Annotated in this window: 50 protein-coding genes and 1 pseudogene (1 of these 51 running past the window's edge); 15 read left to right on the top strand and 36 right to left on the bottom strand. The window is 62.4% G+C overall.

What is annotated here, in order from left to right:
• The 8 genes from NKF26_RS17100 to proC form a co-directional block, all read right to left on the bottom strand.
• Positions 1-4 carry the start of an ABC transporter permease gene (locus tag NKF26_RS17100; RefSeq protein WP_253234649.1) on the bottom strand. It extends 998 nt beyond the left edge of the window, so the window shows 4 of its 1,002 coding nt (coding positions 1-4); the start codon lies at positions 2-4; the stop codon falls past the left edge of the window.
• A gap of 38 nt (positions 5-42) precedes the next feature.
• Positions 43-1,704 (bottom strand): ABC transporter substrate-binding protein, encoded by a 1,662-nt coding sequence (locus tag NKF26_RS17095; protein WP_253227786.1) that lies wholly within the window; start codon positions 1,702-1,704, stop codon positions 43-45.
• A gap of 241 nt (positions 1,705-1,945) precedes the next feature.
• Entirely contained in the window at positions 1,946-2,383 is a 438-nt protein-coding gene (locus NKF26_RS17090) for a TRAM domain-containing protein (protein ID WP_253227785.1), read from the bottom strand.
• A 224-nt stretch (positions 2,384-2,607) separates the two neighbouring features.
• The gene (locus NKF26_RS17085; RefSeq protein WP_253227784.1) at positions 2,608-3,369 is read right to left on the bottom strand and encodes an SDR family NAD(P)-dependent oxidoreductase; all 762 of its coding nucleotides are present in this window, start codon (positions 3,367-3,369) and stop codon (positions 2,608-2,610) included.
• A 90-nt stretch (positions 3,370-3,459) separates the two neighbouring features.
• The gene (locus NKF26_RS17080) at positions 3,460-4,845 is read right to left on the bottom strand and encodes a glucoamylase family protein (protein WP_253234648.1); all 1,386 of its coding nucleotides are present in this window, start codon (positions 4,843-4,845) and stop codon (positions 3,460-3,462) included.
• Positions 4,846-5,041: 196 nt separating this feature from the next.
• Positions 5,042-6,373, bottom strand: coding sequence for a glutamate-5-semialdehyde dehydrogenase (locus NKF26_RS17075; protein WP_253234647.1), 1,332 nt, complete (start codon positions 6,371-6,373; stop codon positions 5,042-5,044).
• 14 nt (positions 6,374-6,387) lie between these two features.
• Positions 6,388-7,221 carry a glutamate 5-kinase gene (gene proB, locus NKF26_RS17070; protein WP_253227781.1) on the bottom strand — a complete coding sequence of 278 codons (834 nt, stop codon included), beginning with the start codon at positions 7,219-7,221 and terminating at the stop codon, positions 6,388-6,390.
• Complete coding sequence (gene proC, locus NKF26_RS17065) at positions 7,214-7,990, bottom strand: pyrroline-5-carboxylate reductase (RefSeq protein ID WP_253234646.1); 777 nt, start codon at positions 7,988-7,990, stop codon at positions 7,214-7,216. The genes proB and proC overlap by 8 nt, the downstream gene beginning before the upstream one ends.
• Before the next feature lie 177 nt (positions 7,991-8,167).
• Here proC and NKF26_RS24175 point away from each other — a divergent pair, with 177 nt between their 5' ends.
• From NKF26_RS24175 to NKF26_RS17055, 3 genes are all read left to right on the top strand, one after another.
• Complete coding sequence (locus tag NKF26_RS24175; protein WP_256487635.1) at positions 8,168-8,293, top strand: hypothetical protein; 126 nt, start codon at positions 8,168-8,170, stop codon at positions 8,291-8,293.
• The gene (locus tag NKF26_RS17060; RefSeq protein WP_253227779.1) at positions 8,290-9,180 is read left to right on the top strand and encodes an FAD-dependent oxidoreductase; all 891 of its coding nucleotides are present in this window, start codon (positions 8,290-8,292) and stop codon (positions 9,178-9,180) included. Before NKF26_RS24175 ends, NKF26_RS17060 begins: the two co-directional genes overlap by 4 nt.
• Before the next feature lie 164 nt (positions 9,181-9,344).
• Positions 9,345-10,523 carry a M24 family metallopeptidase gene (locus NKF26_RS17055; RefSeq protein ID WP_253227778.1) on the top strand — a complete coding sequence of 393 codons (1,179 nt, stop codon included), beginning with the start codon at positions 9,345-9,347 and terminating at the stop codon, positions 10,521-10,523.
• A 39-nt stretch (positions 10,524-10,562) separates the two neighbouring features.
• On the opposite strand, the gene NKF26_RS17050 is transcribed toward NKF26_RS17055, so the two are convergent.
• The gene (locus NKF26_RS17050; RefSeq protein ID WP_253227777.1) at positions 10,563-11,534 is read right to left on the bottom strand and encodes a D-isomer specific 2-hydroxyacid dehydrogenase family protein; all 972 of its coding nucleotides are present in this window, start codon (positions 11,532-11,534) and stop codon (positions 10,563-10,565) included.
• Positions 11,535-11,665: 131 nt separating this feature from the next.
• Between NKF26_RS17050 and NKF26_RS17045 the strand changes: the two genes are divergently transcribed.
• Positions 11,666-12,946, top strand: coding sequence for an amidohydrolase (locus NKF26_RS17045; protein ID WP_253234645.1), 1,281 nt, complete (start codon positions 11,666-11,668; stop codon positions 12,944-12,946).
• Positions 12,943-14,212 (top strand): annotated as a pseudogene (gene ilvA / locus NKF26_RS17040) (threonine ammonia-lyase). Before NKF26_RS17045 ends, ilvA (NKF26_RS17040) begins: the two are co-directional and overlap by 4 nt.
• Positions 14,213-14,227: 15 nt before the next feature.
• Here the strand turns inward: ilvA (NKF26_RS17040) and NKF26_RS17030 are convergent.
• Positions 14,228-15,565, bottom strand: a complete 1,338-nt coding sequence (locus NKF26_RS17030) for an aminotransferase class III-fold pyridoxal phosphate-dependent enzyme (protein WP_253234642.1) — start codon at positions 15,563-15,565, stop codon at positions 14,228-14,230.
• Between the two features lie 64 nt (positions 15,566-15,629).
• The gene (locus tag NKF26_RS17025) at positions 15,630-17,264 is read right to left on the bottom strand and encodes a BCCT family transporter (protein WP_253227773.1); all 1,635 of its coding nucleotides are present in this window, start codon (positions 17,262-17,264) and stop codon (positions 15,630-15,632) included.
• Between the two features lie 448 nt (positions 17,265-17,712).
• Here NKF26_RS17025 and NKF26_RS17020 point away from each other — a divergent pair, with 448 nt between their 5' ends.
• Positions 17,713-18,366, top strand: a complete 654-nt coding sequence (locus tag NKF26_RS17020) for a hypothetical protein (RefSeq protein ID WP_253227772.1) — start codon at positions 17,713-17,715, stop codon at positions 18,364-18,366.
• Positions 18,367-18,409: 43 nt separating this feature from the next.
• Here the strand turns inward: NKF26_RS17020 and NKF26_RS17015 are convergent, their stop codons facing one another.
• From NKF26_RS17015 to NKF26_RS16995, 5 genes are all read right to left on the bottom strand, one after another.
• Positions 18,410-18,799 carry a Rid family detoxifying hydrolase gene (locus NKF26_RS17015; protein WP_253234641.1) on the bottom strand — a complete coding sequence of 130 codons (390 nt, stop codon included), beginning with the start codon at positions 18,797-18,799 and terminating at the stop codon, positions 18,410-18,412.
• A 52-nt stretch (positions 18,800-18,851) separates the two neighbouring features.
• The gene (locus NKF26_RS17010) at positions 18,852-20,234 is read right to left on the bottom strand and encodes an aspartate aminotransferase family protein (protein ID WP_253234640.1); all 1,383 of its coding nucleotides are present in this window, start codon (positions 20,232-20,234) and stop codon (positions 18,852-18,854) included.
• 115 nt (positions 20,235-20,349) lie between these two features.
• A complete protein-coding gene (locus tag NKF26_RS17005) occupies positions 20,350-21,711 on the bottom strand; it encodes an NAD-dependent succinate-semialdehyde dehydrogenase (RefSeq protein WP_253234639.1) in 1,362 nt (453 codons plus the stop codon).
• 124 nt (positions 21,712-21,835) lie between these two features.
• Complete coding sequence (locus tag NKF26_RS17000) at positions 21,836-23,455, bottom strand: long-chain fatty acid--CoA ligase (protein WP_253227768.1); 1,620 nt, start codon at positions 23,453-23,455, stop codon at positions 21,836-21,838.
• A gap of 169 nt (positions 23,456-23,624) precedes the next feature.
• The gene (locus tag NKF26_RS16995) at positions 23,625-25,184 is read right to left on the bottom strand and encodes a long-chain fatty acid--CoA ligase (RefSeq protein ID WP_253234638.1); all 1,560 of its coding nucleotides are present in this window, start codon (positions 25,182-25,184) and stop codon (positions 23,625-23,627) included.
• 210 nt (positions 25,185-25,394) lie between these two features.
• On the opposite strand from NKF26_RS16995, the gene NKF26_RS16990 reads away from it, so the two are divergent.
• Positions 25,395-27,071 carry an acyl-CoA synthetase gene (locus tag NKF26_RS16990; protein WP_253227766.1) on the top strand — a complete coding sequence of 559 codons (1,677 nt, stop codon included), beginning with the start codon at positions 25,395-25,397 and terminating at the stop codon, positions 27,069-27,071.
• Here the strand turns inward: NKF26_RS16990 and NKF26_RS16985 are convergent.
• The 7 genes from NKF26_RS16985 to NKF26_RS16955 form a co-directional block, all read right to left on the bottom strand.
• Positions 27,068-28,381 (bottom strand): hydroxyacid-oxoacid transhydrogenase, encoded by a 1,314-nt coding sequence (locus NKF26_RS16985; protein ID WP_253227765.1) that lies wholly within the window; start codon positions 28,379-28,381, stop codon positions 27,068-27,070. The two genes, NKF26_RS16990 and NKF26_RS16985, sit on opposite strands and share 4 nt — an antisense overlap.
• 1 nt (position 28,382) lies before the next feature.
• Positions 28,383-29,186 carry an N-acyl homoserine lactonase family protein gene (locus NKF26_RS16980; protein ID WP_253234637.1) on the bottom strand — a complete coding sequence of 268 codons (804 nt, stop codon included), beginning with the start codon at positions 29,184-29,186 and terminating at the stop codon, positions 28,383-28,385.
• A 268-nt stretch (positions 29,187-29,454) separates the two neighbouring features.
• Positions 29,455-30,159, bottom strand: a complete 705-nt coding sequence (locus NKF26_RS16975) for an ABC transporter ATP-binding protein (RefSeq protein WP_253234636.1) — start codon at positions 30,157-30,159, stop codon at positions 29,455-29,457.
• On the bottom strand, positions 30,156-30,842 hold the full coding sequence (locus tag NKF26_RS16970; RefSeq protein WP_256487698.1) for an ABC transporter ATP-binding protein: 687 nt from the start codon (positions 30,840-30,842) through the stop codon (positions 30,156-30,158). Before NKF26_RS16970 ends, NKF26_RS16975 begins: the two co-directional genes overlap by 4 nt.
• Before the next feature lie 61 nt (positions 30,843-30,903).
• Positions 30,904-32,055, bottom strand: coding sequence for a branched-chain amino acid ABC transporter permease (locus NKF26_RS16965; RefSeq protein ID WP_253227761.1), 1,152 nt, complete (start codon positions 32,053-32,055; stop codon positions 30,904-30,906).
• A 4-nt stretch (positions 32,056-32,059) separates the two neighbouring features.
• Positions 32,060-32,920 (bottom strand): branched-chain amino acid ABC transporter permease, encoded by an 861-nt coding sequence (locus NKF26_RS16960; protein WP_253234635.1) that lies wholly within the window; start codon positions 32,918-32,920, stop codon positions 32,060-32,062.
• Positions 32,921-32,929: 9 nt separating this feature from the next.
• Positions 32,930-34,267, bottom strand: coding sequence for an ABC transporter substrate-binding protein (locus NKF26_RS16955; RefSeq protein ID WP_256487616.1), 1,338 nt, complete (start codon positions 34,265-34,267; stop codon positions 32,930-32,932).
• Positions 34,268-34,475: 208 nt separating this feature from the next.
• Between NKF26_RS16955 and NKF26_RS16950 the strand changes: the two genes are divergently transcribed.
• Positions 34,476-36,065 (top strand): class I adenylate-forming enzyme family protein, encoded by a 1,590-nt coding sequence (locus NKF26_RS16950; RefSeq protein WP_253234634.1) that lies wholly within the window; start codon positions 34,476-34,478, stop codon positions 36,063-36,065.
• A gap of 9 nt (positions 36,066-36,074) precedes the next feature.
• On the opposite strand, the gene NKF26_RS16945 is transcribed toward NKF26_RS16950, so the two are convergent.
• On the bottom strand, positions 36,075-36,869 hold the full coding sequence (locus tag NKF26_RS16945) for an enoyl-CoA hydratase/isomerase family protein (RefSeq protein ID WP_253227757.1): 795 nt from the start codon (positions 36,867-36,869) through the stop codon (positions 36,075-36,077).
• 235 nt (positions 36,870-37,104) lie between these two features.
• On the opposite strand from NKF26_RS16945, the gene NKF26_RS16940 reads away from it, so the two are divergent.
• Positions 37,105-37,530: a PaaI family thioesterase gene (locus NKF26_RS16940; RefSeq protein ID WP_253227793.1), complete on the top strand. Its 426-nt coding sequence runs from the start codon at positions 37,105-37,107 to the stop codon at positions 37,528-37,530.
• Positions 37,531-37,533: 3 nt separating this feature from the next.
• Here the strand turns inward: NKF26_RS16940 and NKF26_RS16935 are convergent, their stop codons facing one another.
• From NKF26_RS16935 to solA, 7 genes are all read right to left on the bottom strand, one after another.
• Complete coding sequence (locus tag NKF26_RS16935) at positions 37,534-38,046, bottom strand: MOSC domain-containing protein (protein WP_253227756.1); 513 nt, start codon at positions 38,044-38,046, stop codon at positions 37,534-37,536.
• Between the two features lie 441 nt (positions 38,047-38,487).
• Complete coding sequence (locus tag NKF26_RS16930; RefSeq protein WP_253234633.1) at positions 38,488-39,636, bottom strand: acyl-CoA dehydrogenase family protein; 1,149 nt, start codon at positions 39,634-39,636, stop codon at positions 38,488-38,490.
• Between the two features lie 226 nt (positions 39,637-39,862).
• Positions 39,863-39,988 carry a hypothetical protein gene (locus tag NKF26_RS24170; protein WP_256487613.1) on the bottom strand — a complete coding sequence of 42 codons (126 nt, stop codon included), beginning with the start codon at positions 39,986-39,988 and terminating at the stop codon, positions 39,863-39,865.
• Between the two features lie 179 nt (positions 39,989-40,167).
• Positions 40,168-41,709, bottom strand: a complete 1,542-nt coding sequence (locus NKF26_RS16925; protein WP_342766337.1) for a BCCT family transporter — start codon at positions 41,707-41,709, stop codon at positions 40,168-40,170.
• 597 nt (positions 41,710-42,306) lie between these two features.
• The gene (gene ilvA, locus NKF26_RS16920; protein ID WP_253227754.1) at positions 42,307-43,545 is read right to left on the bottom strand and encodes a threonine ammonia-lyase; all 1,239 of its coding nucleotides are present in this window, start codon (positions 43,543-43,545) and stop codon (positions 42,307-42,309) included.
• 20 nt (positions 43,546-43,565) lie between these two features.
• Entirely contained in the window at positions 43,566-46,076 is a 2,511-nt protein-coding gene (locus NKF26_RS16915; RefSeq protein ID WP_253227753.1) for an FAD-dependent oxidoreductase, read from the bottom strand.
• 153 nt (positions 46,077-46,229) lie between these two features.
• Positions 46,230-47,372 (bottom strand): N-methyl-L-tryptophan oxidase, encoded by a 1,143-nt coding sequence (gene solA / locus NKF26_RS16910; RefSeq protein ID WP_253227752.1) that lies wholly within the window; start codon positions 47,370-47,372, stop codon positions 46,230-46,232.
• Between the two features lie 167 nt (positions 47,373-47,539).
• Here solA and NKF26_RS16905 point away from each other — a divergent pair, with 167 nt between their 5' ends.
• The 3 genes from NKF26_RS16905 (at position 47,540) to NKF26_RS16895 (ending at position 49,922) form a co-directional block, all read left to right on the top strand.
• Positions 47,540-48,679 (top strand): aromatic ring-hydroxylating dioxygenase subunit alpha, encoded by a 1,140-nt coding sequence (locus tag NKF26_RS16905; protein WP_253227751.1) that lies wholly within the window; start codon positions 47,540-47,542, stop codon positions 48,677-48,679.
• 7 nt (positions 48,680-48,686) lie between these two features.
• Complete coding sequence (locus NKF26_RS16900) at positions 48,687-49,049, top strand: hypothetical protein (protein ID WP_253227750.1); 363 nt, start codon at positions 48,687-48,689, stop codon at positions 49,047-49,049.
• 219 nt (positions 49,050-49,268) lie between these two features.
• Complete coding sequence (locus NKF26_RS16895) at positions 49,269-49,922, top strand: helix-turn-helix domain-containing protein (protein WP_253227749.1); 654 nt, start codon at positions 49,269-49,271, stop codon at positions 49,920-49,922.
• 74 nt (positions 49,923-49,996) lie between these two features.
• On the opposite strand, the gene NKF26_RS16890 is transcribed toward NKF26_RS16895, so the two are convergent.
• Positions 49,997-50,806 carry an alpha/beta hydrolase gene (locus NKF26_RS16890; RefSeq protein WP_253234632.1) on the bottom strand — a complete coding sequence of 270 codons (810 nt, stop codon included), beginning with the start codon at positions 50,804-50,806 and terminating at the stop codon, positions 49,997-49,999.
• Positions 50,807-51,134: 328 nt separating this feature from the next.
• On the opposite strand from NKF26_RS16890, the gene NKF26_RS16885 reads away from it, so the two are divergent.
• The gene (locus tag NKF26_RS16885; protein WP_253227747.1) at positions 51,135-51,935 is read left to right on the top strand and encodes an aldo/keto reductase; all 801 of its coding nucleotides are present in this window, start codon (positions 51,135-51,137) and stop codon (positions 51,933-51,935) included.
• A gap of 88 nt (positions 51,936-52,023) precedes the next feature.
• On the opposite strand, the gene NKF26_RS16880 is transcribed toward NKF26_RS16885, so the two are convergent.
• Positions 52,024-52,179: a hypothetical protein gene (locus tag NKF26_RS16880; RefSeq protein WP_253227746.1), complete on the bottom strand. Its 156-nt coding sequence runs from the start codon at positions 52,177-52,179 to the stop codon at positions 52,024-52,026.
• Positions 52,180-52,389: 210 nt separating this feature from the next.
• Here NKF26_RS16880 and NKF26_RS16875 point away from each other — a divergent pair, with 210 nt between their 5' ends.
• On the top strand, positions 52,390-52,809 hold the full coding sequence (locus NKF26_RS16875) for a nuclear transport factor 2 family protein (RefSeq protein WP_253234631.1): 420 nt from the start codon (positions 52,390-52,392) through the stop codon (positions 52,807-52,809).
• 27 nt (positions 52,810-52,836) lie between these two features.
• On the opposite strand, the gene NKF26_RS16870 is transcribed toward NKF26_RS16875, so the two are convergent.
• Together NKF26_RS16870 and NKF26_RS16865 are read right to left on the bottom strand one after the other, a co-directional pair.
• Positions 52,837-53,853, bottom strand: a complete 1,017-nt coding sequence (locus NKF26_RS16870; RefSeq protein ID WP_253227744.1) for an NAD(P)-dependent alcohol dehydrogenase — start codon at positions 53,851-53,853, stop codon at positions 52,837-52,839.
• Between the two features lie 110 nt (positions 53,854-53,963).
• Positions 53,964-54,395 carry a VOC family protein gene (locus tag NKF26_RS16865; protein ID WP_253227743.1) on the bottom strand — a complete coding sequence of 144 codons (432 nt, stop codon included), beginning with the start codon at positions 54,393-54,395 and terminating at the stop codon, positions 53,964-53,966.
• Between the two features lie 570 nt (positions 54,396-54,965).
• On the opposite strand from NKF26_RS16865, the gene NKF26_RS16860 reads away from it, so the two are divergent.
• Complete coding sequence (locus NKF26_RS16860; RefSeq protein WP_253227742.1) at positions 54,966-55,838, top strand: CehA/McbA family metallohydrolase; 873 nt, start codon at positions 54,966-54,968, stop codon at positions 55,836-55,838.
• A gap of 59 nt (positions 55,839-55,897) precedes the next feature.
• On the opposite strand, the gene NKF26_RS16855 is transcribed toward NKF26_RS16860, so the two are convergent.
• Entirely contained in the window at positions 55,898-57,667 is a 1,770-nt protein-coding gene (locus NKF26_RS16855; RefSeq protein ID WP_253234630.1) for a choice-of-anchor I family protein, read from the bottom strand.
• Positions 57,668-57,671 lie beyond the last annotated feature (4 nt).

Genomic DNA, 57,671 nt, shown 5'->3' with positions numbered 1-57,671 from the left:
CCATGTATATTGTCGTTGAATCGTATCGAAAGGGATGTCGCGTTATTGCGACCCGACGGACACGTTGGTGTACTGCGTCGCGAGGACGAAGCTCAACACCGGGTGTGCTTTGAATCCGTGCACGTCGTTTTTCATCCCGAAGCTGTTCTTCAGGTTGTACGCCGGAATGTGTGCTCGGTCCTCCAGCAGCGTGGTGATGGCCTCGGAGTAGAGTTTCTTCCGTTCGGCGTGGTCCGCGGACTTTCGCGCGTTGACGATTTTGTCGCTGACCTTGTTGTAGTAGGTCCCGTCGGTCGATCCGTGGGCGTCCTCCGTGAAGAAGTAGTAGAGGAAGTCGTCCGGGTCAGGTCCGCCGGACCATCCCAGCGTGTACATGTTGCAGTCGTTCGGGTCGCCCGAGACGTACTTGTCGAGGAACGCACCCCAATCGAGACGCTGGACTTTGGCGTTGTACCCGGCCTGTTTCATCCCGTTCGCGACCGTGATACCGAGCTGTTCGCGCTTGTCGTCCGGGGGAACGATGATCTTGGCGGTCCAATTGTTCGGAACTTCGTCCGCGTCGTCGAACAGCTGTTTCGCCTTGTCGATGTCCTTGCCGTGGGAGATCTTCTTCCACTTGTCGAGCGGGAAGTCCCACTTCTTCGTGATCTGTTCCGGCAGCGGACTGTACTGGCGCACGCCGGTCGGCTCGACGAAGTTCGAGATGGCCTGATCCATGTCGAAACAGTAGTCGATGGCTTCCCGAACTTTGGGGTTGGTCGTCGGCCCCTTCTTACAGTTGAAGGCGAGGTAGTAGTATCCCAACGCCTTGGTCGCCACGATGGACGAATCGCCCATGCTCTTGACCTGCTGCCAGAGCTTCGGCGGGATTTCCTCGATGACGTCGCTCTCGCCCGTTTGAAGGCTCGTCAAGCGCGTCGTCGGCTCCTCGATCGGTGTGTAGTGAACCTTTGCGAGGTTCGGGGTGAGATCGCCCCAGTAGTCGTCCCACCGGGAGATCTTGACGGATTTCCCTTCCTGCCAGCTATCGAACTTGAACGGTCCGGAGCCGACGGGCATCTTCTTGTTGAAATCTTTTTTGCTCTTCTCCCTGACCTTCTTGGGGACGATGGACCACGTCAGGGTGTTCATGAACGGACCGTACGGATACTTCAGATCGAACTGAACCGTGTGGTCGTCGACAGCCTTCACGGAATCGATCATGTTGAGTTCCGCCGCGTTCTCCGTCTCCTCCTTGACGGGTGCCTCGAAGGAGTACTTCACGTCCTCGGCCGTGACGGGGTCGCCGTTCTGGAATTTGGCGTCCGTATTGAGCTTCACGACGTACGTCTTCCCGTCGTTCTTGACCTCCGGCTTGTCGGTCGCCAACTGTGGAACCTGGTTGATTCCGGCGTCGTACGTGTACAATCCCTCGAAGATGCGGTCCGACACCTCCGCCGAGGGAACGTCGTTGAGAACGATGGGGTCGAATTCCAGCGGGCTTTTCACTAATGAGAGAGTCAGCTTGCTGTTTTTGTTCCCCGACTGAGATCCGCTTCCGCCATCGCTGGTGTTGTCACCGCCACCACCATCACCATCACCGCCAGACGAGTCGTCGTTCGAGCCACCGGTACAACCGGCAAGCGAGGCGATACCGACTGCTCCGACTCCCTGTAGGAGACGCCGCCGCTTTATTTTGTCCGGAATCGATCGAGAATCCGTCATGCTATCTTTTTCCATGATTATGGGTAGCATCCCCATAGGAGTAGACAGGGGATATAAAGGTTTACAAAATGAATGGTTATGCCGATATTTCTGTGGGGACGTTTTCGTTTTCACGTCAGATAGGCAGTTGCTCATGGAATGTCCAGAATATTTTTACCCAATAAACGATGGTGTACAATACATACCTATAAAAAAGATCATTGAAGCAGAACTTTCGGCATCCGAAAGCGAGTCGAAGAAGCTACTCGTAGTACTGCTTCCGCTCGACGACTTCGCTGAATGCGACGTTCTCGCTCACTTTGGTGATCTCGATCGTCACCCGGTCACGTTTCTCCGTGTCGGGAACGATGATGACGTAGCCGCGTTCGACCCGAGCGATGCCATCGCCCTTCTCACCGATGCCTTCGATTTCGACGGTTCGACGGTCCCCGACTTCGACCGGCGGCGAGGTGTGTTGGTGGTTCTCGGTTGGTTCGGGGGTCGACTCCTGCGGGTTCGTCGTCGCTGTGGCCGTTTTCGTGCGCTCCGAATCGGACCCGAGCAATGCGACACGATACGTTTCGTCATCGTCCAAGACGCCGTTATCCAGTTCCCGCTCTGGAAGCGTGAGATGATACGCGCCGTTTCGTTCTTCGATTTGTGCACTGAAAACGCAGAGCAACTCGTCAGGTATCTCCATTTGTTCGTTTCGAGACGGCGGGAACATAAGAACGTATGTGTATGTCGCCGGTTTCTCACGTCGGAAATCGGACACGGGATCGGGGACTGAAGGGGTGAGCGATGTTCAAAGTCGGGAGTCGGAGAAAACGCTGATACGGGAAAGTCGTGTTCCGATACGTCCGTGATCCCGTCGTAGACGGAGATAGTTCCGAGCGAAACGAACCTATTTCACCGGATCCCCGTTCACTGCACCGAGAACCCGCCGTCCACGACGAGTCCGTGACCGGTCACGAACGACGCTTCGTCGCTGGCGAGGAACAGGATCGCATCGGCGACCTCTTCGGGTTCCGCCAATCGGCCGAGCGGGTAGCGTTTCAGCATGAGTTCCTTCGCCTTCTCGGGGTCCGAGCGCGTCTCGAAGAACTGGTTTCCGAGTTCGGTGTTCGTGAACGCCGGGAGGACGGCGTTCGCGCGAACGCCGTCGCGGCCCGCTTCGGCGGCGACCGCACGGGTGAAGTTGAGGACGGCACCCTTCGTCAACGAGTACACCGACTGCATCGGCAGGCCGTAGAACGACGCCAACGACCCGACGTTGACGACGTTGCCCGACCCCTGTTCTTTGAGGTGCGGAAGCGCGGCCTGACAACCGTTCCAGACGCCGCGGACGTTGACGTCGAAGACGCCCTCGAAAACGGAATCGTCCACGTCCTCCGCGTACGCGGGGGGATGGCCGACACCGGCGTTGTTGACCAGAACGTCCAGTCCCCGTTCCGAGACGACTGCATCGACGGTGTTCGTGAACGCGTCGGCGTCCGTCACGTCGAGTTCGAGGAACTCCGCTTCGCCACCGGCGTCCTCGATGTCCGCGACGGTTTCCGACCCCGTCTCCTCGTTCACGTCGGTACAGACCACGAACGCACCTTCCTCGGCACACCGCTTGGCAGTCGCCTCGCCGATGCCCTGACCCGCACCGGTAATGAACACTGTTTCGTTTTGTAGCCGCATACAGAACGATTGTCAGGAGATAACTTGTTTCTTTTTATTAATGGAAGGTAAGTCGGCGGGCGAACCGGGAGACGCCCGTCGTAGACGTGCTCAGATGGAGAACTCCTCTCGTTCGAGGAGGTCCTCCGGACGTCGTCCGACGTCGCTCTCGTGGAAGTACTCCCTGAGGACGCCGTCGGTGAGGTGGTTGGCGATCGAGGCGATCGACATGCCCTGATCGAGCGCGTAGTACTTCTTCGTCAGTTCGCCGGTTTCGACGTTGACCGAGTCGTAGAACCCGTACGTTCCGTCGATTCCCATCCGTCGAAGACGGCGGACGTTCTCGTGGGCGGCGTGGGGCGCGTAGTCGAGGGCGAGGAACGTCGCGTGGGGCGTCACGATGGGACCGGGCGCGTAGTGATCCTTCCACGCTCCCTGTTGGGGGACGCCGAACGACCCGTAGCCGTCGGGCGTTCCGCACGGGGAGAGACCCCAGACGGGCCAATTCTGTGCATCCGCGAAGTCTCTCTGGACCTGCACCCAGCGTTCGTTGTTCAGTCCGAACCCGCGGGGGCCGAGTTCCCGCTCTTTGATGAACAGGGAGGGCATCAGCGCCTCGAACTGCGCGCCGCCCCAACTGGGGACGAACTTCGTTCCGTCGTACTCGTAGTGCCCTTCGAAAACGTCGACGCTGTCGTACGTGCTCCACTCGCCGCTCGAACGCTGTTGTGTCCAGTCGGCGTCCGGCGTGTACGTCCGGCGGGGTCGCCACCAGTGCGTCTTCGGGATGTCGCCCATCCCGATGGCGCAGTAACTCGCGACTCGGGGTTCGCTGTTTATCATCCCGTACGTCCAGTCGTCGAGTCCGTTCTCGTAATCGTATCCGCCGATCAGTCGTCCGTTGTCCGGGTGATGAAACGGAGAGTAGTCCTGCGCCCGGACGAGGCGTCGCGCTCGCCGCCCGAGTTCGCCTCCGTACGCTTGGCCGACGATGGTCAGTGCGGCGGTCAGGTGGCCGTTATCCACCGTCGAGACGTACTTCGTCCCGTCGTGGGTCTCCATCCACGGCCGCCCGGTCCGGATGTCGTACCACCGGAGGAAGAGGCCGTTCCACGTCTCCACTGATTCCAACGTGGAGACGACGGCGTCCACGCGCCCCCTCGCTTCCCGTTCCGAGAGCACCCCGAGTTCGGCGGCACCGACCGTGCTGACGACGTACATCGCGATGTTCGACGGGGACGTTCGGTTCGACCGCCGAATTCCCTCGCCCGTCTCCTCCACGGTGTCGTCGGGAAGTCCGAGGTCCGAAGTGAACGCCTCGAAGAATCGATAGTGGTGACGAGCGATAGCGCGGAGTCCGTTTCCACATCGACCGTCATCATGCTTTCCTGCCCCTTCGTTCGCTGACGCCGTCCCTCCGACGGCGGCGATACCGAGCGCACCGACCGCTCGGAGGAAGTTCCGTCGCTTGCCGTCCGATGTGTCATTATCAGTCATGAATTTCCCAACCTCGAATTGCGACCGCTACAAGAAATACGTTATTAGATCGAAAATATAATACCAGAAAAATTGAATTAAACTTCGGGTAGTAAAATGTCGCTCATGGGGTGAGTATCGTTCATCGGTCAAGTATCGTTAGTTACCGAACGTCGGAGAAAGTAGTGAAGACAGCGGCACGATACGTTTTCGAATCCTATCGGTCGGATAGCGAACCGGGGGTCCACTCTCCGTCGAACTCCTCGTGGACGAACGGTTTGGCGTCCTCCCCGGCGTAGGTCCCCACGACCTGTCCGTCGCCTTCGAGGAAGTACTGATAGGTCGTCAGGCCTTCGAGGCCGACGGGTCCGCGTGCGTGAATCTTCCCTGTGCTGATGCCGACTTCCGCGCCGAGTCCGTAACGGAACCCGTCGGCGAACCGGGTTGAAGCGTTGTGGAACACGCTCGCCGAGTCGAGGCTCCGCATGAACGTGCTCGCGCGGTCCCCGTTCTCGGTGACGATGGATTCCGTGTGTTTCGAACTGTACGCGTTGATGTGGTCGATGGCGGCATCGAGCGACTCGACGACCTTCACCGAGAGGATCAGATCACCGTACTCGGTGGCCCAGTCGTCCTCGCTCGCCGCCTCCATGGCGACGATGTCGCGTGACGCTTCGTCGCCGCGCAACTCGACACCCGCTTCCTCGTATCGCTCGGCTATTTTCGGCAGGAACTCGGCGGCCACGTCCTCGTGGACCAGCAGGGTCTCCACGGCGTTGCACACCGCCGGATACTGCACTTTCGCGTCGTAGGCGACTTCCGTCGCCATCCCGAGGTCGGCCTCGTCGTCCACGTAGACGTGGCAGATTCCCTCCGTATGTCCCAAAACGGCGATGCTCGTGTTGTCCTGAATGTACTCCACGAACGCCGAACTGCCCCGTGGCATGAGGAGGTCGATGGAATCGTCCATGCCGAGCAACGTATCGACGTCCGCCCGTGCCTCGATGAGTTGTGCCCAGCCGTCGGGCATCTCGTCGGTAGCCTCCCGAATGATTTCGAAGAGGACCCTGTTCGAGTGACTCGCCTCGCTGCCGCCCTTCAGTATCACCGCGTTCCCGGACTTGAGGCTGAGCGCGGCGATTTGGACGAGGGCGTCGGGCCGCGATTCGAAGATGGTCCCGACGACACCGATGGGAACGGTGCGCTTGTACAGTTCGAGTCCTTCGTCGAGTTCTCGCGCCGTGAGCGTCTTCCCGAGCGGGTCGTCCTGCGTCGCGACGCTCCGAACCATCTCCGCGATGCTTTCGAGTTTCGACGGCGAGAGTTCGAGTCTGTCGACGAGGGCTCGGCTGTACTCCCCCGCGGCGAGACGCTCCTCCGCCTCGCGGACGTCCCGCTCGTTGGCGTCGAGGATTTCGTCCTCCCTCGCCAGGATGGCGTCGGCGATAGCGTTCAACGCCGTCGAGCGGTCGTCGTCGGTTCGCTGCGCGAGCGCGAGCGCGGCGGTCTGTGCTTCTTCGACTTTGGATTCGGTGGATTTCTCGGCCATCGTTTGTAGAGTGGTCAGTCGTCGAGCGCGTCGTCCGTCGGGACGAAAATCGTCCCGACCGGTTTTCCGTCGATGATTCTGTCTACGACGTCTTCCTTCGTGGATTTTGCGATGATCGCCGGGATTCCGTGTTCGCTCGCCGACCGTGCGCCGGACACCTTCGTCTGGATGCCGCCGAACTTGGCGGTCGAACTCCGGTCCACCAGTTCCTGGATTTCCGCGTAGTTGCGACCGACCGCTTCGATGCGTTCGGCCGTGGGGTCCTCCTTCGGATTGTTCGTGTACACGCCGCCGACGTCCGTGAGCGTCACCAGCAGGTCCGCATCCACGCCGATGGCGATGGACGACGACAGCATGTCGTTGTCGCCGATTCGTATCTCCTCGGTCGCGACGGCGTCGTTTTCGTTGATGATGGGCACGATACCCCAGTCCAACAGCGTTTCGACCGTGTTCTGGAAGTTGGTGAACCGTTCCGAATTGTCGAGGTCGTGTTGGGTCACCAGTATCTGGGCGACCTTTCGATCGTAGCGTTCGAAACTCTCCGTGTAGCGTCGCATGAGGTGGGACTGGCCCACGGTCGAGAGCGCCTGTGACTCCTCGACGGTGTCGTCCGGGTAGCCGACCCGGCCCTTCCCCGCGCCGACGGCACCGGAGGAGACGAACAGCACCTCGCTCCCGTTTTCGAGCAGGGCGACGGCGTCGTCGACGAGTTTGTCGAGTTTGTCGTCGTCGAGGTTCGACGTGTCGTCCGTCAACGAGTTCGTCCCGGCTTTGACGACGACGCGGTCGGCCGTCGCCGCCCGTTGCCGTGCCCGTTCGAGCGAATTTCGTTCGACGGTATCACTCATCGTCATAATCGACCATCAGCTCCTTGGATCGGTTTTCGGCGGCGGCGACCGACTCGGTGACGGTTCCCTCGACCGAACTGTCGCGGAGTACTTCCATCCCCTCTATCGTCGTTCCCTTCGGTGAGCAGACGGCGTCTATCAGGTCGGGAACGCTCTCGTCGGACTGGAGCACCGTCTCCGCCGCTCCTTTGAACGTCTGTGCGGCGAGCGTTCTCGCGTCCTGCCGACTGAGGCCGCCGTTCACTCCCGCCCGTGCCATGGCGTCGATGAAGTAAAAGACGAACGCCGGGCCGCTGCCGTTGACCGCGGTTGCGACGTCCATCGCCGATTCGTCGATTTCGACGACCACGCCGACGTCGTCGAGGAGTTCGTGGACGGTTTCGGGGATTTCGTCCCCGGCGATGGCCGCCGCCATGGTGCCCGACTCCGCCGCGAGGTTCGGCATGAGTCGGACCACCGTCGCGTCGGTCAACGGTTCGAGCGCGGTCGTCGGGACGCCCGCCGCGATGGAGACCAGTGTCTGTTCGGACGAGAGGTCGAGTTCGGCGACGATGTCGCCCACGAGATCCGGTTTCAGGGCGACGAACACGACGTTCGATTCGGTCGCCTCCGCGAGGTCCGTCGTCGTTTTCTCACAGTACTCCGACACCGCTTCCAGTGCATCCGGGTCCACGTCACAGGCAGTGACGGCGTGATTTCCGCTTCTCGACAAGCCTCTCACGAGCGCACCGCCCATGTTCCCGCAGCCGACGACGCTGGCATGTACCATCGTATGTTGTCCCGTCGTCGTGACGATGACAAAACGGCGTTGGTTACGGCAGAGACTGCCGTTCGAGCGGAAGGTGTCGGAAGACAACGATAGCCGACCGATCGGGGCACCGATATCGGATCGATCGACCGACGGTCCGACCGAAACCTCTATAAAATTTTAGGCGAGCCTAAAAACATGGTAGGACATCCGACGGAACTCGGAGATCGCTCGGCCACGACGAAGCAATCGCCGCACCAGGATACGCGTGAAGTCCCGCGGTCGGACGACGGGACGGACAGCACCGCGGGGCGAGTTCGATGACCGACTACGACGTGGTCACCGTCGGCGGCGGTCCCGGCGGCAGTTCGGCGGGCGTGTTCGCCGCACGGTACGGCCTCGACACCGTCGTCTTCGACCGGGGGAACGCGGCACTTCGACGATGCGCGTACTTGGAGAACTACCTCGGGTTCCCCGCCGGTGTCGATATCGACACGTTCTACGAGTTGATGCACGCCCACGTCGAGGAGGCGGGGTGTGAACTGGTTCCGGACATGGTCGAATCCATCACCCAAGGAGAAGACGATTCGGCGTTCGTCGTGGAAACGCAAGAGGGCCGTAGCGTCACGGCGGACCGCGTCATCGCGGCCGCGTGGTACGACGGCGAGTACCTCCGACCGCTCGGCGGCGACGAGATGTTCGAACGCCACGAACACGACGGCGAGGAGCACGAACACTTCGATCCGGAATACGCCGATGCCGACGGCCGGACGCCCATCGACGGCCTCTACGTCGCCGCACCCGCCGGACAACGGAGCGTTCAAACCATCATCGCCGCCGGTCACGGCGCACACGTCGCGCGATGTCTGCTGGAGGACCTCCGAAACGAGGAAGGGTTCTCCGGCGGCGTCGCACCGCACTACGACTGGCTCCGCCGGAATTCGGAGTTCTCGGGCGACTGGGGCGACCGCGACCGCTGGCGCGAATGGTACGAGGACGAAGTCGAGGACGACCCGGATATCGACGAGGAGCGGTTCGAGGAACTGCGCGAGCGGTACATCGACAGCGCGTTCGAGACGCGCGTCCCCGACGACGCCGTCGAGGAACGCTCCCGACGCGGGGTGAGCCGCCTCGTCGAGACGTACGGGGCCGAACGCGTGCTGGACGCGTTGGACGACGAGGAGATACGGGAGTATCTGGAAGCGGAGTAGAAAGAATCGTCCCTTATCAGCGGTCGTGATCGTTGACGATGACGTCACCGGACGCGGCGCTCGCAGTCGTCGACGACGTGCACGGTTGTACACAACATTCGTTTTCTGCGTACACAAAAAAGTTAAACAGCTATTCCACGAACGTTCTGGTGAGTGCCGCTAGCATGCCACGAACAATCTTCGACGATACCGAGTACGAAACGCGTTTGGAACGAACGAAAGAGCGGATGCGCGAGGAGGAACTCGACGCGCTCGTCGTAGCCGACCCCGCGAACATGAACTATCTGTCGGGATACGACGGTTGGTCGTTCTACGTCCATCAGGCCGTCGTGGTCACGCTGGAACGCGACGAACCCGTATGGGTGGGCCGCGGTATGGACGCCAACGGCGCGCGTGCGACCACCTGGCTCGACGAGGAGAGCATTCTCCCGTACAGCGACGACTACGTTCACTCCCCGTACGACCTTCATCCGATGGATCACTTGGGGGAGGTCATCGAGGACCTCGACGCCGAGGACGGCCGCATCGGGTTGGAGATGGACGCCTACTACTTCACCGCGAAATCCTACACCCGCCTTCAGAAGAACCTCCCCGACGCCACCTTCGAGGACGCAACCCTGCTCGTCAACTGGATTCGAATCAAAAAGAGCGAGCAGGAACTCGACTACATGCGGGAGGCGGCGCGCATCTCCGAGGAGGCGATGCTCGCCGGACTCGACGCAATCGAGGAAGGGGTTCCCGAGTACGAGGCCGCGGCAGAAATCTACGACGGCCTCATCCGCGGTACCGAGGAGTTCGGCGGCGACTACCCGTCCATCGTCCCTCTGATGCCTTCGGGCGACCACACCGGAACGCCCCATCTCACGTGGACCGACCGCGAATTCGAGGACGGCGACCCCGTCATCATCGAACTCTCGGGCTGTCGGCACCGCTATCACTCGCCGCTGGCCCGGACGACGTTCGTCGGCGACCCGCCGGACGAGATGCAACGGCGGGCGGACGTGGTCGTGGAGGGACTGGAAGCCGCAATCGACGCCGTCGAACCCGGCGTCACCTGCGAATCTGTCGAGAAGGTCTGGCGGGACACCATCGCGCAGTACGGCCTCGAAAAGGAGGACCGCATCGCCTACGCGATGGGCCTCGGCTACCCGCCGGACTGGGGCGAACACACCGCCAGCATGCGGCCGGGCGACGAGACGATATTGGAAAAAGACATGACCTTCCACATGATCCCCGGCCTCTGGTTCGACGACTTCGGCGTCGAGTTGAGCGAGACGTTCCGCGTCACGTCGAACGGTGCGGAAGTGCTCGCGGACTTCCCGCGTCGGCTCTTCACGACGTGATCGGAAATATCAGCGAAGAATAAATCAGCGAAAAGTAACTCAGTTCGGTTCCGGGGCGAGAACCCCGTTTTCGAGCGCTTCGCCGGTTTCGAGGCGGTCCACGTTCCCCGCGACGATGTCCGCGAGACGGTCCCAATGGAGCGGCGTGTGTCCGCCCGTGTGCGGCGTGATGAGACAGTTTTCGAGGGACCACAGCGGGTGGTCCTCGGGGAGCGGTTCCGGATCGGTCACGTCGAGAGCCGCCCCGCGGATCTTTTCGGAGCGGAGTGCCGAAACGAGCGCGTCGGTATCGACGATTGGGCCGCGGGCGGTGTTGATGAGAACGGTGTCCGGCGACATCGTCGCGAACTCGGATTTTCCGATGAGTCCGCGCGTCGTCTCGGTGAGCGGGCACGCGACCACGACGTACTCGCTTCGGGAGAGGGCGTCGTGGATGGCGTCCTCGTCGAAGCCGACCACTTCGTCCGTCGGGCCGCCCTTCTCAGGCGTGTACCGAACGCCGATGGTTTCGACGTCGAACCCCTGAAGCCGTTGGACGATTTCCCCTCCGATGGAACCCAACCCGATGACGGTGACGGTGCTGCCGGTGAGTTCGCCGGACTGGAAGTGCCGCCATTCGCCGCGCTCCTTTCGTCGCCACCCCTCGTGGAGTCGACGGGCGAAGACGAGCATGTTGCCGATGGCCTGCTCGGCGATGCCGGGTGCGTGAATTCCACCGGCGTTCGTCACCGCGACGCCGCGGTCCGCGAGCGCGTCCATGGGAACGTGATCGGTTCCCGCGAAGGTACAGGCGAACAGTTCGAGTCGGTCGGCGCGGGCGAGCAGGTCCCGCTCGATAGTGATGCCGGTGACGACCCGCGCGTCCGCGACGAGTTCGCGTTCCTGCTTCGGCGTCGTGGCGTGCGCGACCGTTCGGTCCGGGAGGCGTTCACGCAACGCTTCGGCGTACGATTCCATCGAGAGTCCTTCCGTCCCCTCGCGGAGGACGACGATATCCGGGTTTTCGCTCATGGTAAACCACCGCGTCGAGTGACGCGAATCGATAATCGTACGATTGTTGGGACCCCATATTAGTCCTTTTGTGTAGTCGCTGTCAACGGAATGCGTTTACAATTAAGTGGGTGGGCGTGCCAGTACCACGCATGGCAGAGTCAATCCGTGATCGACTTTCGGACGTCCGACGGTCATTCCACCGGTACCCGGAACCCGCGTGGCGGGAGTTCTACACGACGCATCGTCTCGTCGAGGAGATTCGGGGCATCGGCGTCGACGAACTCGCCGTCGGCACCGACGTGTACGACAGCGACGAGCGAATGGCCGTTCCGGACGCCGACGAGGTCGAGGAATGGCAGGGACGGGCGCTCGAACGCGGTGCCGACCCCGACCTCCTCGAAAAAATCGACGGGGGAAACACGGGCGTCGTCGCCGTTCTCGACCGAGGTTCCGGACCCGTCGTCGGCCTCCGCGTCGACATCGACGGCCTGTTCATCGAGGAATCGTCGGCGGACGACCACGCGCCCGCCGACGCCGGATTCAGGTCCGAAAGGGAGGGGACGATGCACGCCTGCGGTCACGACGCACACATGACGTGGGGGCTCGCCACCCTCGAAGCCATCGCGGAGAGCGACTTCGACGGGAAGTTCGTCGCCTTCTTCCAACCCGCCGAGGAGGTGTCCGGCGGCGGTCACCCGATGGCCGAAAGCCGATTCGCCGACGACCTGGACTACCTGTTCGCCGTCCATGTCGGTCTCGACCACCCAACGGGAGAGGTCGTCGCCGGAATCGAACGGCCGCTGGCAATGTCTCACGTCGACGTGACGTTCGAGGGAACGACCGCTCACGCCGGGAAAGCGCCCCAAGACGGCGACAACGCGATGCAGGCGCTCGGGACGGCGATCCAAAACGCCTACGCGATTCCGCGCCACGAGGACGGGATGACGCGCGTGAACCTCGGATGGGCGGAGGCCGGAACGTCGAGCAACGTCATCGCCGATTTCGCCCACGTGGAGGCGGAAGTGCGCGGCGAGACGACCGAACTCATGGAGTACATGCAGTCCCGGTTGGACAGGACGCTCGAAACCGCCGCCGAGATGCACGGCTGTGACGTGGACATCGACGTCCGGAGCAAATCCCCCCGAGCGGATAGCGACCCGGAACTCGCCGAGGTGGTGGCGGACGTTGCACGGGACGTCGAGGGCGTCGAGACCGTGCTCCCGTCCGCGGACTTCGGCGCGAGCGAGGACGCCACGTTCCTGATGGAGCGCGTGCAGGAGGACGGCGGCCTCGCCACGTACCTCATCGTCGGGACGGACCATCCGACGAGCCATCACACGCCGACGTTCGACGTGGACGAGCGAAGCCTCCCCATCGGCGTGGACGTGTTGGTCGAATCGATACTCGCCGTCGCGGACGACGGGCCATGAACTCGGAGCGGACGGACGACCGGCCACCGGCGGCCGACGACATCGTCACCGTCGCCGACGTGCGGGAGGCCGACGAACGACTCGATGAGGTGGTCCATCGGACGCCGCTCGACCGTTCGACGACGTTCGCCGAGCGCAGCGGGGCGGCGTCGGTCGGACTCAAACTGGAGAACATGCAACGGACGGGGTCGTTCAAGAGTCGCGGCGCGTACAACACGATGGCGCAACTCCCCCCGGCCGAGCGCGAGCGCGGCGTCATCGCGTCGAGCGCGGGCAACCACGCACAGGGCGTCGCCTTCGCGGGCGGATTGCTTGACATCGACACGACCATCGTCGTCCCCGAGGTGACGCCGTCCTCGAAGATAGAAGCGACGCGGGGGTACGGTGCCGACGTCGTGGTGGAGGGTGACATCTACGAGCGGTCCTACGAGCATGCGCTCTCGCTCGCCGACGAGAAGGACCTGACCTTCGTCCACCCGTTCGACGACGAGGCGATAATCGCGGGACAGGGAACCGTCGGACTCGAACTGCTGGAAGAGTACCCGGAACTGGACACCGTCCTCGTCTCCATCGGCGGCGGCGGACTTATCTCGGGAATCGCGACGGTTCTCAAGGCACACGACCCGGACATCCGCGTCGTCGGCGTCCAACCCGAGGGGGCGTTCCACGCCAAGCCGTCGCTCGAACGCGACGAGATTCACGAACTGCCGGACGTGGACACCGTCGCGGAGGGAATCGCCGACACGCGCTTGCTCGAAAAGACGTTCGCCGTCGTCCGCGAGCGCGTGGACGACGTGGTGAGCGTCACCGACCGCGAGATGAGCGTCGCCGTGACCCTGCTCGCCGAGCGGGCGAAAACCGTGGCCGAAACCGCGGGCGCAGCGCCGCTCGCGGCGCTGTGCTCCGGCGCGGTGGACGTGGCGGACGAACACGTCGCCGGTCGTCGTCTCCGGCGGTAACGTGAACCTCGCCGAGCACGCCGAACTCACGCGTACCGGCCGAATGGAACTCGGCCGGTACGCGGAAGCGAACCTCTCGGTCGCCGACTGGCCGAGCGGTCTGGAGACGCTTACGGACACCGTCGATAGCCACGGTGCGGAACTGGAGGAACTGGAGCGAACGCGTCGAACGAACGCGGACGAACCGAACCGGACGCCGGTGAAAATCGGCGTGGCGGGGAGCGGTCCGGAACAGCTTTCGTCAGTGTTGATGGCGCTGGATCACCGGAACGGAATCGCGGTCGTCAGCGATAGCCTCGACGGATAAAAATTGGACGTTCGTTCAGACCGCCGCGATGGCCTCGTTCAAAATCCCGATGCCGAGTTCGATTTCGCGCTCGGTCGAATCCAGCGGCGGAAGCAGGCGGATGGTTTTCTTCCCGCAACCGAGCGTGAGGAGTCCCCGTTCCAGCGCCGCCTGGACGACGGCGTCGCGTCGCTCCGCCGTGTCGAACTCGACGGCGAGCATCAGGCCTTTGCCCCGCACGTCCTCGACGTGTGTCGGTGCGGCGTCGCGGAGCAACTCCTTGGCCTGCCGCCCGCGTTCGGTCGCGTTGCGGAGCAGGTCGTACTCCTCGATGGCCTCCAGCGTGAAGGTGCCCTGCATCGACGCGAGCAGGTCGCCGCCGCCGAACGTCGAACCCAGACGGTTCTTCTCGGCCGGGAAGAGGTCCGACCGAGAGATGGTCGCACCGGTTCGAAGCGCCTTCGCGCTGGCGATGACGTCCGGTTCGATGGGGTAGTGGTCCGAGGCCCACATCTTCCCCGTGCGACCGACGCCGGACTGAATCTCGTCGGCGATCAGCGGAATGTCGTACGTCGAACAGACGTCGCCCACTTCCTCCATGAACTCGACGCTCGGGAACCGATACCCACCGACGCCCTGAACCGGTTCGATGACCATGAACGCGACCTCGTCGGGGTTGACGTGGCCGCCTTCGGGTTGGAGGGAATTTCGTAGCTGTGAGCCGTTGCCGGTGAAGAAGCCACAGTCACAGGAATCGTTACCGTCGTGTGCATCACAGAACGGGACGGTTCGAACCCCGGCGATTTCGGGGTAGTGTCTCGTGTACACCTCGTTCGAGCGGGTGATGGAGAGGGTGCCGAGCGTTCGCCCGTGGAAACTCCCGTCGAACGTGTAGGCGTACTTCGCGGCCGGGTTGTGGTCGTGGGTGATCTTCATCGCGTTCTCCATGGCCTCGGCCCCGGAGTTCGAGAGGAAGACGGTGTCCATTCCGTATTGGCTGGAAACGTCCACGAGTTTCTCGATGAGGTGACTGGACGCGGGGAACTCCGCCGTTTTCGGGTCCGGGCCATCGCCGAAGTAGATGTCCTGCCCGGCGATTTTCATCGGTTCGACCAGTGAGAACTCGCGCAGTTTGCCGAGAATCTTCTCGTTGTTGTAGCCAAGCGGTGCCGCGCCGATGTGGCAGGTAAAATCGAGCAACACGTTGCCGTCCACGTCGGAGACGAACGGGCCGTGCGACTCGCCCGTGATGTCCCAGACGAACTCGTGTGAGAACTCGCTCGGTGCCGCGTGTTCGGTATGAAAATCGATCCACCGCTCCGCGTTCGGACCGGGAAGTGTGGCCGCGTCGGGATATGCCGTGTCCCTATCCATACACAATGTTCGTATATTCCGTTATTAAAACTTGTTATCGTCAAGCGGTGACGGCCGTCACCGATCAGTCGTCGTCCTGACCGGCCACCCCCGGTGTGTCCGTCGTCTCCTCCCTCGTCGTCGGCGCGCCGATGAGCTTCGTGCGGTCCTGTAGGAGCACGCCGCCGGACTCCTTCTGGAACGTTTTGATGAGCCCGAGCATGGCGAGGAGACAGACGATTGCGAACGGTGCGCCGGTGATGATGGCGGCGGATTGCAGCGCTTCGACGCCACCGACGACCATGAGGATGGAGGCGACCGCACCCTGCGCCACAGCCCAGAAGATACGGTTGATGGACGAGGGGTGTTCCTTCCCGCCGGTCGTTATCATCGACACTGCCAGCGTCGAGGAGTCAGCGGAGGTGACGAAGAACGTCGTCACCAAAATCAGGAAGGCGACGAGCAAGAGCGGGCCGATGGTCGGTATCGCGTTGAACAGGACGAATCCCGAGACGGACGGGCCGAACTTGTCGACGGGGCCGAGCATGTGTGCGACACCGGAATTCTGGAAGATGACCGCGGACCCGCCAACGATGATGAACCACGGAACGGTGGCCATCGACGTGGCTCCGATTCCGGCGAACGCGACCTCACGGACGCTCCGGCCGCGTGAGATGCGGGCAATGAACAGCCCCGCGAACGGCGACCACGCGAGTGGCCACAACCAGTAGAAAACGGTCCACTGGTTGACCCATCTATCCCAGCTTGGTGGCTGAGACGCCTGCGTGTAGAGACTCATCCTAAAGAAGTCGGTGACGAACCGACCGAACGCTTGCGTTCCGAGGTCGAGGATGCGCAACGTCGGGCCGAAGATGAGGGTGGCGACCATCACCAGGAAGAACAGCACCATGTTGAAGTTCGAGAGCCACCTGATACCCTTGTTGACCCCGAGAATGAGTGAGGCGGTGAAAATCACGGTCATCCCGGTGATGATGAGGATGGTTCCGACGTCACCGAGTGCGATACCCCACCGGAAGTCGAGGCCCGTGATGAACTGGCTTCCGACGAATCCCAACGACGTGGCGACGCCGCCGAGCGTCGCGAACACCGCGAGGATGTCGACGGTCTTCCCGATGTACCCATCGACGTTGTCGGCACCGAGTATCGGCGTCAGTACGGCGGACACTCGGAGCGGGGCGTCGTAATTGTACACGAAGTAACCGATGGCGAGGCCCATCACCGTGAAACAGGACCACTGGGTGAGACTCCAGTGGAAGATAGCGTACTCCACCGCGATGGGCATCGCCGCCGCGGATTTCGGTGGCGCGTCGTACAACGGTGGAACTTCCGCGAAGTGGCTCAGGGATTCGGCCGGACCCCAGAAGACGATTCCCGCCGCGAGTCCGGCAGAGTACATCATGGCGAAGTACGAGAGGTAGCTGTACTCCGGTTCTTCGTCACCCAACCTGAGTTTCCCCCACGGGCCGAAGATGAGGAACGCGAGGAAGAGCACGAAGGCCAACATCACCAAGAGGAAGAACCAGTTGAAGTACTGCTGAATCCAGTTCTTTATACCTAGGACGTAATCGTATGAGCCGGACGGATTCAGCACGAACGCGACGACGAAAATCAGCGTGAGAACGGCACCGAACACGAAAATCGTCGGTTCGATTTCGTCGAGGAACTCCGAGACGGCCCCCTGCTCGTCGGATTGGCTCATATCATCCCACCTCCGTTTCGTACGGACGGCGACGGCAGTTCAGGTCGCTCAACCCGTGTCTTCAGCGGCCGATTCATCGGTCTGCACACGTTCCGGTTGCACGATTTGTATCTCATGAGTAGTGTATGGTGGCATTGGCCGTGGTGCGCTATGACACACTTTTTAGCCATCGTGGATGACACCCATAAATATTACGGATATCGCTACTAGCGGTTACAAAATACGTTTACAAAATTGCACGGAGAACGTTAACTGTGTACGACAGTAACAGAACATATCATTGGTATGGTGTAACACGGTCGGGTGAAAAATAAATGATGAAAAAGCTTACTGATGAGTAATCATTTCGACCCGAATCGCCCCATAGTCCGGTTCGAGTCGCGTGATTCGATCGAACGTCGGGGCGTGGTCCGTAACCCTTAATCATGGTCGTACACAAAATCCGTTTATGACCGATGGTTCGGACGAGCAGGAGTCACGGGATAAACTCGCGTACTCCGCGGACCGGGACCGTGGCATCCTCACGCCGAGCGACAGGGAGTTCCTGATCGGACGGAAGTCCGACTACACGGAACACTCGAAGAAGCAGAAGCGGAACCGGATCCGCCGCCGCCTTCGCAACGCGATCCTCGATTTCACCATCCTCTTCGAACATCTCGAAGAACGGGACCGCGAAACGGTGTTCAACCCCGACGACGACGCGCGGGACGCCTACACGCAGGGCATCACCGACATGCTCGCGTTCCTCCATCTCGGGACGATGGGCTACTACACGCCGTTCAAGGACATGCTCGCACAGGGTGTCAACGAGGCCGAGCAGGAACTGGCCGGGTCGGACTATCGCATGGTTACGGTAGACTTCAACGTCGAACCGGTGGGGCAAATCGACGTGGACGAAGTGATCGACAAACTCGAATTCGGCGACTTCGAGGAGATAACCGACGAGGAACTCCGGGCGTTCATCCGCCTCCTCACCGAATCCGAGGAGTTCTCTGCCACGTCCATGCGCTCGGAGATGAAAGAACAGATGAGCGCGTTCATCGAGAAGGTCAACGCCGCGACGGAACAGCGCGACCAGCGCGTCGAAGAACTGAACGACTGATTTTTTCTCGGTTATTCGAGATACCGGTTATCTGAGCTACCGGCTATCCGAGATACGCGACGGCGTCCATCTCCACCTCGACATCGCCCGGAAGCCGTGCGACTTCGACGCAGACCCGCGCGGGTGGCGTGTCGGCGAACCGTGCGCCGTACGCCTCGTTGACCGCGTCGTAGTCGTCGAGGTTCGTCAGGTAGACGGTCACCTTGACCAAGTCGGAGAGGCCGTCGCCGCCCGCTTCCTCGACGACAGCGGCGATGTTGTCCAGCACTCGGTCCGTCTGGGTTCCCACGTCGCCCTCGACGTCGTCACCGGTTTCCGGGTCCACGGGGCCGTAGCCGGAGACGTACAGAGTCTCTCCGGCGCGAACGCCCTGCGAGTACGGGTTGTCGTTGCGCGGTGCATCCTCCGTTACGATTCGGTCGGTGTGGCTCATTGGTAGGGTTCGAAAACGTGTGTATTTGGGTCCGAAAACGTGTCCAGGCGATTCAGGCGACCTGTTGTTGTTCCTCGCTCGCGTGCTGGACCGCTTGGACGATGACGTCCATCGCGGTTTCGGCCAGTTCTTCGGTGAGGACGAGCGGCGGAAGGAGGCGGAGCACGTTTCCGTGTCGTCCGGCCTTCCAGACGAGAACGCCGTGTTCGTAGCAGTAGTCCTGAATCGCGTCCACGATGTCGCTGTCCGGGTCGCCGTTCGCATCCACGAACTCGGTACCGACGAACAGCCCTTTGCCACGGACCTCGCCGATGACGTCGGTCTCCGTCGCCGCGTCCTGCAGTCGGCCGCGGATGTACTCGCCGAGGTCGCGTCCGTGCGCCAGCAGGTCGTGGTCCTGGATATATTCGATGGCACGCGTCCCGGCGCGCATGGCCACGACGTGCCCGCGGTACGTGCCCGCGTGGTCGCCCGGCCCCCACGTGTCGAGGTCTTCGTGATAGATGGTCGCCGAGAGCGGGAAGCCGACGCCGCCGAGGGCTTTGGCCGTCGTCATCGCGTCCGGCGTGACGTCGTACCACTCGTTGGCCCACCACTGGCCGGTGCGGCCGAGACCGCACTGAATCTCGTCGAAGACGAGCACGACGTCGTTGTCGTCCGCGATCTCGCGCAGGCCGCGGAGGAATCCCTCGGGTGGCGTGATGACGCCGCCCTCGCCTTGGATCGGTTCCACGAAGATTCCCGCCGGGTTCGCCAACCCGCCGTACGGGTCTTCGAGGATCGCTCGGACCTCTTCGAGCGCGTGGTCCACAGCTTCCTGCGGCGTCTTGTCCTGTCCGAACGGGTGGGGATACGGCGCGTGGACGACGTCCGAGAGGAGCGGCGTGTAATCGCCTTTGAATCCCTTGTTCCCGGTGAGGCTCATCGCGCCGCTGGTCGCGCCGTGGTACGCCCCGCGGAAGGCGATGAGGCCGTCGCCGCCCGTGTTGTGCTTGGCGAGTTTTATCGCCGCCTCGATGGCGTCGCTGCCGGTCGGTCCGCCGAAGACCACCTTGCTGTTACCCTGAAGTCCCGCCGGAGCGATTTCGTCGAGTTTCTCGATGAGTTCGAGACGGGCCTCGCTCGGGAAATCGACGGTGTGAACGAGTTTGTCCGTCTGTTCGTGGACCGCTTCGAGCACGTACGGGTTCGAATGCCCGACGTTCAGCACGCCGATACCGGCGAACATGTCGATGAACGTGTTGCCGTCCGCGTCCCGAACCGTCGCGCCCTTGCCCGATTCGAACGCGATGGGGATGTCGTTCGGATACGAAACCGCGCTGCTGTCGATCTCGCGCTGTTTGTCCAACAGTTCCCGGGTGTTCGGACCGGGAACGGTTCCGACGTCCGGTGCGTCTTCGAAATGAAGTTCGTCTATCGGTGGACTCGACGTCATACGCGATACCATGCGAAACAGTTATAAATAATTTGTCCACGATTATCATAGAAGCCATAAACAGAAATTGAAATTTTTGCCGGGATGCCTCGACCGAAACGGACCGTCCGCGCGATTATTCGACCCAGATCGTCTTCCGGTTGACGAACTCCTGAATGCCGATTTCGGAGAGCTCACGACCGTATCCGGACTCCTTCACGCCGCCGAACGGGACGCGAGGGTCGGACTTCACGAGTTGGTTGACGTACACACAACCGGCATTGATTCGACCGGCGAGGCGGTCGCCGCGGTCCCGGTCCTGCGTCCAGATGCTCGCGCCGAGTCCGAACTCGGTGTCGTTCGCCGTTTCGATGGCGTCCTCCTCGTCGGTCGCGCGATACACCGAGGCGACGGGGCCGAACAGTTCCTCGGTGTCGGCGGGAGAGCCTTCGGGGATGTCGGTGAGAATGGTGGGCGGATAGAACGGGCCTTCCCTGTCGAGCGGTTCGCCGCCGATTTCCACCGTCGCACCGGCGTCCACGCTCTCCTCGACCTGCTCGTGAAGTTCCTCCATCAGGTCCACGCGCGCCTGCGGGCCGATGTCGGTGTCGTCGTCCATCGGGTCTCCGACGGTCAGCGCGTCGAACTCGTCCACGAGTCGGTCCACGAACTCGTCGTAGACGTCGTCGTGAACGATGAACCGCTTGGCCGCGATGCAGGACTGGCCGCTGTTCTGGTTACGCGCCCACGCCCCGGTCTCCGCGGCGTCGTCCAAATCCGCGTCGTCGAGCACGACGAACGGGTCGCTCCCGCCGAGTTCGAGGACGGTCTTTTTCAGGTGTTCACCGGCCGTCGAGGCGATGGCCCGACCCGCGGGGCCGCTTCCGGTGAGGGTCGCGGCTTTCACCCTGTCGTCGGCCAGCAGGTCCTCGACGGACGAGGAGGGGAGGAGCAGGGATTGGAACACGCCCTCGGGGTAGCCCGCGTCGCGGAAAATCTCCTCGATTGCCTTCGCACACCCCGGCACGTTGGAGGCGTGCTTCAGGATACCGACGTTCCCCGCCGTGAGGTACGGGGCCGCGAACCGGAACACCTGCCAGAACGGGAAGTTCCACGGCATGACCGCCAGCACGACGCCCAGCGGTTCGTAGGACGTTTTGGCCGCGGAACCGGCGGGGCTCGGGTGGTAGTCGTCCCCGAGGTACGCGTCGGCGTGTTCCGCGTAATGGTTGCACAGCCATTCGCACTTCTCGATTTCCCCTCTGGCCTGCGAAATCGGCTTGCCCATCTCCCGAGTCATCAACTCGGCGTACTTCTCCGTGTTCTCGCCGAGGATGTCCGCGACGTTGGAAAGGAGCAACTCGCGTTCACGGAGCGGACGGGTCCGCCACGATTCGTAGGCGTCCATCGAGGTTTCGAGTCCTTCTTTCGCATCGCCGATATCGTCGTCTTCGTACGTTTCGATCCGGTCGCCGGTTGCGGGATTGATGACGTTCATGGTCTGTGTTCGTTGATGCCGTCAACGATTATCGTGTGTATGGTGGCATAAAAGTACTGCCGCCGGAAACCGGTTCATGGATTCGATCGCCCCAAAAGATCAGTTCGTCGGTTCGATCACCCTGCTACGTCCCGGGGGTGTATCGCAGGTCTGTGTCCGAGAATTCATCGCGCAACACCTTCTTGTCGAACTTTCCGGTGGCCGTCTTGGGAACTTCGCTGATGAAGACGACGTCGTCCGGAAGCCACCAACTGGGATGTTCGGCTTCGAGGAACGCTCGCAACTCGTCGGCGGTGAGGTCGGCCCCGTCCCGGACGACGACGCAGGCCAGCGGGCGCTCCTGCCAGCGTTCGTGCGGCACGGCGATGACGGCCGCTTCGACCACGTCCTCGTGGGCCATCAACTCGTTTTCGAGGTCGATGCTGGAAATCCACTCGCCGCCGCTCTTGATCACGTCCTTCGTGCGGTCCACGATTTCGATGTAGCCCTCCGAATCGACGTTGGCGATGTCGCCGGTCTTCAACCAGTCTCCCTCGAAATCCTCCTCGTTCGCGTCCGGGCGGTTGTAGTACTCGTCCACGACCGACGGCCCGCGGACGAACAGTTCGCCGACCGACTGGCCGTCCCACGGCACCTCCTCGCCGTCGTCACCGACCACCTTCATCTCCAAGCCCGGCGAGAGCAACCCCTGTTTTGCCCGAATTCCGTAGCGTTCCTCGTCGTTCAAATCCGTCATCGTGTCCTTCGGCCGGGAGACGCTCGCGATGCTCATCGTCTCGGTCATCCCCCACGCGTGCTCGATGGTCACGTCGTACTCCTCCTGATACCGCTGCATGACGCCCTTAGGCGCGGCGCTCCCGCCGACGACGATTCGGTCGAGGCTGGAGATGTCGGCGTCGTGCGTGTCGAGGTAGTCGAGCACGTCGATCCAAACGGTCGGAACGCCCGCCGTGAGCGTCACGCCTTCCGTCTCGATGAGGTTCACGAGGTCCTCCGTCGATGGCTGCGTCCCGGGATACACCGGTTTCGCGCCCGCCATCGTCATCGTGTACGGGAACTCCCACGAGTTGACGTGGAACATCGGCACCACCGGCATCACCACGTCGCCCTCCTCGATGCCGATTGCCGCCGGGGTCAGCACCATCATGGCGTGGGCGTAGATCATCTCGTGGCTGTACTCCACGCCCTTCGGTTTCCCGGTGGTTCCCGACGTGTAGCACATTCCCGCCGGTTGGTCGCCCGAGAGGTCGGGCCACGCGAACTCCGTCGAGTCGTGATTTTCGAGCAGTTCCTTGTACGAGTGGGCCGGAAGGTCGGTGTCCGGAATCTCGTCGGCCATGACGACGACTTCCTCGACGTGGGACAGAGAATCCCACAGGCGCTCGACGGTTTCGAACGGGTCGCCGGGGTCTACGAGCAACACCTCGTCGGCGGCGTCGTTCAGGATGTATTCGACGTGGTCGTCGCCGAGCAGGACGTTGACGGTGTGTAGCTGTGCGCCCATGAGCGGAACGGCGTAGTACGCCTCGAAGTGACGGGAGTGGTTCCACCCGAAGGTTCCCACCCGCGTCCCCGATTCGACGCCGAGCGCGTCCAACGCGCTGGCGAGTGCCTGTACTCGCTCGCCGAACTCGCGGTACGTGTAGCGGTGTGTTCCGTCGCGCGTGCGAGAGACGATTTCCTTCTCGGGAAACAGCTTCGTGGCCCGCCAGAAGAACGGGCGAATTGTCAGATCAGATGTCATGTGTTGTGAGTCGCAAGGTACGGTCGGCACGTGATGAACGCGGAGTCGCCGACCGGATCGTCCGCCGAACCCAACGCACGCATCAATCAAAAATTATCGTGATGGTTTCGGCACTCGCCCTGAATGGTTTCGGCGCTCGCCCGCGCGTCGCGACGTGCGGGCGAATCGCTCACTTCTGGCTCTCCAGATTGAACTTCTGTACTTTCCCGGTCGTCGTCCGCGGCAGTTCGTCCACGAACTCGACGTCGCGGGGGTGTTTGTACGCCGCGAGTCGGTCGAGACAGAACTCCCGAACCGCCTCCGGCGTCGCGTCCGCATCCGGCGAGGGCACGACGAAGGCTTTGACGGTCTCGTTACGTCGTTCGTCCGGCATCCCGACGACCGCGGCGTCCACGACGGCGGGGTGTTCGAACAGCAACTCCTCGACTTCGCGCGGGTAGACGTTGTAGCCCGCCGTGTTGATCATGTGTTTCTTCCGGTCCACGATGAAGAAGAAGCCGTCCTCGTCCCAGTAACCGATGTCGCCGGTGTGGAACCACCGCTTTCCGTCCGCTTCGGTGAACGCCGCCGCGTTCGCCTCGGGGCGCTCGTAGTACTCCTTCATGACGTTCGGGCCGGAGACAACGAGTTCGCCGGTTATCTCGCCGAGGTTCACGCTCCCCTCCTCGACTGGGCCGCGTTCGACCGGCGGGCGCTCTTCGAACTCGTCGTCCACGATTCGCGCCGAAACGCCGTCGAGCGACTGGCCGATGCTGCCGGGCCGCCGACTGCCGACGTGGTTCGCGTGCGTGACGGGACTGGTCTCCGTGAGTCCGTACCCCTCGTACAGTGCGACGTCGAACCGTTCCTCGAACGCCCGCCGAACTTCGTTCGGCAGCGCGCTCCCGCCGGAGTTCGCGAACCTGAGCGAGGAGAGGTCGTAGTCGTCGTCCTCGGGCAGGTTCGCGAGGTCGTTGTACATCGCGGGCACCGCGTGGCTGAGCGTCAGCATCTCCGATTCGATCAACGAGGCGGTCCGCTCGGCGTCCCAAGTCGGTAGCGGATAGTAGCTTCCGCCGTCGAACAGCGTGGCGTTCATCGTCACCGTCATGCCGAAGATGTGGAACAGCGGGAGGACGCCGAGATGTTTGTCGTCCGGGCGGATTCCGTCGGGGATGGGGTTCGTCGCCGCCCGCGCGTCCCACGCGAGGTTGTGATGGGTGAGCAGCACGCCCTTCGGCGTCCCGGTCGTCCCCGACGTGTACGGTTGGACGGCCACGTCGTCGTCGGCGCGCTCGACGACCGGGAGCGTCCCGTCGGCGAGGAACTCCTCGAAGCGGACGACGTCGTTCCCTTCCGCACCCTCGCCGACCGTGACGACCGCTTCGACGTCGGTTTCGTCCCGAACCGCATCGACGTGTCGAACGAGGTCCGGAAGCGTGACGACGGCTTTCGCGCCGCTGTCGCCGAGGAGGTGGCGAAGTTCGCGGCGCTTGTACTGCGGGTTCATCGGAACAACCGCGCCGCCTGCCCGGAGCGTGCCGTGAAATGCGGTGACGAACTGCGGCAAGTTCGGGAGATAGATCGCAACCCGGTCGTCGCTCCCGATCCCGCGCTCGGCAAGTCCGGCCGCGAACTGCCCCGTCCGCGTCCAGAACGCCTCGTAGGAGGTTTCCCGTCCCTCGTAGACGATCGCCGGTGCGTCCCCGCGTTCGGTCGCCGCGTCCGCCACGTGCTGAACCAGATTCATACGTTGTCCGTGCTACGTGGCGCCATCGCAAAAGCGTTTATCGATGGTTGGAATTATCACAATAACACTTATCCACGTTATTTTCCTGAGGATTTCGGTTATCACTGCCAAAGAATCGGCATTCCGAGCGACCGATCGTTCGATCGTACTGATCCCGCACTTCCCCGAATCGAGGACAGTATTATCACGAACGATGTGGTGGAATATAGCATGGGTCACAACCAGCGGCTCGATGCGTACCACTTCTACGAGAAGGAGTGGAACGACTACGACCACCTACACGACTCCTTCGAGTGGGAGGTTCCCTCCGCGTTCAACATGGCCGACTACGTCTGCGACAGGTGGGCGGACGAGCGAGGCCGTGTCGCCCTCTTCGCCACGGACGGGGACGGGAGGGAACGAACCTACACGTTTTGGGAACTCAGAAACCTGACGAACAGGCTCGCGAACTACCTCGCGGACCACGGCGTCGGTCGCGGTGACCGGGTCGGCGTGAACGCGCCGCAGAAGCCCGAAACGCTCATCACCCACATCGCCGCGTGGAAGTTGGGAGCCGTCTCGATTCCGTTGAGCACGCTCTTCGGAATCGACGGCCTCTCGTATCGACTCGCCGACTCCGAATCGGTGGCCTGCGTCGTCGACGAGTCGAACGTCGAGACACTCCGGACCGTGCGCGACGACCTCGATACGCTCGAAACCGTCCTCACGGTGGATGTCGACGAGCCAGAAGACGACGAAACCGATATCTGGGACGCGATGGAGCGTAGCTCGCGGGACCGCGATATCGTCGAAACCGACGCCGAGGACGACGCCATCATCATCTACACGAGCGGGACCACGGGTAATCCCAAAGGGGTCCTCCACGCCCATCGAATGCTCCTCGGCCACCTCCCACTGTTCCTGACCTCGTTCTGTAATCTCGACGTCCGGGAGACGGACGTGGCGTGGACGCCCTCCGAGTGGGCGTGGGTCGCGTCGCTGTTCGACATCGTCTTCCCCGCGTTGTACTACGGCCGACCCATCGTCGCCTACGAAGGCGGGCCGTTCGACCCCGAAGCGGCGTTTCGAACCGTCGAACGCTACGGCGTCTCGATCTTCTTCGCGCCGCCTACCGCGCTTCGGATGATGATGAACGTCGATTCCCCCGCCGACCGGTACGACGTCGATTCGGTGCGCGTCATCCCGAGCGGCGGCGAATCGCTCGGCCAGAGCATCGTCGAGTGGGGCGAGACCACCTTCGACGGGGCGGCCGTTCACGAAGCGTACGGACAGACGGAGGCGAACCTGACCATCGGAGATTGTACCGCCCTCACCGAGTTCCGCGAGGGGAAAATGGGCCTCGGCGGTCCCGGCCACGACGTCCGAATCGTGAACCCCGAGACGGCGGAACCGACGGTCGAGGACGGAGATGTGGGAGAAATCGCCGTTCGGTACGAGGGCGACCCCGTCTGTTTCAAGGAGTATCTGAACCGTCCCGAGAAAACCGAGCGGAAGGTTCGAAACGGCTGGCTTCTGACCGAGGACCTCGGAAAGCGCGACGAGGACGGCTACATCACGTTCGTCTCGCGCACGGACGACGTCATCATCTCGTCGGGCTATCGAATCGGCCCGGAGGAGATAGAGGAGAGCCTCGCCGGTCACGAAAGCGTGGCCGATTCGGCCGTCGTCGGCGTCCCCGACGACGAACGGGGGGAGATACCGAAGGCGTTCATCGTCCTCGCGGACGGGTACGACCCGGACGACGCGCTCGTTGACGAACTCCAATCGTACGTGAAAGAACGGCTGGCGAAGTACGAATATCCGCGCGAAATCCAGTTCCTCGACGAACTTCCGAAAACGACGACGGGTAAAATTCGACGGGCGGACCTCCGCGAAGCGGAGCCCTAATCCCAGTTGTACAGCGCGTCCACGAAGATACCGTGGACGTCCTCTTCGGTCACCGGACGGGGATTACAGCGGAGCAGTCGCGCCTGCGTGTCGACGGTCTGTTTCGCCAGCCAATCGACGTCGTCCTCGGTGATTCCAGCCAGTTCGTTGAGTCCGCTCGGCAGGACGTTCAGGTCGCGCTGAAGCTGAATGTACTCTGCTTTCAACTCGTCCGCGGCATCGCCGGGGGTCATTCCCGTGGTATCGACGCCGAACCGGCGGGCGAGCGCGGCGAAGCGTTTCGGGTCGCTCGCCGAGTTGTAGTCGATGGTACTCGCGGGGGTCAACACCCCGATGGTTTCGCCGTGGTAGGTGTGATACTTGTTTCCGACCGGATAGGCCATCGCGTGGCAGAGGCTCGCGCCCGCCGTTAACCCGGCGATGGCACCGAAGAGCGCACCCTGTAGCATGTTCGCCCGAGCGTCGAGATTGTCCCCGTTGTGGACCGCCTTTCGGACGTTGTTCGACAGGAGGTCGATGGCCTTCTCGGAGAACATCTCGGTGAGCGGCGTCCGTCCGGCGTAGACGGGACGCTCCGCCGGGTCGGTCGGCCGGAGGAGAGAATCGAACTCGTGGGTGGTGTACCCCTCCATGGCGTGCCCGAGCGCGTCCATCGCCGTCTTCGCCGTCAACTCTGGCGGGAGCGTGGTCGTGAGCGTCGGGTCGAGCACCGCGGCGTCGGCGCGGACGTGGTTGCTGGAGATTCCCTCCTTGATCTCCTTTTCCTCCACCGAGAGGATGGAGACCGGCGAGATTTCCGCCCCGGTTCCCGCCGTCGTCGGCATCAGGACGAGCGGCGGGCCGGATTCCGTGAGCGCCTCCCCTTCGCCGGTCGGTGCGGCGATGTAGTCCAGCGGACCGCCGCCGTTGGCGATGACCGCGCGGGTCGTCTTCGCGGTGTCCATACAACTGCCGCCGCCGAGACCGACGTAGAAGTCGTAGCCCTCCTCGCCCTTCTCGTCGCGGACGAACTTCAGACAGTCCTCGATGTCCGAAACGGACGGTTCGCGGTTCGATTCGTCGTAGACATCGACGGCGAGTTCGGCGTCGTCGATGTGCGTCTCGACGCGGTCGACGTGGCCGATGTCCGCGAGCGTTTCGTCGGTGATGATGAGGCCGTGGGCGTCCTTGTCAACCCCCAAATCCCGCAACTGGAAGGCGAGTTCGTCCGTCGCATCCCTGCCGAACCGGATCTGTGGCATCTGGATGTGCCAGACGGTTTCCGGCGAGAGTTCGTGGGACGGCGCGGAAACCGACCGCTCGTAACTCATCTCAGGACCACCCGCCCTGGATGGTTTCGTACTGGTCGGGGTCGTGGCCGTACACGACTTCTGCGTCGTGTTTGCGTTCTATCTCCTTGAGTTTCTGGAGGCTGTCGAACCAGTGGCGATGGCTCCAGAGTAGACCAGCACCCAGCGGTGTCCCGTTCTCGTAGTTTTCGGTCTGGTAGATTTCGTCGCCCGCGAACGCGACGGTCCCGTCGTTTTCGAGATGGACGACCGTTCCCGTTAACCCCGGCGTGTGGCCGGGGAGGTGGACGAATTCGACGTCCTCGAAGTGGGTCTCACGGTCCTCGTGTATCACCTGCCAGTTGAGGTCGTGGTCGAAATCGCCGAGGATGTACGCGCCGCTTCCCTTGTCCGTCTTCGTGCTGTAGTAGGCGAACTTCAACTCCTCCTCGTGGACGAACACCGGCGTGTCCGTCCCGTCGAAGTGATGGAGACCGCCAGCGTGGTCGAGGTGCAGGTGCGTTTGGAACACGTAGTCGATGTCGTCGATGTCGTATCCCGCGTCCCCGAGGTCGTCCCGAAGGTCGTGTTCGCGGACGTCGTGGGGATAGAACGCCTGTTTCAAGCCCTCCGGCCAGTGACCGTCGAGCGCGTCCTCGTGGTTGCCCGTATCCCAGAGGATGGTCCCCTCGGGATGGTCGATGACGAGGTTGAACACCGGGATTTCGATGTAGTCGGTGTCCGGATTTGGCTCGTCGTGGCTTCCGAGCGTGTTCCCCTCGATGAGGTAGTTGAGGTCACATTCCAATCCCCCGCGGTCGATCACGTCGATGGTAGCTTCGACCATGGTTAATTGTGCACGTCTTCGAAAATGAGTGTATTGTGTGGAAAGTTACAGTTCGAGGGAGAACGATTCAGTTAGCTGATGGCATTCCTGCAGGAATTCGACCGGAATCAGTCAACATCGTTCCTACACAGTCCCGGACGACCGCTGCGACCTCCCGAACGTCCTGGTTCGCCGTATCGGCGGTGAAATCCCGATTACTCGCCGTCTCCGATACAGCATCAAAGGGCATGTCAACCGTGAATCTCCCCGTGGAGGGGGAAACAAGCACTCACTCGCCGAGGTACGCCGTCCGGATGTACTCGTCGCCTCGAAGCGCGTCGGGGTCGCCTTCACGCTCTATCGCACCGTTCTCCAGGAGGTAGACGCGGTCGGCGTGATTCATCGTGAACGTCACGTTCTGTTCGGCGAGCAGTACGGTTACGCCGGTTTCCCGAATGGTATCGAGTCCAGCGCTGATGTCTTGTAGGATGACCGGTGCGAGACCGAGCGTGGGTTCGTCGAGGATGAGCACGTCCGGATCGCCCATGAGCGCCCGCCCAATGGCGAGCATCTGCTGTTCGCCGCCGCTCATCGTCCGCGCGGTCTGGTCGGCGCGTTCGGCCAGCGTCGGAAAGAGGTCGTAAACGAAGTCGAGACGCTCCGCTACGTCGTCCCGGTGGCGATACGCGCCGAGTTCGAGGTTATCCTCGACCGACAGAAAGTCGAAGAGGTCGCGGCTTTCGGTACAGTGAACGAGACCGGACGCCACGAGGTCCGACGGGGCCTTACCGTTGACCTCTCGCCCGCGGTACTCAACGTGCCCGGTGTAGTCGTGGAATCCCGAAATCGTCTCGACGAGCGTGGTCTTTCCCGCCCCGTTCGGGCCGATGACGCCGACGATTTCGCCCTCGGTGACGGAGAGGGAGATGCCGCGAAGCGCGGCGACCTCGCCGTACGAGACATGAACGCCCTCGACGGAGACGAGGGAACTCATTGCTCGGCACCCCCGAGATACGCCTCCTGAACCGTCTCGTTCTCTCGAATCTCGTCGGGCGTTCCCTCGGCGATTTTCGAACCGAACTGGATGACGACCGCGCGGTCGATAAGCGAGAGCAAGCCGCGCATGTTGTGATCGACGACGACGAGCGTCACGCCCTCGTCGCGGAGCGACAACAGGAGGTTCGAGAGGTCGCCGACCTCTCGACTCGAAAGTCCCGCGAACGGTTCGTCCACGAGGAGCAGGTCCGGGCCGGTTGCGAGCGCACGAGCGAGTTCGAGGCGGAGGAGACCGGCATGGGGAAGTTCGTCGGGGAACTGACCCACGCGGTCGCCGAGACCGACACGGTTGCAGATGGCGGTCGCACGGGCGCGCGTCTCGCCGCGTAACCCCGAAACTGAGAGGATTCGGTCGGGAGCGAGTGCCAGCGCGACGTTCCCCCGAACCGTCCGGTCGGTGAGCGGTCGGAACGACTGGAACGTCCGCGCCATGCCGCGCTTGACCATCTCGTACGCGGGTTCGCCGGTGACGTCCTTGCCGTGATACCGGACGGTTCCGGAAGTCGGTTTATACGCCCCCGTGACGCAGTTAAACGTCGTGGACTTCCCGGCCCCGTTCGGTCCGATGAAGCCCAGAATTTCACCCTCCTCGACGGTGATGGAGAGGTCGTCGACAGCCATGAGACCGCCGAACTCTTTCCGGAGGTTGTCGAGAACGAGAAGCCCGTCCGGTTGGGTGTTGTCACCGTTCACGGTCCTCACCTCCGAGCGAACCGAACGTGTCGAGTGCATCACGATAGGCGTCGAGTGTCCGTTCGAAGGGCGTTTGTCCGCCGTCCGCGACCGGATTCGGTTCGTCGCCGACGACGTTCCGAGCTCGTTCGATTCCCCAGCGAAGGACCCCGCCGGGGAGGAAAAACAGCAGGCAAAGGGTGATGAGAGAGAACAAAAGCAGGTCGAGCGATGCGACCTGCACGTTCAGAAGAGGGACGACCGTCGAGACGCCCGAAAGCCATTCGCGGAAGAGGCTGAAGAACAGGCCGCCTATGGCCGCGCCCGTGATGGTTCCCATCCCGCCGACGATGCTGGCGATGATAACCTCGACGCTGACGCTCATCACGAGCAGTTGACTCGGTTGGGGTTTCCCGACGGTGTGAACGAATACCGCCCCCGCGAGTCCACCAACCGCGGCGGAGAGTACGAACGCGAAAATCTTGAACTTCGCCGGGTTGATTCCGGCGGCCGCTACCGTCTGCTCGTCCTCCCGAATCGCGGTGAAGACGGACCCCGCGTCCGAGCGCGTCACTGCGAGCAAGACGGCGAGGATGAAGACGAACACGATGAGCGCGACGTAGAAATCCGCCATGGTCTGTCCCGTGAATCCCGAAACCGACACGAGCGGGTCGGGGCTCGGGAGCCCCAACTCGCCGCCGAAGACCCCGCTAAAGACGATGAAAAGCTGAAGCAGGATGAGGGGAGCGACAAGCGTGACGAGCGAGAGGTACGGTCCTTCGAGGCGGAGCGCGGGAACGCCGATGAGTATCCCCGCGACCGCCGCGAGCAGAGTCCCCAACAGCACTGCCGCGATGGGCGGCACGCCGAGTTCGAGGTTCAGCAGGGCGGATCCGTAGCCGCCGACCGTGAAGAACAGGGCGTGTCCGAAGCTTATCTGGCCGGTGTAGCCCGAGACGGCGTCCCAACTCATCGCGAACATGGCGAAAAAGAGCGCGGTCGTGAGCGTGATGACCGCGAGGAGTCCCTGTCCTTCGCCGAGCAGGAGTCGAAGCCAGAACGGCGAGAGCGCCAGCAGCACGAGCGCTAGCAGTCCGAGTTTGTACCGGGGTGCGAGCGACACGAGGTCGGTCGGGTAGGAGCGTTCAACATCTTCGCTCATGGAATCACTCCACCAACTCCCGGCCGAATAGGCCCTCGGGTTTTACGAGCAGGATGACGACGAGCACGACCAGCGACGCCAACCCGCTGAGGCTGGAGTCCACGTACGAAATCGTGAACACCTCCAGAAATCCGATGATGTACGCGCCGATGAGGCTCCCCCGGATGGAACCGATACCGCCCAGCACGACGATGGAAAACGAGAGGACGAGCGGTTCCCGACCCATCGCCCATCCGGCGGTCTGTATCGACGCGAGGAAGACACCCGCGAGTCCGGCGAGCGCCCCGGCGACGACCCACGTGTAGAGGTACATTCGGTCGGTTTCGATACCGACGAGCGACGCCCCGCGACTCGACATGCTGGTCGCGATGATGGCTTTTCCCGTCCGGGAGTAGTTCACGGCCGCGAAGAGGAGGCCGATGACGACCCAAGAGAGCGCGAACGCGAACACCCGATTCAGTTGGATGCCGCCAACGAGCGTCAGATGTCCGTCGAGAAGTGACGGGACGGCCTGTGGTTGCGTACCGACGAGTATTTTGATGCCCTCCTCGACGACGATGGCAGTCACGAGCGTCAGTATCATCACCGTGATGGAATCGTGTTGAATCGGCCGTATCAGAACGAGGTAGAGGACGGCCGCGAACACGGCCGAGACGGCAAGCGCGGCGAGCGTGGCGACCCAAACACTCGCCCCGAGGACGCCCGTCACGAAATACGCCACGAAGGCGCCGATGGTGATGATGGCGCCGTGACTGAGGTTGAGAACGCCGCCGACGCCGAAGATGAGCGTGAATCCAATGGCGACGAGAGCGTAGAGCGCGCTGATGAGGGTCGCGTTGACGACAGTGTTGAGCAATCCAGACATGAAACGAAATCACACCCACGGCGGTTTTTTGTGCGACCCCGTGGCGACGTTCGAGGGCCAGATAGCTTCTTGGACACCGTCGCCCCCTTTCCCCTGCCACTGGAGCCAAACCGGCCACGCGGCGTCCTTGCCATACATCACGTCGTGGGGGTACTTCGAATCCTTTCCGTAGTACTTCAGCGTCCCCGTCGTCCCCGTGAACGAGGACGATTCAATTTTGGGGATGACGTCGTCGGCTTTTCGTGACTCGGCGGCCTTGACCGCCGACGCGTACTGCTTGACCGCATCGAACGAGATGTAGCCCGTGTAGACGGGATACTTGCCGTTCTCCTTCTTATAACTCTCGGAGAACGGAACCGTCTTCTTGGTGACTTTCGCCGTCGGTGTCGCGGAGTTCTGGGTGATCGCGTAGCGACAGGCACCGTTGACCGACCCGTAGTAGGACGGGAACTGCATCGGGACGTGGATACCGCCGAACTCGAACTGGCGCTGTTGCTTCGCCCACTGCACGACGGCGGCGGTTCCCGTGTGGGCCATGACGACGAACGCGGCGTCGGCCCCGGAGCTTTCGATGTCGTCGTAGATGGGCGAGAAATCCTTCGTTCCGCTCGCGTACCGCTTGCTGATCGGAACGTCGATCCCGGTTTTCGAGAGTTGGCTCGTGAGAACTTTCGTAATCGGTTTCGTCCACGCGTAATCCTCCGCGAGGATGGCAACGGACTTCCAGCCCATCGAGTCGAAGTTCGCTTTCGCGAAATCGACCATGTTCATGCCGAGGTAGTGGGAGTTCACCGGTCCGGTGCGGAAGAAGTACTTGTACTTCTCGTAGTTCTGTTTGACCATCGCGGCCGCGTCGGGTGTGGCCGCACCCGACCCCATGTGGACGGTCTTCTGTTCCGCGATGGAGTCCATGATGTTGAGCAGGACTTCGCTGGTGAAGACGCCGGTCGTGAAATCCACGCTCTCACCGATGGTAAGTTTCTGATACTTAGACTTGCCCGACGACGGGTCCTCCTTGGTGTCTTTGACGACGACCTTCACTTCCTTGCCGTTCACGCCGCCGTCCTCGTTGAGTTGTTTCGCGGCTAACTTGGCACCGCCTGCGATGGACGCACCGATGGGATTTTTGGTCGGTTCGGGGGCGAGCACTCCGACCTTCATCGGTCCCGACGGGCCGCCACCGCCGCTTCCCAGACAGCCCGCGAGACCGGCGACTCCGGCGACGGTCGTCGCCTTCAATACCGACCGTCGAGTCGGCGGGGAATATTCGTTTGTTGGTTTGTTTGGACGCCTTTTATTCTTACTTTGTGTTCTGTTCCTGGGTTTGTGATTACCATCGTTAACCATGGTGCGGCCGGAATATCGGATAGGCGTCTAATAAATATGAGGGTTGGTATCATGCGACGGAGAAGAAGGGGGAACAGCACGTGATTTCGTTTGGAAAACCGGGTGGAAGCGACGGTAAAGAAAGGCACCATTTTCACAGCATTGGTAGATAATCTCGCCGAAACTCTAATCCCGTTAAAATAATGTGCGATACCGTCCCATACGATGTATGGACGTACCGGCATCCCTCCGAACCGTCGAAGAAGGTAACGTCGCCCGGTTGTTCGAAGCGACCGCCGACCGCCGCGGCGATGCCATCGCCATCGAGATGGACGGTCGTGAGCTATCGTACGAATCGCTCGACGAACGCGCGGCCGTGTTCGCGGGAGGACTCCACGAACGTGGGTTCGACCCCGGCGACCGCCTCCTGCTCTACCTGCCGAACTGCCCGGAGTACGTCGTCGTCCTCCTCGGCGCGTTTCGTGCTGGTGTCGTCGTTTCTCCCGTCAACCCGCAGTACAAGGCCCGAGAGCTCTCCTACCAACTCGAAGACACGGACGCCTCGGTCGCGGTGACGCACCCGGCCCTGCGCGAGGAACTCATCGACGCCTGTGCCGAAACCGGCCACGACCCGACCATCGTCACTGTCGGGAGCGACGACGATGAAATCGAAGCCGTTCCGTTCGGCGACGTGACCGGCGAGCAACTCCTCATCGACCGCGATTCGGACGAGGTGGCGATGCAACCGTACACCTCGGGGACGACGGGCCGCCCGAAGGGCGTCCACATCACGCACCGCAACCTCCGAGCACAGGGATTTTCGGGGTTCACGTTCACCGAGAATTCCCCCAACGAGCAACGGGCGTTGGCCGTCCTACCGCTCTATCACATCACCGGCTTCGTCCACTCGACGTGGCAATCGCTACTGCGGGGTGGGACCGTCCATCTCCGAAATCCGGGAGAGTGGGACGCCGAGGAGGCGATGAGGACCATCGAGGAGTTCGGTATCACGAGTTTCGTCGGCGTCTCCGCGATGTTCGTGGACATGGTCAACGACGAGTCCTTCGGCGACCACGACCTGACGAGCCTCGACACGGTAAACGAAGGCGGGGCGAAGATGCCAGTTGCGGTTCAAGAGCGATTCGAGGAGATCGCTGGTGTGGAACTGTCGGAGGGGTACGGACTGACCGAAACGACGGCGGCGACCCACACGAGCGTCGGAACCACGTTCGGTCCGAAACCCGGCACCATCGGGCAACCGCTGCGTATCACCGACTGCAAAATCGTCGGACCCGACGGCGAGGAACTCCCGACCGGCGAGGAAGGGGAACTGCTCGTCCGCGGTCCGCAGGTGATGGCGGGCTACCACGACCGGCCGGACGCGACCGCCGAGGCGTTCACCGACGACGGCTACTTCCGGACGGGCGATATCGCCCGTCGGGACGCGGAGAACTACTACGAAATCAGGGACCGAAAGAAGCACATGATCAACACGGCGGGCTACAACGTCTATCCCAGCGAAGTGGAAGAACTCCTCTTCGAGCATCCGGCCGTCGCGGACGCCGCCGTCGTCGGGATACCCGACGACCGGCGCAACGAGACCGTCAAAGCCTTCGTCGTACCCACGCCGAATACGGATTCGAATCCGGACGCGGAGGTGACCCCCGACGACATCAAGGAGTACTGCCTGTCGAACCTGGCGGAGTACAAACACCCCCGCGACGTCGAGTTCGTGGACGAACTGCCGCGGACCGCGAGCGGCAAGGTTCAGAAGTTCAAACTCGTTGACGAGGGCGAGAACGGGAACGGGAACGAGTAACTTCCGAGCTCAGCGCCCTTCGAATTCGGGCGTCCGCCCCTCCAAGAACGCGGAGACGCCTTCCTCGTGGTCTCGCGTCCCGAACACGATGCCCTGTGCCGTCGCCTCGTCCACCATCGCGCGGTCGAGCGATTTGTCCGTTCCCTCCCGGAGCAGGCGTTTCGCGTGGCGGAACGCGACGGTCGGCCCGCTCGCGATTCGACCGACCAACTCCGCGACGCGCTCGTCGAACTCCTCGTCGGGGTAGACGTGGTTGAACAGACCGAGTTCGTCGGCGCGGTCGGCGTCGAGCACTTCGCCCGTGTAGACGAGTTCCTTGGCGACGTTCTCGCCCACGATTCGCGGGAGCAGGTACGACGTTCCGGCGTCGATGCTGAGACCCACTTGGCGGAACAGAAACCCGATGCTCGCCGAGGTGCTCGCCAGTTGGATGTCACAGGCGATGGCGAGGTTCGCACCCGCGCCGACCGCCGGGCCGTCGATTTTGGCGACCGTCGGGTACGAACAGGTGACGACGCGGGCCATCGTCTCGCTCGTCGTCCGTTCGAGCGTGGCGACGGCGTCGTCGAGCGAACCGTCGCCTTCGAGTTGGGCCTGCATCGCCTTGATGTCGCCACCCGCCGAGAACGCACTGCCCTTTCCCTCCAGAATCACACAGCGAACGTCGTCACGTTCTTCGAGCGCGACGAACCGGTCCCGGAGGGCATCGGATATCTCCCGCGTGAGCGCGTTGCGTTCGTCGGGGCGGTTCAGCGTGAGCGTCGCGACGCCGTTATCGACTGTCAGCGGAACCGGGTCGGTCATCGTGAACACCCGACGTGATTCGAATGCATACGACCACCAACTTCGTACTGTGGAATAAAACTTCGGAGAGATACTAAACGATGGTGTATTTATTCCCGAATTCGTCTTCCAACGATTTCGTATCGGCAAAGACTTACAACGGATGGTCACCGATGCAAAAGACGATGATACGCGTTTCTCGTGGGAAGCGACGAGGACGATGGTGGTGGAGACGGCGGTGGACGGGAGGGTCTCCATGACCGAGCGGGACCCCTTTCAGTCGTTCGTCGACGACCACGGGTACCTCTCGTGGCTCGATCTCCGCGTCGAAACGGTCGAAGAGGGACACCTCGAAATGCGGGTGCCGTTCGACGAAAAACTCCTCAATCCGGTGGCCGACGACGACGTCGTTCACGGTGGCATCGCGGCGACGCTCGTGGACACCGCGAGCGGTTTCGCGCTCCGGACGACGTTGGACAACCCCGAGAGTGGGCGTCTCGTGACGACGGATCTCAACGTCTCGTACATCCGTCCGGCGGGCGACGACCTCCTCGCGGAAGCGAGGGTCGTCCGCTCCGGGGATTCGATGGGCGTCGTCCGCGTGACCGTCTGGACGCTCGGACCCGACGGGGAACGAACGGAAACGGCCGTCGGACGAACTTCGTACCGGATTTTTCGGTAATAGTCAACGAGTCTTCGACCGCAGTCGCTCGATGATGCTGTCGGTCTTGTCCATCTTCTCGATGTCGGTGATCTCGTCGCCGACGGCTATCTCCCCGCCTTCGACCACGTCCGCACAGACGCCACCTCGTCCGGCCTTGAGCGCGCGGGCGACGCCGTCCTGCTCGTTCAGTTGCTCGACGTGTGCACAGGGCGGCCGCGGCCGTGTTCCCTCCAACACCGCGCCGCCGATTCGGAACCGATGCTTGAGCAGGTCGTGGACGTCGATCCCCTCCGTGACAATGTTGCGTCGGTGTTCTCCGGCGGTCAGATCGAGACCGAACTCCCGGTTGATTTCGTCTATCGCTTCCGACGCGATCAGCGTCACCTGACAGACGTCGTACGGCGAGTAGTAGCCGGTGCCGTTGAAATAACGGTCGTTCAGGAGCCCCCTGTCGGCGACCGCCTGCACGTCGGAAACCGACCGCATCGGCTCTGAGCCGTTCTCGGTGACGAAGAGCGCGGTGATGTGAGCCATACGCGTCCTTGGTCATGGACGGGGATAATGACGACGGGCGTGACGGTCGATATCGGTTCAGGCACCGTATACCGACGACGCAAGCACCGACTGACGGGACGACAGACACCGAATAACAATGATCGAACCGGCCATTGGTTGGTATGCAGGTCGCACTGAATCAGGTCTCACGTGCCACACCGTTCGGCCGTTGGTTCGGCCGACGTGTCCGTCTGTCAGTAGTCATCCGTCGTACGCTCGCACGGTCGGCATTGCGCCGGCCGTACTCGCGTTTTCGATGGAAGCCCGGAGAACGGGTTGCTCGCTGGTAAGAGCACCATCGTTGGACGAAGGCTCTCGTCCGACCGATGGCGGCTATCATCGATAGCCCCGGTGGTTCGAATCCACCCCCGTTCGTTCCCCTTTTCGAGATGTCGAATTCGGAAGTGACCTCGCCAGCGATCAGGGACGCTGGCGATAGATGAGGTTGCGTTGGATCCCGTTCGCTCCCTCGTAGATCACCGGAATCCGGACGTCACGATAGATCCGCGCGATTTTGCGGTCGGTGAGGACCGAGCGACCGCCGTGCAGTTGCATTCCCGTTTCGGCGCACTCGACGGCCGCTTCCGTCGAAGTCGTCTTGGCGAGCGCCGCCCAGTAACCCGGGTTCTCGCCGTTTTGGACCTTTTCCGCGGCGCGCCAGTTGAGCGCCCGTGCCCGCTCGAACTCGATGAGCATGTCCGAGAGGTCGTGTTGGACGGCCTGAAAGTCGTTCACGCTTCGTCCGAACGCGCTGCGGTCGTGGACGAACTCCCACGTCTCCTCGATGGCCGCCGCCGCCAAGCCCAAGGCGTGACCGCCGACGATGACCCGCCCGTGGTTGAAGAACTCGGCGAGCATGTAGAATCCCGTCCCTTCGGTGCCGACGAGGTTTTCCTCGGGAACCCGGCAGTCGTCGAACACGATATGGCCCTGTTTCGACGCCCGGAAACCCATCTTCTCGGGGATGTGCTCGGCGTCGTAGCCGTCCGTGTCCGTCGGCACGATGAACATCGAGTAGTTCGAGTAGCGGTCGTCCGAATCACCGGTTTTCGCGTAAACGGTCAGCCAGTCGGCTTCGACGGCGTTTCCAATCCAGTACTTCTCGCCGTTTATCACCCACTCGTCGCCATCTTTCTCGGCGCTCGTCGTCATCCCCGCCAAGTCGCTCCCCGTCTGCGGTTCGGAAACGGCGAGCCCCGTTATCGCCTCACATTCCGCTACAGGTCGGAGGTACTCCTCTTTCTGCTCCTCGCTTCCGTACGATTCGACGATTTCCCCGCCGAAACTCGCCAGTTGGAGCGTGAGCGCGATTCCGGCGTCCGCCCGGTAGAACTCCTCGGCGATGGCGAGCATCTGTCGAATGTTCAACCCTCGTCCGCCGACTTCGGGACCGAGGTCTTGGGCGACCAGTCCCGCCTCCTGTCCGGCTTCGAGGATGTCGAACGGGTAGTCGCCGCTCCGGAAGTACTCCTCGGCGTTGGGTTCGATGTACTCTTCGGCGAACGCCCGGGCGTCCGCTTTTATCTCGCGGGCGTCCTCGGGAACGATGGACTCATCCAGCAGTTCCATGGCTCACCTTCGGCTTCGAGTGCCAAAGGTACCGTTGCCGAGACTCTTTTCCGACAGGACCGGTCCCCGTTCTCACCCGCTCGAACGGGACCGCGGGCCGGGAGACGCTTACCGAAGTCGATGTCCCCGTCGTCGCGACGAACGTCAGTGATCGGATTTCGGATACCGTCCGCTGAGGGGTTCGGAACGAAAAAAGGCAAACTCGTCGGCGGATTCCGGGTCGGAGTTACCGACTACCGGCGGACGGCGATGGATCGTTCCCGCCGTTCAGAATGCGGTCGACCAGGTCGCCGAGGTCGGGTGCGCTTCGACCGTCCGATTCTTCCGACGGGTATTCTGTATCGGATACCATCGATCGTACCTCCGGTTGACGTTCGTACCTCCGGAAAGTTAACAGTTTGTCCTGGGAGGAAGCCGCCTCCGTCGCCGACCGGATGGATTGGTTGGATGGAATGGATGGGATAGATGGGATGGAATGGATGGGATAGATGGGATGGAATGGATGGAAGGCGGTTGGCCGCGTCAGCGACGTTAGTCCCCTTCGTCACCGTCGGCGGGGCGGGCGGAAGTCCCACCGCCGCCACCGCCCCCGAGCAGCACGTCGTCGTCCTCCCGGATCGAAGCACCCTCCTGAACGAGCACGCGTCCTTGGAAGCTGCTGAACTCCTTTATCATGCCGTACACGCCGATGAGTCCGACGATGGCGACCGGTCCGCCGGTGATTATGGCGGCCTGCTGGAGCGCGCTGGTTCCGCCGATGACGATGAGGACGGCGGCGACGAGTCCCTGAAGGACGCCCCAGATGAGGCGGTTGAGTTCCGAGGGGTGCTCCTCCCCGCCGGTGGTCAGCATGGCGATGCCGAGCGTCGAGGAGTCGGCAGACGTGACGAAGAACGTGATGACCAGCAGGAAGAACAGACCGGATAGCAGGGCACCCGCCGGGAGCGCGCCGAACAACGGATACCCGGCGACGGCCTCGTTTCCGTTGTAGTTCGCGAGGACGCCGAGGATGTTCGCTCGACCGAGTTGCTGCATCCGCATCGACATCCCACCGATGACGAGGAACCACGGGACAGTCGCCAGCGTCGTCGCGACGACGCCGACGAACGTCACTTCGCGGATGGTTCGTCCGTACGAGATTCGCGCGAGGAAAATCCCCGAGAATGGGGCCCACGAGAACCACCATGCCCAATAGAAGATGGTCCACGCCCCGACGAACGATGAACCGGTCGCCGCGCCGGTGAACAGACTCATCTTGATGAACTGGTTGAGATACCGGCCGACGGACTGCGTCCCCAGATTGAGCACGAACGAGGCCATCCCGTTGTAGATGCCGATGCAAAAGACCAACACCCCCAGCAGGACGAACACGATGACGTTCAACTGCGATAGCCGTTTGATACCCTTCTCGACGCCGCTGATGACCGAAAGCGTGAACACCGTCGTCACACCGATGATGACGAGGATGATACCGAGGTCGCCGAGTTGGATGCCGAAGATATCGATCGGAAGCGCTGACGCCGCCTGTGACGGCGTCCGTACCGACCCGAACTGGTAGTCCATCCCCATCAGCAACTGTTGGCCGATGAACCCGAGCGACGTGGCGATGCCGCCCATCGTCCCGAACACCGCGATGAGGTCGACGACGCGCGCGAAGTAGCTGTCGTCCAAGTTATCGACGCCGACGATGGGCGCGATGACCGTCGAGAACTTGAACGGCGCACCCTTCTTGTGTGCGTAGTAGCCGATGGGAACGCCGACGATGAGGTAGGCCGCCCACGCCGAGATGCCCCAATGGAAGAACGTGTACTGAAGCGACCCCAACATACGCTGTTTCGCGGGGGCGTCCGCACCGGCGAGAGGCGTCCCGCTCCCGTAGTGGAAGATGGCCTCGGCCGGACCCCAGAAGACGATTCCGGCGGCGATTCCGGCGGAGAAGAACATCGCAAAATAGGAGAGGAAACTGTGTCTCGGTTCCGCGTCGGGCGGCCCGAGTTTGATCTTCCCCCACGGGCCGAAGATGAGGAAGTCGTGAATCCGACGAATATCAACATCGCCCAGAGGTAAAACCACGAGAAGTTGGACCACAACCAGTGGTTGACCCCTTTCATTGCAGTTCCTGCTGCCTCCGGGCCGACGATTGCGACGTACAGAAGGAACGCAACCGCGGTCAGAATACCGAACCCGAACACCAGCGGATCGATCTCGTCTACGAACTCGCGTAGGTAACCTTGTTGTTGGCTCATGTTGCTCATACTCCTCTCGGAGTGTGCAGTACGCCGTACTGCGTCGTTCGAGCGGTCGGCGACGATGTCTTCTGCTTCCGGCGAATCGCGGTCCCCTCGACGGTGATTTCCGAACCGGTTGTATCACGATCGTCAGATCATGACCCGAGACGATGGACGAACGAAACGGATTCGACGGCGTGCGCGAATCCGTGCCCCGTCATACCATGACACAATACTACATACGTTTCTCTTGAGAATCGATAATAATAGCTCGTGTTTGTATGCTGTGGTGTACTTAAGCACGGACGAAAATTTAACGGCCGTTTCGTTTTACCGTAATTTCGTTTCGTAAGGTTTCATTTAAAACCCTCCGGCCTACAAGATCGGTGAGTAGCCGACGCACGGTGAGCAACTGTTCGTGATGTCAGAAAATCCATAAGAATCAGGAGTTGACGTGGACGACCTCGTAGGAGTGACCGCGTATCGAGCGGATGATGTTCCTCGCCTGTCCGGTGCCGCTCGTTTCGACCTGGAAGACGAGATACGCCTCGCCGACGTCTAGTTCGGGGGCCGACCTGTCGTGTCGGACGTTTCGGATGTTCGCCCCGTGATCCGCGATGATACCGGACAGTTCCTGCATCTCACCGGGTCGGTCGTGAATGCGAACGCGAAGGCGGAGAAGTTGCTCACGGTTCGTCAGTGCGTGGACCAGCACGGTCTGTAACATCGTCATATCGAGGTTCCCGCCGCAGAGCAACGGCATCACCGTCTCCCCTTCCACGTCGAGGGCTTCGCCCATGATGGCCGCGACGCTCGCCGCACCGGCACCTTCGACCACCTGCTTCGCCCGTTCGAGCAGGAAGAGGACCGCCCGCGCGATTTCGCTGTCGGTCACCGTGACGATTTCGTCGACGTGTCGGTCGATGAGCGAGAGCGTCAACTCGGAGATGCCGCCGGTGGCGATACCGTCCGCGATGGTGTCGACGGAGTCGAGGGTCTGTGGCATCCCCTTGTCTAGGCTGCTCGGAACGGTCGCCGCGCCGGTGGCCTGCACGCCGACGATGCGCGTTTCCGGGGACAGTTCGGAAAACGCCGTCGCGATGCCGGAGATGAGGCCGCCGCCGCCGATGGGAACGACGACGGTGTCCACGTCCGGGAGGTCCTCGTACATCTCGACGCCGAGCGTCCCCTGTCCGGCGATGATCGCCGGGTCGTCGTACGCGTGGATGAGTTCAGCGGAGCCGTCGGCGACGAGGTCCTCCGCGTGGTTCATCGCCTCGCGGAAGTCCCGGCCGACGAGTTCCACCTCGCCGCCGTAGCCCCTCGTCGCGTCGATCTTCGTCTGCGGGGCGGTCTTCGGCATGACGATGGTCGAATCGATGCCGAGTTCGGTCGCCGCCAGCGCCACGCCCTGTGCGTGATTTCCGGCGCTCGCCGCGACGACGCGGTCGACATCCGTTCCCACCACGTCGCGTTCGATCTTGTTGTACGCCCCGCGCGTTTTGAACGAACCGGTCCACTGGAGGTGCTCCATTTTCAACGACACCTCGCCGCCGGTTCGGTCGTCGAGGGACGTGCTTCGCTCGACGGGCGTTCGTTTCACGACCGACGGATCGTCGAGTCGGTCGATGGCCTGTTCGATAGCGGAAAACGGGAGTCGTTCCGACGTGTTGGTAGTCATCCGTAATTCTCCGTCCCCGGTCAGCGCAGTATCTTCTCCCGGTCGGGGTCGAACAGCGGTTCGTCCCGTACCGTCGCCGCGAATCGCTCGCCCTCGTACTCCACATCGACGGACCGACCGGCGTCGGCGTACGCCGTCGGCAGATAGGCGTAGGCGATACCGGCGTCGATGGTGTAGCCGTAATCGGTACGCGTCGTGTACCCCAGCACCTCGTCCCCGTCGACGATGGGGTGGCCCGTGTCCACGACGGTCCCCGGTTCGTCGAGCGTGACGGGGACGAGTTTTCGGTCGATACCGGCGTCCGACGCCTCGGCCAGCGCCTCCTTCCCGATGAACTCCGTCTCCATGTCCACCGCGAACGAGAGGTTCGCCTCGTATGGGTTGTACTCGGGGGAGATATCCGTCCCCCACAACCGGAACCCCTTCTCCATGCTCATCGAGTTGAGCGTCGCGTCACCCATCGCGAGGACGCCGTGGTCCTCGCCCGCCTCCCAGACGGTGCCCCACAACTGCGCGCCGTACTCCTGCGGGGCGTACAGTTCCCAGCCGAGTTCGCCGACGAACGAGACGCGAAGCATCGTCACCGGAACGCCCCCGACGTACGTCTCCTGGCAGGAAAAGAAGGGGAAGTCGTCGTGCGAGATGTCCGTCTCGACTACGCCTTCGAGGGTCTCTCGCGCCTTCGGTCCCCAGACGCCGAGGCCGCACCGAGCGGAGGTCCGGTCCACGACCTCGACGGTGCCATCGTCGGGAGCGTGGTCTCGAATCCAGCGACCCTGCGTCGTTCCGGAACTGCCGCCGCCGGTCAGGATTAAGAATCGGTCCTCGCCGAGGCGGGAGACGGTCAAGTCGGCCAAAATGCCGCCGTCCTCGTTGAGCATCGTCGTGTAGCGCACCCGACCGGGCGAGACGTCGATGTCGTTCGAGAGCAATCCCTGCAGGAACCGCTCCGCGCCGGAACCGCGTACCTCGATGGCCGTGAAGGAGGTGAGGTCGTACAATCCGACCCTGTCGCGCACGGCCTGGTGCTCCGCCCCGTGGGCCTTCGACCAGTTCTTCCCGAGCCAATCGGGTCTGTCGGGAACGTCGTACTCGGAGAGCAGCGCCTCGTTCTCCTCGTACCACTGTGGCGACTCCCACCCGTCGCTGTCGTAGAACTCCGCGCCGAGTTCCCGCTGGCGCGGATAGTACGGGCTTCGCCGCAGTCCGCGTCGCGTCTCCGGCTGGTTGCGGGGATGGGTCAGTTGGTAGACCTCGCGGTACTGCTGTGCCGCCCGGTCGTGGACGAACCCGTCGGACCCGTGGTGGCCCTGAAATCGGTCGATGGACGCGCCGGTCACGTCCACGCGCTCGCCGTCGAGTCGCGGCGTGCCGTTCGCCATCCACTCGGCGACGATGTTCCCGACGCCGCCCGACTGGGTGACCCAGACGGCGAGTGCCCACCACAACCCGTCGATGTCCTCCGTTTCGCCCAAGATGGGCATTCCGTCGGTGGTGAAGCAGAACATCCCGTTCATCTGGGTTTCCCATTCACAGTCCTCGAACGCCGGAATCAGTTCGCTCGCGGCGTCGGCCGCCGTCTGCTCGTGGTCGGGATGCGTGTTCTCGACGAAGTGTTCGGCCGTGAACTCCCGGAGCGAGGGGTATTTCAGGCCGAGGTCGTCCAATTTCTCCGGGCCGTAGATGTCCTCGGGTTCGACGAGCAGGGGTTCGTGGTTGTACGACCCGACGCCGTACGAGTCGCCGTGCTGGCGGAAGTACAGCGATCGGTCCTGATGGCGGAGGATGGGCTGTTCGATTTCACGCTCGGAACCGGCCAGTTCGTCGATGGCGTCCGAGACGAGGTACTGGTGAGCACACGGTTTGAGAGGGACATCGACGTCGACCATCTCGCCGAACAGCGGCCCCCAGATGTTCGTCGCCAGAAGCACCTCGTCGGCCTCGATACGGCCGTGTTCGGTGACGACGGCGTCGATCTCCCCGTCCTCGACGTCGAGGTCGGTGACCTTCGCGTTCCCGTAGAATTCGGCACCGCGTTCGCGCGCCAGGTTCGCCATCGTCTCCGAAACGTCGACCGCGTGGGCCTTCCCGTCCGACGGGACGTAGTAACCGCCGTGGATGGCGTCCGCGTTCACCTGCGGAACGCGCTCCTCGACCGCCGACGGCGACAACAGTTCCCCGTCCTCGACGCCGAACGAACGACCTCGCTCGCGCTTCCGCTTGAGGAACTCCCATCGGTCCTCCGTGTAGGCGACTTCGATGCCGCCGCACGTCCGAAACCCGTCGAGGTCCTCGTACAGGTTTCGCGTGTATTGGGCCATCTTCGACATCAGCTTGTTACCGGCCGTCTGAAACACCAACCCCGGTGCGTGGGACGTCGATCCGCCCGTCTCGAACAATGGTCCCTGATCGACGACGACGACGTCCTCGCGGCCCAGTTCCGTCAAGTGATACGCCGCGCTACAGCCGACACAACCGGCTCCCACGACGAGCGTCCCGACTTCGTCGGGAAGTGTGCTATTTGCACTCATTTGTCACATGAACGTCCGTCGGACCGGGTGAAAAGGGTCAATGTGAGATAAGACAGGTATTGAAATTAGGTACCCGGTTCGAGGGTGACGAGCGGGACGCCTTCGCTCGAATCGTCGCTCGAAACGGTCCGACTCGAACCGCGACTCAAACCACTACTCGAACCGATCCAACTCGAACATCCCGATGGGATGGTCGGTCTCCCCCTCGGCGGCGAGGTCGGCGAGGATTTCGCCGACGACGCTCGAAAACTTGAATCCGTGGCCGGAGAACCCGGCCGCGACCGCGACCTGCGGATGGTTTGGAAGCGTGTCGAGGATGAAGTGTTCGTCCGGCGAGTTGGTGAACATGCACGTCGCCAATCGCATGGTCTGGCCCGCGGCTTTCGGGAAGTACTTCTCGGTGAAATCGCGGAGGAGTCGTTCGTCCGCCGGTCCCGGTTCCGTGTTCCAGTCGTCGGGGTCCACCTGTTCGTCGAAGTGGTGGTATTTGCCGAGTTTGAACCCTGGAACGCTGTATATCGGGAGGCCGTAGAACCGCCCTTCCGGGGCGCTGATATTCCACACCGGGAACGAGTCGGGTTCGAACAGCGACGGGGTTTCGGGTTGGAACCACGCGAGAACCTGCCGTTCGGGGACGGCGAGTCCGTCCAGCGCGTCGGCGAGTTTGTAGTTCCACGCACCGGCGGCGAGCACGAGGCTGTCGGCCTCGTACGACCCGGCCGACGTCTCGACTCGTACGCCGCCGTCCGGGGTTTCGGTCCAGTCGAGGACGCGTTGACGGGCGCGAATATCCGCCCCTTCCTCCTGTGCGGCCTCGACGTGTCCGATGATCGATTCCTCCGGGACGACGAACCCGCCGTCCGGTTGGTACAGCGCCTTGTAGTCGTCCGGAAGTCGATAGCCGGGGAAGCGGTCGGCCAGTTCCGCGCCGGTGAGGATTTCGTGCGGAATGTCGTGTTCCTCACAGGAGCGTAGCGACCCCTCGAAGACGACGTTCCCCTCGGGGGCGGCGTCGATGGAACCGGTTCGGTGGATAACCGGACGTCCCGTCCGGTCGGCCAACTCGTCCCACAGTTCGTAGGCGCGCTCGATGAGCGGGATGTACGACGGATGTTCGTAGTACGCACGCCGGATGATTCGCGTGATACCGTGCGAGGAACCCTGTGTGTGCGGGATGTCGAACCGTTCCAATCCGAGGACGTCGAGGCCGCGCCGCGCCAGGTGGTACGTCGCGGCGCTCCCCATTCCACCGACGCCGATGACGATGACGTCCCGTCGGTTGTTACTGTCACTCATACTCGTCCCCGTAGTTTCGAATCGACCGTCTTCACGTTTTCCCCGCGAAAAGCGGATGAACCCGCGTTCGTCCCCGCTCGAACGGTCCGTCTCGAAACCGGGGGCACTTGAATGGGGGAGCTATCTGTGGTTCATATTTATACCCCCAGATAGTGACAAGTTGTCACATGACACGATGGAACGACGGGACCGACCGGGTCGAAGCGGTCAGTCCCGACATCACCGACGAAACGAACGCCCTCCCCGCGGAGTACTTCACCAGCCCGGACGTGTTCGAAATGGAGAAGGAAAAGGTGTTCTCGCGCTACTGGGTGTACGCGGGCCACGCCAACTGCATCCCCGAGTCCGGGGAGTTCTTCACCCGGAACGTCGGCGACAAGGAGATCATCGTCCTCCGGGACGACGAGGGCGACGTTCGGGCGTTTTTCAACGTCTGTGCGCATCGAGGGTCGAAAATCGTCGACGATACGCCGATGAGCGACCCCAGTCACGTGAATCGGATCCAGTGTCCGTACCACCTCTGGACGTACGACCTGGACGGGGACCTCGCGACGACGCCGAAGAGCTTCGAGGAGGCAAGCCTCAACCCGGACCTGGAGGACGACGACGTGTCGGAACTCGACGCCGGGAAGAACGGTCTGATGGAGGTTTCGACCGACCGGATCGGACCGCTGGTGTTCGTCAACTTCGACACCGACCCAATACCGCTCTCGGAACAGGCCGGGAAGATGCAAACGGAACTCGAAGCGCTCCCGCTGGACGAGTACGAACACGCCGCGCGGTTCGTCTCGGAGGTCGAATGCAACTGGAAGACGTTCGGCGGGAACTACTCCGAGTGCGACCACTGCCAGGCGAATCACCAAGACTGGATCAAAGGGATTCAACTCGACGAATCGGAGTTGGAGGTGAACGACTACCACTGGGTGCTCCACTATACTCACGAGGAGGACATCGAGGACGAACTCCGGATTCACGACGAGCACGAGGCGAAGTTCTACTACATGTGGCCGAACTTCACGGTGAACATGTACGGCACCGCGGACGGCTACGGGACGTACATCATCGATCCCATCGACGAGGAACGGTTCCAACTCGTCGCCGACTACTTCTTCAGGAACGCGGAGATGAGCGACGAGGAACTGGAGTTCGTTCGAACGAGTCGACAACTGCAGGAGGAGGACTTCGAGTTGGTCGAGCGTCAGTACCAGGGGCTGAAGTCGGGAGCGCTCGCACAGGCCCAACTCGGACCGAACGAGCACACACTCCACAAGTTCCACCGACTGGCCCAAGAGGCCTACAACGCCTGAACCGACGATGAGCGAACAGGAACCAGCGCCGTTCGTCGCCAGCTGTACCGACTGCGGGGAGCGAAAGGAGACGACAACCCCCAACGAAGTCATCGAGTTCTACAGACGCCACCGGTCGCTCACGGGCCACGACGTCGAATGGGAGTACGCCGACTACGGTTCGGCCGGAAAACCACCTGACAACGCGGACCTCAAATCCGTGGTCCTCGAACTCGGCGAGAGCTTCGAGGACGGCGTCCCGCTCGGTCTCGTGACGGCGGCGATGGGCGAGCGGGGTCGAACCATCGGCGAGACGCTCGACGACCTCCACGAACTGCGGATGACGGGTCACGTGTGGGAACCGAAGGACGATCACGTCAGCGCGTTCTAAACGGGGGAACGCACTCGGACGACCGCGTTTTCTGCCGGGAGACGGGGCGGGCTACCGTCTCTTCGAAGCCCGGATGTGGCTATCGCGTTCGATTCCGACAGTGGTGCCGAACGTTTCATTCGGACCGTGGTATCGAACCTTTCATTCCGATCGTGGTACCGAATGTTTAACACGCATGCCGACGAGGGTCGGATGTCGAGGGAATCACCGGTAATAGCTATGTCGTTCATCTCGCACGTTACGGTTCACCATCCGGACCTCGCGCTGGCACCTACGATAGCGGCAGTACCGAACGTCGCAATCAAGGTCGTTCCGACGACGGGGACGGACCCGGATACGGGACTGTTCTTCTTCCTCGTCGAAACCGAGGACGGTGATTTCGGCCCGTTCGAGGACGCACTACGGGACGATTCGACGGTAAAGAAGTCCGAGATGGTGGCGAACCACGGCGACACCCGAATCTACCGCCTCTGCTACACGCCGGGCACGAAACTGCTCACGCCGAAGACGACCAAGGTCGGCGGCCTGATGCTCGAAGCGAGGTCGGTGCGGCAGGGATGGCTCCTCCGTCTCCAACTCCCCGACCGAAAGTCGCTGTCACAGCTGTGGGACTACTGTCGGGAGGAAGACATCTCGTTCGAGTTGGACCGGATGTATCAACAGGAGAGCCTGACCGCCGACGGGGAATCCCTGACCGAGGCACAGCGAACGGCCCTGTTGACGGCGTTCGAGGCGGGCTATTTCGAGGAACCGCGCCAGACCTCACACGAAGCACTCGCCGAGCAGTTGGGTATCTCGTCGACTGCGGTCGGCGGGCGAATCAGACGCGGAACGTCGCGTCTCATCGAAACGACGCTCGTGCCGGACGAATAGACGGAGCGGTAGCAACGCCACGTCCGTGGAAACTTGACGAAGGATTGTGAAAACGGATGCCGACCCGTCGGCCGTCAGGGACGGTCGGTGTGACTGCCGTCGGGGAGGGTTCGGTCCGCCCAGCGCTCGACGTCTTCCGCGATTTCCTTCCAGCCGTCACCGACCATGAGTAGGTGGGACCGCCCGACGAACTCGTGGAGGTCCGTGACCGCCCGACTGCGACCGTACTTTCGATTGATCGAACGGGAGAGCGACGGCGGCGACGTGTGGTCTCGCTCACCGACGACGAGCAGGAGTGGTGGTCGGTCGTCGTTTCCGTAATCGACGGTGTTCGCCGCATTGGGCGTAAGACTCGACGTCCCCGCTTGGAAGAAGATACGGCCGGTTTCCGGCACCGCGTATCGGTCGTAGGCAGCGCGCGCGTCGTCATCCGGCCACGTGTTGACGAACGCGTATTTGAACTGTTCGAAGGACAATTCCACGGTGCGGTTACGGTTCGCGGGGTTGGAAAGTACCGGCCACGCCGTCCGGAGTGAGGACAGCGGAAGTCGAACCCCCTTCGGCGGGGCGGTGTCGATGGCCACCCCTGCCGCACCGAATCCCCGATCCAGCAACAGTTGAACGATCAGCGCGCCGAACGAGTGGCCGACCAGGACCGGTTGTTCCGGGAGGTCTCGAATCACGTCGGCGTAGTGGTCTACGATTTCCTGGAGGGTCAGACCGTCTATCGGCGACGGGTCGGCACGGATTTCCTCGACAGGGCGGTCGTGTCCCGGCCACGCCGGGACGATTACTTCGTGACCACGTTCGGAGAGGTACTCCTCGAAACCCTCCCAACTGCGGGGCGTCAGCCACGCACCGTGAATCAGGACGAACGTGGTCATGGGATTTCACCACCGACCGCCCAGCAATCGCCGCCGAGGAGTCGGTTCACGGATACCGGACGTAGGATCACGGAAACCGGACGTACGGTGTTTTCCATGGGGTTCATCGCCCGTTCGTACGCTCGCCAGCGTCGTAACGTCGTCTGTCGTATCGACGGATAGTTGTGGAGGTTGCGGTATTCCAGGGTACTATCGTCGAGAACAGACGAGGGAGCTACCTGGCCATAGTAACAGTCACCTGGTCAATAGTACTGTGGAGTGGCGTGTGAAAAATAGCCGATGCCACGACGGCCACATCATTCACAAGCGCGCTGGAACATGGACCGATATGGACGAACTACCCCCGATCGGATTGGGAACGTACAAGAACACCGACCCTGAGGAGTGTGCGGAGGTCGTCGCGGCCGCGCTGGAACTCGGCTATCGTCACGTCGATACCGCACGGGCCTACGACAACGAGGAGTACGTCGGCGACGGTATCGAGCAAGCCGACGTGGACCGCGGGGACGTGTTTCTGGCGACGAAGGTGTGGGACGACATGCTCGCACACGACGACGTGCTCGCCAGCGCGGCGGCGAGCCTCGACGACCTCGGCGTGGACACGGTCGATCTGTTGTACGTCCACTGGCCGCGGGACACCTACGACGCGGAGGAAACGCTCCCCGCGTTCGACGAGTTGCGCGAGGAGGGGAAAATCGAGCACGTCGGCCTGAGCAACTTCACGCCGGAACAACTGGACGAGGCGCGTTCGGTCCTCGACGCGCCGATATTCGCCCATCAGGTAGAGATGCATCCCCTGCTCCAACAGGAGGAACTGCAGGAGTACGCGCGAGAGGACGACCACTGGCTCGTCGCCTACGCGCCGGTCGCGCGCGGGGAAGTCGCTGATGTGGACGAGATTCGGGAGGTCGCCGAGCGACACGACGCGACCCCGTATCAGGTGTCGCTGGCGTGGCTCGCCGCGAAGGAGAACGTCGCCGCCATCCCGAAGACGTCGAGCGAGGAGCACCTCCGGGACAACCTCGCGGCGCGCGAGTTGGATCTGAGCGAGGAGGACATCGCCACCATCGACGGTATCGAGCGCGAGGAGCGGTTCATCGATCCCGACGACGCGCCGTGGAATCAGTGAGCGTCGTCCGATAGGTCGTCGGGACGTCCCGCTCGTGGGGAATCGAGAAGTAGCCGGATCGGCGATTATCAGTTATTCCGGACCTCGATTACGGAAACAGCCGTGCTCGAAGTCGCGGTTCCGAATCCGTCGAACCGCTCGTTTTTGCGTCCGTCACCTCGTGTTGCGGCGAACCGTAGACGGACCGTTCGTCGTCGTCCCGCTGTAGACCGTGTTGTGGGTATCCGTACAAGTAATGTTTCATTCGTTGACTATCCAAACTTCTTTCTTCGATAATACCCTCCATTCGTACAGTTATAATCCTTTCCACAGAGGCAGATACAACATGGTTGCAGCGGCAAGTCCACTAAGTAACGGATAACGAAGTGGGCGACTTCGAGCGCGCTGTTTCCAGGGGCGCGACGGTCACACACGAACAAGAGCTTTGAAGCACGCGGGTCGATGTCAGCCCGAAATGAATGCAGACGACGCGGAGACGACGGTACGGGAGTACTACGAGGCGCTTCGTGAGGGCGAACCGTTACCGCCGTTTTTCGCGGCGGACGAATCGCTGGTCAAGTTCGGAATCTCGGAACGACTCGTCGGGTACGAGGCCGTCGCCGAGGGATTGCGCGATCAGACCCGCGAATCGGAGGACTGGACGGTGACGAGCAGCGACCTGCGGGTGACCGAACGCGACCGCCACGCGTGGTTCAGCGACGACGTTCACATGGCGTGGACCGACACCGGCACGGATACGGAAACCGGAACCGGAACGCGCCACGAGTTCGACACGCGCTGGAGCGGCACGCTGGAGCGGCGAGATAGCGAGGAAGGAGGAACGGAAGAATGGCGTTTCGTCGGGATGCACGTGAGCGTCGCCCGGCCGTTCTGAAACCGGGAAGCGAACTGCGCCACCCGATCACTCGACGGAGATGACTACCTTCCCGCGATGCTCGCCGCGGTCCACGTAGCGGTACGCCTCGCGGACTTCGTCGAAGTCGAAGACGCGGTCGATGACGGGGTGCATCTCCTCGACCGCCATCGCGTCGGTCATCCGGTCGAACATCGCGCGGCTTCCGACGCCCATCACGCCCTCGACGTCGAGCGATTTGTGCATGATCGGGCCGGGGTCGACGCGTCCTTGCTGCCCGGCGAGGACGCCGATGAGATGGACGTGACCGCCGACGGCCGCCGCTTCGAGCGACTGTTCGAGCGTCCCGGGACCGCCGACTTCGACGACGTGGTCCGCGCCGCCGATTCGTTCTTGGACGACTTCTCCCCACTCGGGTGTCGATTCGTAGTTTATCGTCTCGTTCGCCCCACGTTCGCGGGCCGCTTCGAGCTTTTCGTCGCTCGACGACGTGACGACCGTGCGCGCGCCGTGCATCGCGGCGAACTGGAGCGCGAAGGTCGAGACGCCGCCCGTTCCGAGCGCGAGCACCGTCTCCCCGACGTGGAGGTTCCCATCCTCGACGAGCGCGCGCCACGCCGTCAGTCCCGCACAGGAGAGCGTTGCGCCCTCCTCGTAGGAGAGGTAGTCGGGGAGGACGGCGAGGCTCTCGGCCGGAAACGTCACGTACTCCGCCAGCGCCCCGTCGGTTGAACCGCCCGTCGTTCGCGCCAGCTTTTCCGGCGTTCCCGCCCCCTCTATCCAATCGGGGGCGAACGGCGTTGCGACGCGGGTTCCCGCCGATATTCGTTCGACATCGTCCCCGACTTCCACGACTTCACCGGCCCCGTCGGACAGCGGAATCACCGGAGGCTCCGCTCCGGGATAAACGAGGTCTGCGTTCGCGATGGCCAAATCGCGGTAATTCAGCGAGCACGCGTGGATGCGGACCAGCGCCTCGTCGGCGTCGGGACTCGGCTTCGACCGCTCGGACTGTACTACCCCGTCGTACTCGGAATCCGTCCGTTGGACTTCGTAGGCTCGCATTTTCGTCGGGAGTTCGATCCCCGAGCGTTTCGTTCCTGCGTTCGCCCACAGTTTGACCGCTTTTCACGTTCATCCTCGGATACGGCGCGTCGGACAGACAGAAAGCCGATTCAGAGTTCGAGAATCTCGACCGGATTGCCGTCCGGGTCGCGGATGAAGAGGATCTTCGTGCCGCTGCCGGTCGTCTGCGGTTCGCTGATGGCCTCGACGTCGTCGGGGAGCGATTCGTACACGGTATCGAGGTCGTCGGTTTCTATCCCGAGGTGTTTCGCCCCGGTGTCGTACACCGCCGCGCCGCGAACGTCGTTCCCGTCGTCGTTATCGTCGGCTTCGTATTCGATGAGTTCGACGCGGCCCGTTCCGCCGTCGAGTTGGGCGAAGTGGCCCGTCAGTTCGTCGCCGTCGACGGCCGTCGAAAGTGCGTCGTCGGAGAGGGTGTACTGGTCGATGACGTCGAACCCGAGGACGTCGCTGTAAAATTCGACTGCACGATCGAGGTCGGTTACCGAGACACCGTGGTGGTGGAGACTCAATTGGCTCATGGTTTCATCTCGTTCTCCCCGAGTAAAACGCTTCGTCTCGCGGCGTCGTCTGTCAGTACCGAGGGCCGAATACGAGGATGATGACAGGTATCGGCACGATACCGCCTTCGTCTACCGGTGCTGAGAAACCGTCCGGCGACGGGGCCGGACGATCCGGCACGATGGGTCGGGGAGAGATGATGTGGTAAGCCACGTGACGTTCAGATAGCCGGTAGCGAGCGTCGCTTGTGGGCGTATCGTGCCGAGGTGTTTGCCTCTGTCCGAATCGACAGTGGGTGGTGGCATCCCGACCCGTTTCGATCCACGGATGGTTCGATAAAAGGAATTCTGACCAGTTCATCAAAACACGGCGTATATCGGGAAGGGAACGGGAAATTCGGCATCTGGAAGCGAGGGGAAGGGAGTAACCCCTCGTCGATGTCCTCCACGCGGGCGTCGTTCCAACGAACGGTAGCGTCGCTGTCGGGGACGTCCCGATTTGAAGCCGCGTTCAACGAACGGCGGGTGATAACGATTTCGGCAGGGGTGAAGTAGACAGATTGATATTCGATACGACCGTGGAATAATAAAGTGCCAACCGGAGTAACCGTCAGGATCGATCCCCACGTCCACTCGGAGGGGTCGTACGATGCGCACGATTCGATCGAACTGCTGCTGGAGCAGGCCAGTGACATCGGTCTCGACGCCATCGTCATCACCGACCACGACGTCATCGAGGAGTCACGGCAAGCCGCGGCGCTCGCCGCCGAATACGGCCTGATAGGGATTCCAGGCGTCGAAGTTTCGACGGCGGACGGTCACCTCCTCGCCATCGGCGTCGACGAACGTCCCACGCCGCGCCAATCGCTCGGGGCGACCGTCAAGGACGTCCACGAACTCGGCGGCGTCGCCATCGTTCCCCATCCGTTCCAGTGGAGTCGCCACGGCGTTCGGAAACGCGACCTCGTCGCGTGTGACGCCATCGAGGTGTACAACTCGTGGCTCTTCACGGGGTACAAGAACCGGCGTGCAGGGGCGTTCGCGGAAGAGCACGGCTATCCGGGAATCGCGGCGAGCGACGCACACACCGCGTCGATGGTCGGACGGGCGTACACCGAACTCACCATCGACGGCGTGTCGAACAAGGCGGAGATCGACTGTGACACCATCGTGGAGGCGTTCCGATCCGGGACGACGGAGATCAACGGACGACGGACGCCGATTCCGCACAGCGCCAATCACTACACGAAGGGCGCGAGCAAGCGGATCGACGCGGCGGTTACGGCGTCGAACCTGAACGTGCTCACCCTGCTCACGCAGTCGGCGTACGCGTTCCACCGCGGGAAACGGCGACGAGGGGCACTGCTCTTCGGCGCGGCGACGCTCTCCTCGCGGAACCACCGCTGGTGGTATCTGATCGAGGGATCGATCACGGCGAACCGCCTCATCGACCGACTGTTCTAAGCGATTTGGGGGCTGAATGTTGTTTTAGATACTATCGAGGGACGCCCGTGTTCGAGCACCTAGAGTGAATCGACGCGGTGGACGGCCATCGTACCGCTGATTTCGTTGCCGGTGAGCACTAACGGGGCGTCGGTGGGGCTCTCCTCGGCGGAAACGAACGTGACACCCTCCGGACCGAGGTCGCCAGCGGCACCGACGGGGAGGTCGCCGTCGTCGATCTGATCCCCCACGTCGACGCTGAAATCACGGTCGTTCAGATATTGGACGAACTCGGCGTTTTGTGGGTTCGAGACGTCGTACACCATGATTCCGCCCATTCGTTCGAGGCCGATGAACGCGTAGGTCCGACCATCGACGACGCCGACATCGACGCCTTCGGGTTCGGGACCCTTGTTGTCGCTCCGACTGTCCGGGTCGTTCTCGTCGTTGTCCGTGTTGAAGTGGTCGGGGTACTGACGCGCGATGATACGGGCGAACTCGCTGCCGCTATCGTACATCAGTTTCCCTTCCCCGTTCCAGATCGAGAACGACCGCCCGCCGAAGACGTATATCTCCTCGAATTTGCCGTCGCCGTCGACGTCGCCGAGTTGGTTCGTCACGTGGAGCGAACCGAGGTTCTCCTCGGCCTGCAGTTCCTCGACGTCGTCGATTCCTTCGATCCGGTCGAAATCGAACGCATCCGGGTCGAGTTCGAGGTCTTCGAGCGAGACCTCCTCCGAGAAGCCGTCGTAATCGCGGGCGTCCCCTTCGTTCGCGGTGACGATGTACGTCTCGCCGTCGCCGGACGAAGTCTGGCTACCAGCGGCGTCGGCGGACGCCTCGCCGACCTCGTACGAGGCGATACCGTCGGGTTGATACATGCCGTACACCGGCCAGTTGCGAATGTTCATCCCGCCGTCCTCGTTGCTGGCGTCGAGTTCGTTGCCGGGGAGCATGTGGTCCTTGTAGCCGAGCGGGAGGATGTCCGTGACCGTCGCACTCACGATATCGACGACTGCGAGGGCGTTGTTCTCCTGCAACGAGACCCACGCGGTCTTCGAATCGGCGGAGACGGTGATGTATTCGGGTTCGAAGTCCTGCGATGCGCTGGCGTCGGGACCAAAGATTCGAACGCCCTGTTCCCGAAGTTCGTCCTCCTTCCCGTCGTAGGCCGTGAATCCGGCTATTTCGACGGCGCAGTTACCGTCCCGTCCGGCGATCGATACGACGCTCACCGAACCGCGCGGGTCGGTGTCGTACTCGTCGTTCGGTTCGCCTTCGTTCGCGGTGAGCACCCGTTTTCCGTCGGGCGTGAACGTCACCATGTCCGGGTTCGCGCCGACGGTCTCCATCGAGTCCAGTTCGAGCGTTCGACCGTCGTAAAACACGACCTTCCCGGGATTCGTCGCGTCGTCAGCGGCGACCGTGGCGGCAACGAGTCCGTCGTGAACGTCGACGCTCGTGGCGTCCCCCGCGTCCGTCCACGCGTCCGAGAGGTCGGCGGTTCCGACTTTTTCGGGGTTCGACGGATCGCCGAGATCGACGGCGTTGACGGTTGCCTCCTCGGCATTGACGAAGAACGCGCGTTGGAGATCGGGATCGTAGCTGACGATCTCGGCAGCGCCCTCGTCGAACTGGCCGGTCTCGTATCGGCCGAGGAAGGACAGTTCGATGTGATCGGACGACGGGTTGGAATCCTCCGCGTGCATCGATTCGTCCCCCTCGCTTTGGTCCTGCCGTCGGTCGGTCGATGACCGGCCCGTCGCCGCGGCGTACCCGGTGAGGAGCGTTGCGCCTGTTATTCCACCCAGCGCGAGAAACTTGCGTCGAGGTACCGTGTCGTCTGACATCAGT

The organism is Haladaptatus sp. AB618 (assembly GCF_024136965.1).
Taxonomy (GTDB): Archaea; Halobacteriota; Halobacteria; order Halobacteriales; family Haladaptataceae; genus Haladaptatus.
The sequence above is the reverse complement of the archived record's forward strand: the minus strand, read 5'-3'. Positions and strand labels throughout refer to the sequence as shown.

Bases quoted from the DNA above. Each gene is read 5' to 3' on its own strand.
- NKF26_RS24175 (WP_256487635.1), top strand. From the start codon at position 8,168: ATGGTAGGACATCCGACGGAACTCGGAGATCGCTCGGCCACGACGAAG.
- solA (WP_253227752.1), bottom strand. From the start codon at position 47,372: ATGAGTGACAGTAACAACCGACGGGACGTCATCGTCATCGGCGTCGGT.
- NKF26_RS17050 (WP_253227777.1), bottom strand. From the start codon at position 11,534: ATGAGCGAAAACCCGGATATCGTCGTCCTCCGCGAGGGGACGGAAGGA.
- NKF26_RS17025 (WP_253227773.1), bottom strand. From the start codon at position 17,264: ATGAGCCAATCCGACGAGCAGGGGGCCGTCTCGGAGTTCCTCGACGAA.
- NKF26_RS17005 (WP_253234639.1), bottom strand. From the start codon at position 21,711: ATGAACGTCATCAATCCCGCAACCGGCGACCGGATCGAAACGTACGAA.
- NKF26_RS16930 (WP_253234633.1), bottom strand. From the start codon at position 39,636: ATGGAACTGCTGGATGAGTCCATCGTTCCCGAGGACGCCCGCGAGATA.
- NKF26_RS16975 (WP_253234636.1), bottom strand. From the start codon at position 30,159: ATGAGTTCCCTCGTCTCCGTCGAGGGCGTTCATGTCTCGTACGGCGAG.
- NKF26_RS17010 (WP_253234640.1), bottom strand. From the start codon at position 20,234: ATGACGTCGAGTCCACCGATAGACGAACTTCATTTCGAAGACGCACCG.
- NKF26_RS17030 (WP_253234642.1), bottom strand. From the start codon at position 15,565: ATGGATAGGGACACGGCATATCCCGACGCGGCCACACTTCCCGGTCCG.
- NKF26_RS17090 (WP_253227785.1), bottom strand. From the start codon at position 2,383: ATGGAGATACCTGACGAGTTGCTCTGCGTTTTCAGTGCACAAATCGAA.
- NKF26_RS16875 (WP_253234631.1), top strand. From the start codon at position 52,390: ATGAATGCAGACGACGCGGAGACGACGGTACGGGAGTACTACGAGGCG.
- NKF26_RS16945 (WP_253227757.1), bottom strand. From the start codon at position 36,869: ATGACCGACCCGGTTCCGCTGACAGTCGATAACGGCGTCGCGACGCTC.
- NKF26_RS16885 (WP_253227747.1), top strand. From the start codon at position 51,135: ATGGACGAACTACCCCCGATCGGATTGGGAACGTACAAGAACACCGAC.
- NKF26_RS24170 (WP_256487613.1), bottom strand. From the start codon at position 39,988: ATGGTATCCGATACAGAATACCCGTCGGAAGAATCGGACGGTCGAAGC.
- NKF26_RS16900 (WP_253227750.1), top strand. From the start codon at position 48,687: ATGAGCGAACAGGAACCAGCGCCGTTCGTCGCCAGCTGTACCGACTGC.
- ilvA (WP_253227754.1), bottom strand. From the start codon at position 43,545: ATGACTACCAACACGTCGGAACGACTCCCGTTTTCCGCTATCGAACAG.
- NKF26_RS16890 (WP_253234632.1), bottom strand. From the start codon at position 50,806: ATGACCACGTTCGTCCTGATTCACGGTGCGTGGCTGACGCCCCGCAGT.
- NKF26_RS16905 (WP_253227751.1), top strand. From the start codon at position 47,540: ATGACACGATGGAACGACGGGACCGACCGGGTCGAAGCGGTCAGTCCC.
- NKF26_RS16950 (WP_253234634.1), top strand. From the start codon at position 34,476: ATGGACGTACCGGCATCCCTCCGAACCGTCGAAGAAGGTAACGTCGCC.
- NKF26_RS16895 (WP_253227749.1), top strand. From the start codon at position 49,269: ATGTCGTTCATCTCGCACGTTACGGTTCACCATCCGGACCTCGCGCTG.
- NKF26_RS17000 (WP_253227768.1), bottom strand. From the start codon at position 23,455: ATGACATCTGATCTGACAATTCGCCCGTTCTTCTGGCGGGCCACGAAG.
- NKF26_RS17045 (WP_253234645.1), top strand. From the start codon at position 11,666: ATGGCAGAGTCAATCCGTGATCGACTTTCGGACGTCCGACGGTCATTC.
- NKF26_RS17020 (WP_253227772.1), top strand. From the start codon at position 17,713: ATGACCGATGGTTCGGACGAGCAGGAGTCACGGGATAAACTCGCGTAC.
- NKF26_RS16880 (WP_253227746.1), bottom strand. From the start codon at position 52,179: ATGAAACATTACTTGTACGGATACCCACAACACGGTCTACAGCGGGAC.
- NKF26_RS16965 (WP_253227761.1), bottom strand. From the start codon at position 32,055: ATGAGCGAAGATGTTGAACGCTCCTACCCGACCGACCTCGTGTCGCTC.
- NKF26_RS17085 (WP_253227784.1), bottom strand. From the start codon at position 3,369: ATGCGGCTACAAAACGAAACAGTGTTCATTACCGGTGCGGGTCAGGGC.
- NKF26_RS16940 (WP_253227793.1), top strand. From the start codon at position 37,105: ATGACCGAGCGGGACCCCTTTCAGTCGTTCGTCGACGACCACGGGTAC.
- NKF26_RS17080 (WP_253234648.1), bottom strand. From the start codon at position 4,845: ATGACTGATAATGACACATCGGACGGCAAGCGACGGAACTTCCTCCGA.
- NKF26_RS16935 (WP_253227756.1), bottom strand. From the start codon at position 38,046: ATGGCTCACATCACCGCGCTCTTCGTCACCGAGAACGGCTCAGAGCCG.
- NKF26_RS16985 (WP_253227765.1), bottom strand. From the start codon at position 28,381: ATGAGTTACGAGCGGTCGGTTTCCGCGCCGTCCCACGAACTCTCGCCG.
- NKF26_RS17075 (WP_253234647.1), bottom strand. From the start codon at position 6,373: ATGGCCGAGAAATCCACCGAATCCAAAGTCGAAGAAGCACAGACCGCC.
- proC (WP_253234646.1), bottom strand. From the start codon at position 7,990: ATGGTACATGCCAGCGTCGTCGGCTGCGGGAACATGGGCGGTGCGCTC.
- NKF26_RS16865 (WP_253227743.1), bottom strand. From the start codon at position 54,395: ATGAGCCAATTGAGTCTCCACCACCACGGTGTCTCGGTAACCGACCTC.
- NKF26_RS16990 (WP_253227766.1), top strand. From the start codon at position 25,395: ATGGGTCACAACCAGCGGCTCGATGCGTACCACTTCTACGAGAAGGAG.
- NKF26_RS16960 (WP_253234635.1), bottom strand. From the start codon at position 32,920: ATGTCTGGATTGCTCAACACTGTCGTCAACGCGACCCTCATCAGCGCG.
- NKF26_RS17015 (WP_253234641.1), bottom strand. From the start codon at position 18,799: ATGAGCCACACCGACCGAATCGTAACGGAGGATGCACCGCGCAACGAC.
- NKF26_RS16855 (WP_253234630.1), bottom strand. From the start codon at position 57,667: ATGTCAGACGACACGGTACCTCGACGCAAGTTTCTCGCGCTGGGTGGA.
- NKF26_RS17095 (WP_253227786.1), bottom strand. From the start codon at position 1,704: ATGACGGATTCTCGATCGATTCCGGACAAAATAAAGCGGCGGCGTCTC.
- NKF26_RS16970 (WP_256487698.1), bottom strand. From the start codon at position 30,842: ATGGCTGTCGACGACCTCTCCATCACCGTCGAGGAGGGTGAAATTCTG.
- NKF26_RS16915 (WP_253227753.1), bottom strand. From the start codon at position 46,076: ATGAGTGCAAATAGCACACTTCCCGACGAAGTCGGGACGCTCGTCGTG.
- NKF26_RS16995 (WP_253234638.1), bottom strand. From the start codon at position 25,184: ATGAATCTGGTTCAGCACGTGGCGGACGCGGCGACCGAACGCGGGGAC.
- NKF26_RS17060 (WP_253227779.1), top strand. From the start codon at position 8,290: ATGACCGACTACGACGTGGTCACCGTCGGCGGCGGTCCCGGCGGCAGT.
- NKF26_RS16980 (WP_253234637.1), bottom strand. From the start codon at position 29,186: ATGGTCGAAGCTACCATCGACGTGATCGACCGCGGGGGATTGGAATGT.
- NKF26_RS16870 (WP_253227744.1), bottom strand. From the start codon at position 53,853: ATGCGAGCCTACGAAGTCCAACGGACGGATTCCGAGTACGACGGGGTA.
- NKF26_RS17055 (WP_253227778.1), top strand. From the start codon at position 9,345: ATGCCACGAACAATCTTCGACGATACCGAGTACGAAACGCGTTTGGAA.
- proB (WP_253227781.1), bottom strand. From the start codon at position 7,221: ATGAGTGATACCGTCGAACGAAATTCGCTCGAACGGGCACGGCAACGG.
- NKF26_RS16955 (WP_256487616.1), bottom strand. From the start codon at position 34,267: ATGGTTAACGATGGTAATCACAAACCCAGGAACAGAACACAAAGTAAG.